Annotated in this window: 55 protein-coding genes (1 of these 55 running past the window's edge); 25 read left to right on the top strand and 30 right to left on the bottom strand. The window is 73.5% G+C overall.

Translation table 11 applies throughout. From position 1 onward, the window contains the following. Positions 1–206: the 5' portion of a ZIP family metal transporter gene (locus ACWEV0_RS15015; RefSeq protein ID WP_453149707.1), read on the bottom strand. Its footprint begins 523 nt before the window's first position; only the first 206 of its 729 coding nucleotides appear in the window; its start codon is at positions 204–206; its stop codon lies off the left edge, out of view. Positions 207–323: 117 nt separating this feature from the next. Between ACWEV0_RS15015 and ACWEV0_RS15010 the strand changes: the two genes are divergently transcribed. Together ACWEV0_RS15010 and cobC are read left to right on the top strand one after the other, a co-directional pair. Further along, on the top strand, positions 324–806 hold the full coding sequence (locus ACWEV0_RS15010; protein WP_453149706.1) for a cobalamin biosynthesis protein: 483 nt from the start codon (positions 324–326) through the stop codon (positions 804–806). Then, positions 772–1,842, top strand: coding sequence for an Rv2231c family pyridoxal phosphate-dependent protein CobC (gene cobC, locus ACWEV0_RS15005; RefSeq protein ID WP_453149705.1), 1,071 nt, complete (start codon positions 772–774; stop codon positions 1,840–1,842). Before ACWEV0_RS15010 ends, cobC begins: the two co-directional genes overlap by 35 nt. Positions 1,843–1,974: 132 nt before the next feature. On the opposite strand, the gene ACWEV0_RS15000 is transcribed toward cobC, so the two are convergent. Next, positions 1,975–2,964, bottom strand: a complete 990-nt coding sequence (locus ACWEV0_RS15000) for an SCO1860 family LAETG-anchored protein (protein WP_453149704.1) — start codon at positions 2,962–2,964, stop codon at positions 1,975–1,977. A gap of 372 nt (positions 2,965–3,336) precedes the next feature. On the opposite strand from ACWEV0_RS15000, the gene ACWEV0_RS14995 reads away from it, so the two are divergent. Then, the gene (locus tag ACWEV0_RS14995; protein WP_453149703.1) at positions 3,337–5,790 is read left to right on the top strand and encodes a penicillin acylase family protein; all 2,454 of its coding nucleotides are present in this window, start codon (positions 3,337–3,339) and stop codon (positions 5,788–5,790) included. After that, positions 5,777–6,340 carry a GNAT family N-acetyltransferase gene (locus tag ACWEV0_RS14990; protein ID WP_453149702.1) on the top strand — a complete coding sequence of 188 codons (564 nt, stop codon included), beginning with the start codon at positions 5,777–5,779 and terminating at the stop codon, positions 6,338–6,340. Before ACWEV0_RS14995 ends, ACWEV0_RS14990 begins: the two co-directional genes overlap by 14 nt. Here ACWEV0_RS14990 and ACWEV0_RS14985 read toward each other — a convergent pair. Further along, complete coding sequence (locus ACWEV0_RS14985) at positions 6,337–7,434, bottom strand: amidohydrolase family protein (protein WP_453149701.1); 1,098 nt, start codon at positions 7,432–7,434, stop codon at positions 6,337–6,339. The two genes, ACWEV0_RS14990 and ACWEV0_RS14985, sit on opposite strands and share 4 nt — an antisense overlap. 78 nt (positions 7,435–7,512) lie before the next feature. Beyond that, positions 7,513–8,502, bottom strand: a complete 990-nt coding sequence (locus ACWEV0_RS14980) for a hypothetical protein (protein ID WP_453149700.1) — start codon at positions 8,500–8,502, stop codon at positions 7,513–7,515. A gap of 260 nt (positions 8,503–8,762) precedes the next feature. On the opposite strand from ACWEV0_RS14980, the gene ACWEV0_RS14975 reads away from it, so the two are divergent. Further along, positions 8,763–9,866 carry a pyridoxal-phosphate-dependent aminotransferase family protein gene (locus ACWEV0_RS14975; RefSeq protein ID WP_453149728.1) on the top strand — a complete coding sequence of 368 codons (1,104 nt, stop codon included), beginning with the start codon at positions 8,763–8,765 and terminating at the stop codon, positions 9,864–9,866. A gap of 48 nt (positions 9,867–9,914) precedes the next feature. On the opposite strand, the gene ACWEV0_RS14970 is transcribed toward ACWEV0_RS14975, so the two are convergent. After that, positions 9,915–10,982 (bottom strand): alkene reductase, encoded by a 1,068-nt coding sequence (locus ACWEV0_RS14970; RefSeq protein WP_453149699.1) that lies wholly within the window; start codon positions 10,980–10,982, stop codon positions 9,915–9,917. 153 nt (positions 10,983–11,135) lie between these two features. Between ACWEV0_RS14970 and ACWEV0_RS14965 the strand changes: the two genes are divergently transcribed. Beyond that, the gene (locus ACWEV0_RS14965; RefSeq protein WP_453149698.1) at positions 11,136–11,645 is read left to right on the top strand and encodes a MarR family winged helix-turn-helix transcriptional regulator; all 510 of its coding nucleotides are present in this window, start codon (positions 11,136–11,138) and stop codon (positions 11,643–11,645) included. A gap of 18 nt (positions 11,646–11,663) precedes the next feature. Here the strand turns inward: ACWEV0_RS14965 and ACWEV0_RS14960 are convergent, their stop codons facing one another. The 4 genes from ACWEV0_RS14960 to ACWEV0_RS14945 all read right to left on the bottom strand — a co-directional run bounded on the left by ACWEV0_RS14960 (position 11,664) and on the right by ACWEV0_RS14945 (position 15,095). Next, complete coding sequence (locus tag ACWEV0_RS14960) at positions 11,664–12,737, bottom strand: aminotransferase class V-fold PLP-dependent enzyme (protein ID WP_453149697.1); 1,074 nt, start codon at positions 12,735–12,737, stop codon at positions 11,664–11,666. 96 nt (positions 12,738–12,833) lie between these two features. Further along, positions 12,834–13,529 (bottom strand): DsbA family oxidoreductase, encoded by a 696-nt coding sequence (locus ACWEV0_RS14955; RefSeq protein ID WP_453149696.1) that lies wholly within the window; start codon positions 13,527–13,529, stop codon positions 12,834–12,836. 77 nt (positions 13,530–13,606) lie between these two features. Next, the gene (locus ACWEV0_RS14950) at positions 13,607–14,110 is read right to left on the bottom strand and encodes a GNAT family N-acetyltransferase (protein WP_453149695.1); all 504 of its coding nucleotides are present in this window, start codon (positions 14,108–14,110) and stop codon (positions 13,607–13,609) included. A gap of 4 nt (positions 14,111–14,114) precedes the next feature. Next, positions 14,115–15,095, bottom strand: coding sequence for a GlxA family transcriptional regulator (locus tag ACWEV0_RS14945; RefSeq protein ID WP_453149694.1), 981 nt, complete (start codon positions 15,093–15,095; stop codon positions 14,115–14,117). Between the two features lie 70 nt (positions 15,096–15,165). On the opposite strand from ACWEV0_RS14945, the gene ACWEV0_RS14940 reads away from it, so the two are divergent. Next, entirely contained in the window at positions 15,166–16,563 is a 1,398-nt protein-coding gene (locus ACWEV0_RS14940) for an MFS transporter (protein WP_453149693.1), read from the top strand. A gap of 20 nt (positions 16,564–16,583) precedes the next feature. Here ACWEV0_RS14940 and ACWEV0_RS14935 read toward each other — a convergent pair whose 3' ends face one another. Next, positions 16,584–17,507, bottom strand: a complete 924-nt coding sequence (locus ACWEV0_RS14935; protein ID WP_453149692.1) for an AraC family transcriptional regulator — start codon at positions 17,505–17,507, stop codon at positions 16,584–16,586. A 90-nt stretch (positions 17,508–17,597) separates the two neighbouring features. On the opposite strand from ACWEV0_RS14935, the gene ACWEV0_RS14930 reads away from it, so the two are divergent. Beyond that, positions 17,598–18,605: a zinc-dependent alcohol dehydrogenase family protein gene (locus ACWEV0_RS14930; RefSeq protein WP_453149691.1), complete on the top strand. Its 1,008-nt coding sequence runs from the start codon at positions 17,598–17,600 to the stop codon at positions 18,603–18,605. Positions 18,606–18,625: 20 nt separating this feature from the next. On the opposite strand, the gene ACWEV0_RS14925 is transcribed toward ACWEV0_RS14930, so the two are convergent. Next, positions 18,626–20,152, bottom strand: coding sequence for an aldehyde dehydrogenase (NADP(+)) (locus ACWEV0_RS14925; RefSeq protein WP_453149690.1), 1,527 nt, complete (start codon positions 20,150–20,152; stop codon positions 18,626–18,628). A 121-nt stretch (positions 20,153–20,273) separates the two neighbouring features. On the opposite strand from ACWEV0_RS14925, the gene ACWEV0_RS14920 reads away from it, so the two are divergent. The 6 genes from ACWEV0_RS14920 (at position 20,274) to ACWEV0_RS14895 (ending at position 26,296) form a co-directional block, all read left to right on the top strand. Next, positions 20,274–21,044, top strand: coding sequence for an IclR family transcriptional regulator (locus tag ACWEV0_RS14920; RefSeq protein ID WP_453149689.1), 771 nt, complete (start codon positions 20,274–20,276; stop codon positions 21,042–21,044). Positions 21,045–21,136: 92 nt separating this feature from the next. Next, positions 21,137–22,135, top strand: a complete 999-nt coding sequence (locus ACWEV0_RS14915; protein WP_453149688.1) for a hypothetical protein — start codon at positions 21,137–21,139, stop codon at positions 22,133–22,135. Then, entirely contained in the window at positions 22,135–23,406 is a 1,272-nt protein-coding gene (locus tag ACWEV0_RS14910; protein ID WP_453149727.1) for a sensor histidine kinase, read from the top strand. Before ACWEV0_RS14915 ends, ACWEV0_RS14910 begins: the two co-directional genes overlap by 1 nt. 86 nt (positions 23,407–23,492) lie before the next feature. Further along, on the top strand, positions 23,493–24,179 hold the full coding sequence (locus ACWEV0_RS14905) for a response regulator (protein ID WP_453149726.1): 687 nt from the start codon (positions 23,493–23,495) through the stop codon (positions 24,177–24,179). A 96-nt stretch (positions 24,180–24,275) separates the two neighbouring features. Beyond that, on the top strand, positions 24,276–25,724 hold the full coding sequence (locus tag ACWEV0_RS14900; protein ID WP_453149687.1) for a peptidoglycan D,D-transpeptidase FtsI family protein: 1,449 nt from the start codon (positions 24,276–24,278) through the stop codon (positions 25,722–25,724). Positions 25,725–25,906: 182 nt separating this feature from the next. Continuing rightward, positions 25,907–26,296: a hypothetical protein gene (locus tag ACWEV0_RS14895; RefSeq protein WP_453149725.1), complete on the top strand. Its 390-nt coding sequence runs from the start codon at positions 25,907–25,909 to the stop codon at positions 26,294–26,296. On the opposite strand, the gene ACWEV0_RS14890 is transcribed toward ACWEV0_RS14895, so the two are convergent. Next, complete coding sequence (locus ACWEV0_RS14890; RefSeq protein ID WP_453149686.1) at positions 26,286–26,888, bottom strand: TetR/AcrR family transcriptional regulator; 603 nt, start codon at positions 26,886–26,888, stop codon at positions 26,286–26,288. The genes ACWEV0_RS14895 and ACWEV0_RS14890 overlap by 11 nt on opposite strands. 54 nt (positions 26,889–26,942) lie before the next feature. On the opposite strand from ACWEV0_RS14890, the gene ACWEV0_RS14885 reads away from it, so the two are divergent. Further along, positions 26,943–27,860, top strand: coding sequence for a DUF2867 domain-containing protein (locus tag ACWEV0_RS14885; protein WP_453149685.1), 918 nt, complete (start codon positions 26,943–26,945; stop codon positions 27,858–27,860). A gap of 3 nt (positions 27,861–27,863) precedes the next feature. Here the strand turns inward: ACWEV0_RS14885 and ACWEV0_RS14880 are convergent, their stop codons facing one another. Next, positions 27,864–28,325, bottom strand: coding sequence for a MarR family winged helix-turn-helix transcriptional regulator (locus ACWEV0_RS14880; RefSeq protein ID WP_453149684.1), 462 nt, complete (start codon positions 28,323–28,325; stop codon positions 27,864–27,866). Between the two features lie 92 nt (positions 28,326–28,417). Here ACWEV0_RS14880 and ACWEV0_RS14875 point away from each other — a divergent pair, with 92 nt between their 5' ends. Further along, positions 28,418–28,846 carry a VOC family protein gene (locus ACWEV0_RS14875; RefSeq protein WP_453149683.1) on the top strand — a complete coding sequence of 143 codons (429 nt, stop codon included), beginning with the start codon at positions 28,418–28,420 and terminating at the stop codon, positions 28,844–28,846. A 71-nt stretch (positions 28,847–28,917) separates the two neighbouring features. Then, on the top strand, positions 28,918–30,162 hold the full coding sequence (locus ACWEV0_RS14870; protein ID WP_453149682.1) for an MFS transporter: 1,245 nt from the start codon (positions 28,918–28,920) through the stop codon (positions 30,160–30,162). A gap of 174 nt (positions 30,163–30,336) precedes the next feature. Here ACWEV0_RS14870 and ACWEV0_RS14865 read toward each other — a convergent pair whose 3' ends face one another. After that, complete coding sequence (locus tag ACWEV0_RS14865; RefSeq protein WP_453149681.1) at positions 30,337–31,275, bottom strand: AraC family transcriptional regulator; 939 nt, start codon at positions 31,273–31,275, stop codon at positions 30,337–30,339. Positions 31,276–31,397: 122 nt separating this feature from the next. On the opposite strand from ACWEV0_RS14865, the gene ACWEV0_RS14860 reads away from it, so the two are divergent. Then, the gene (locus tag ACWEV0_RS14860; RefSeq protein WP_453149724.1) at positions 31,398–32,621 is read left to right on the top strand and encodes a TerD family protein; all 1,224 of its coding nucleotides are present in this window, start codon (positions 31,398–31,400) and stop codon (positions 32,619–32,621) included. A 50-nt stretch (positions 32,622–32,671) separates the two neighbouring features. On the opposite strand, the gene ACWEV0_RS14855 is transcribed toward ACWEV0_RS14860, so the two are convergent. Continuing rightward, entirely contained in the window at positions 32,672–34,102 is a 1,431-nt protein-coding gene (locus ACWEV0_RS14855; protein ID WP_453149680.1) for an alkaline phosphatase PhoX, read from the bottom strand. A gap of 97 nt (positions 34,103–34,199) precedes the next feature. On the opposite strand from ACWEV0_RS14855, the gene ACWEV0_RS14850 reads away from it, so the two are divergent. After that, a complete protein-coding gene (locus tag ACWEV0_RS14850; RefSeq protein ID WP_453149679.1) occupies positions 34,200–34,967 on the top strand; it encodes an SDR family NAD(P)-dependent oxidoreductase in 768 nt (255 codons plus the stop codon). Positions 34,968–35,001: 34 nt separating this feature from the next. Here ACWEV0_RS14850 and ACWEV0_RS14845 read toward each other — a convergent pair whose 3' ends face one another. After that, on the bottom strand, positions 35,002–36,495 hold the full coding sequence (locus tag ACWEV0_RS14845; RefSeq protein WP_453149678.1) for a hypothetical protein: 1,494 nt from the start codon (positions 36,493–36,495) through the stop codon (positions 35,002–35,004). Positions 36,496–36,755: 260 nt separating this feature from the next. Here ACWEV0_RS14845 and ACWEV0_RS14840 point away from each other — a divergent pair, with 260 nt between their 5' ends. Both ACWEV0_RS14840 and ACWEV0_RS14835 read left to right on the top strand, forming a co-directional pair. Continuing rightward, a complete protein-coding gene (locus ACWEV0_RS14840; protein WP_453149677.1) occupies positions 36,756–38,618 on the top strand; it encodes an endonuclease/exonuclease/phosphatase family protein in 1,863 nt (620 codons plus the stop codon). Between the two features lie 34 nt (positions 38,619–38,652). Further along, on the top strand, positions 38,653–39,099 hold the full coding sequence (locus tag ACWEV0_RS14835; protein ID WP_453149676.1) for an N-acetyltransferase family protein: 447 nt from the start codon (positions 38,653–38,655) through the stop codon (positions 39,097–39,099). 109 nt (positions 39,100–39,208) lie between these two features. Here the strand turns inward: ACWEV0_RS14835 and dapD are convergent, their stop codons facing one another. From dapD to ACWEV0_RS14820, 3 genes are read right to left on the bottom strand one after another with little or no spacing between them, the layout of a single operon-like run. Next, positions 39,209–40,192: a 2,3,4,5-tetrahydropyridine-2,6-dicarboxylate N-succinyltransferase gene (gene dapD / locus ACWEV0_RS14830; protein WP_453149675.1), complete on the bottom strand. Its 984-nt coding sequence runs from the start codon at positions 40,190–40,192 to the stop codon at positions 39,209–39,211. A 44-nt stretch (positions 40,193–40,236) separates the two neighbouring features. Continuing rightward, positions 40,237–40,833 carry a TetR/AcrR family transcriptional regulator gene (locus ACWEV0_RS14825; RefSeq protein WP_453149674.1) on the bottom strand — a complete coding sequence of 199 codons (597 nt, stop codon included), beginning with the start codon at positions 40,831–40,833 and terminating at the stop codon, positions 40,237–40,239. Continuing rightward, positions 40,833–41,153, bottom strand: a complete 321-nt coding sequence (locus tag ACWEV0_RS14820; RefSeq protein WP_453149673.1) for a DMT family transporter — start codon at positions 41,151–41,153, stop codon at positions 40,833–40,835. Before ACWEV0_RS14820 ends, ACWEV0_RS14825 begins: the two co-directional genes overlap by 1 nt. Positions 41,154–41,215: 62 nt before the next feature. On the opposite strand from ACWEV0_RS14820, the gene ACWEV0_RS14815 reads away from it, so the two are divergent. Continuing rightward, positions 41,216–42,280, top strand: coding sequence for a DUF7847 domain-containing protein (locus tag ACWEV0_RS14815; RefSeq protein ID WP_453149672.1), 1,065 nt, complete (start codon positions 41,216–41,218; stop codon positions 42,278–42,280). A 58-nt stretch (positions 42,281–42,338) separates the two neighbouring features. Here ACWEV0_RS14815 and ACWEV0_RS14810 read toward each other — a convergent pair whose 3' ends face one another. The 9 genes from ACWEV0_RS14810 to ACWEV0_RS14770 all read right to left on the bottom strand — a co-directional run bounded on the left by ACWEV0_RS14810 (position 42,339) and on the right by ACWEV0_RS14770 (position 49,831). Continuing rightward, entirely contained in the window at positions 42,339–42,677 is a 339-nt protein-coding gene (locus ACWEV0_RS14810) for a metal-sulfur cluster assembly factor (RefSeq protein ID WP_451606180.1), read from the bottom strand. Then, positions 42,674–43,147 (bottom strand): Fe-S cluster assembly sulfur transfer protein SufU, encoded by a 474-nt coding sequence (gene sufU, locus ACWEV0_RS14805; RefSeq protein ID WP_403797810.1) that lies wholly within the window; start codon positions 43,145–43,147, stop codon positions 42,674–42,676. Before sufU ends, ACWEV0_RS14810 begins: the two co-directional genes overlap by 4 nt. Before the next feature lie 12 nt (positions 43,148–43,159). After that, a complete protein-coding gene (locus ACWEV0_RS14800; protein WP_451606181.1) occupies positions 43,160–44,428 on the bottom strand; it encodes a cysteine desulfurase in 1,269 nt (422 codons plus the stop codon). Further along, on the bottom strand, positions 44,425–45,189 hold the full coding sequence (gene sufC, locus ACWEV0_RS14795; RefSeq protein WP_370411691.1) for a Fe-S cluster assembly ATPase SufC: 765 nt from the start codon (positions 45,187–45,189) through the stop codon (positions 44,425–44,427). The genes ACWEV0_RS14800 and sufC overlap by 4 nt, the downstream gene beginning before the upstream one ends. A gap of 7 nt (positions 45,190–45,196) precedes the next feature. Continuing rightward, positions 45,197–45,514, bottom strand: a complete 318-nt coding sequence (locus ACWEV0_RS14790; protein WP_403797819.1) for a non-heme iron oxygenase ferredoxin subunit — start codon at positions 45,512–45,514, stop codon at positions 45,197–45,199. Then, positions 45,514–46,695 (bottom strand): Fe-S cluster assembly protein SufD, encoded by a 1,182-nt coding sequence (gene sufD, locus ACWEV0_RS14785; protein ID WP_453149671.1) that lies wholly within the window; start codon positions 46,693–46,695, stop codon positions 45,514–45,516. The genes ACWEV0_RS14790 and sufD overlap by 1 nt, the downstream gene beginning before the upstream one ends. A 63-nt stretch (positions 46,696–46,758) precedes the next feature. Beyond that, a complete protein-coding gene (sufB, locus tag ACWEV0_RS14780) occupies positions 46,759–48,174 on the bottom strand; it encodes a Fe-S cluster assembly protein SufB (RefSeq protein WP_451606183.1) in 1,416 nt (471 codons plus the stop codon). Then, positions 48,171–48,908 (bottom strand): helix-turn-helix transcriptional regulator, encoded by a 738-nt coding sequence (locus tag ACWEV0_RS14775; protein ID WP_453149670.1) that lies wholly within the window; start codon positions 48,906–48,908, stop codon positions 48,171–48,173. The genes sufB and ACWEV0_RS14775 overlap by 4 nt, the downstream gene beginning before the upstream one ends. Positions 48,909–49,075: 167 nt before the next feature. Then, complete coding sequence (locus ACWEV0_RS14770; RefSeq protein WP_453149669.1) at positions 49,076–49,831, bottom strand: DUF72 domain-containing protein; 756 nt, start codon at positions 49,829–49,831, stop codon at positions 49,076–49,078. A gap of 57 nt (positions 49,832–49,888) precedes the next feature. Between ACWEV0_RS14770 and ACWEV0_RS14765 the strand changes: the two genes are divergently transcribed. The 3 genes from ACWEV0_RS14765 (at position 49,889) to ACWEV0_RS14755 (ending at position 52,641) form a co-directional block, all read left to right on the top strand. After that, entirely contained in the window at positions 49,889–50,824 is a 936-nt protein-coding gene (locus ACWEV0_RS14765) for an ABC transporter ATP-binding protein (RefSeq protein WP_453149668.1), read from the top strand. Further along, positions 50,821–51,585, top strand: a complete 765-nt coding sequence (locus ACWEV0_RS14760) for an ABC transporter permease (RefSeq protein WP_453149667.1) — start codon at positions 50,821–50,823, stop codon at positions 51,583–51,585. The genes ACWEV0_RS14765 and ACWEV0_RS14760 overlap by 4 nt, the downstream gene beginning before the upstream one ends. 87 nt (positions 51,586–51,672) lie before the next feature. Beyond that, a complete protein-coding gene (locus ACWEV0_RS14755) occupies positions 51,673–52,641 on the top strand; it encodes a COX15/CtaA family protein (RefSeq protein ID WP_453149666.1) in 969 nt (322 codons plus the stop codon). A gap of 32 nt (positions 52,642–52,673) precedes the next feature. Here ACWEV0_RS14755 and ACWEV0_RS14750 read toward each other — a convergent pair whose 3' ends face one another. Both ACWEV0_RS14750 and ACWEV0_RS14745 read right to left on the bottom strand, forming a co-directional pair. Next, on the bottom strand, positions 52,674–53,786 hold the full coding sequence (locus ACWEV0_RS14750; RefSeq protein ID WP_453149665.1) for an amidohydrolase family protein: 1,113 nt from the start codon (positions 53,784–53,786) through the stop codon (positions 52,674–52,676). 99 nt (positions 53,787–53,885) lie between these two features. Continuing rightward, positions 53,886–54,206: a hypothetical protein gene (locus ACWEV0_RS14745; protein ID WP_453149664.1), complete on the bottom strand. Its 321-nt coding sequence runs from the start codon at positions 54,204–54,206 to the stop codon at positions 53,886–53,888. Between the last annotated feature and the right edge of the window lie 69 nt (positions 54,207–54,275).

Genomic DNA, 54,275 nt, shown 5'->3' with positions numbered 1-54,275 from the left:
ACGAAGAGCAGCAGGGCCTGGGGCACGCCGAAGACCGTCTCGCCCGCCGCACCGATGGCCTCGGGCAGCAGGTCGAGTCCGACGACGCCGAGCATGAGCCCGCCGGCGAGGCCGAGGACGAGGTGGCGGCGGTCGGTGACGCGCTGGGCGGTCCAGCCGCCGAACAGCGTCATGAGGAACGCGCCGAGCGCGACGACTACAGCCATGGGCCCTTGCTATCCGATGCGCCCTCTTTCCCGCACCTCGGGCCGGGCGGCCCCGCCGTGGTCGTCGTCGGGGTCGGCGCCCGGTCCGGGGCCGCGGCCTCGGAGGTGCTCGGTCTGGTGGCGGCGACGCTGCGGGAGGCGGGGCTGACGGGCGCGGACGTGACGGCGCTGGCGACGCTGGACGTGCGCGCGGGCGAGCCGGGGATCGCCGGGGCGGCTTCGCTGCTCGGGGTGCCGGTGCGGGCGTTCGGGAGCGAGGAACTGGCCGGCGTGGCCGTACCGCATCCATCGGCGGTGCCGCTGGCGGCGACGGGAACGGCGTCGGTGGCGGAGGCGGCGGCGCTGCGCGGGGCGGGGCTGCCGGGGGCGGTTCTCCTGGTGCCGAAGCGGAAGAGCAGGTGTGTGACCTGCGCCATTGCCCGTTCCGCACCATTTCGTCCGAACGAAGTCTCCCCAGCCGCACGCTTGTTGCCCGATACTCACGGGTATCTCGCTGACGAGCTCCACCCTTCCCCCACACGCACCACCCCCACCCTCATCCCCACTCCCCCACACGACGGCGGCCATGGACATTCACACTTCCGCGGACAGCTCCGCTGACACGCACGACCTCAGACACCACGGCGACGCCGAGGTGCGGGACGAGAAGCTGACCGATCTCGCGGTCAACGTGCGGACGGACACCCCGCCCGCCTGGCTGCGGGAGCGGATCGCGGACTCGCTGACGGGGCTCGCGGCATATCCGGACGGGCGGGCGGCGCGGGCGGCGGTGGCCGAGCGGCACGATCTGCCGGGCCGGCGGGTGCTGCTGACGGCGGGCGCGGCGGAGGCGTTCGTGCTGCTCGCGCGGGCGCTGCCGGCGCGCCGGCCGGTGGTGGTGCATCCGCAGTTCACGGAGCCGGAGGCGGCGCTGCGGGACGCCGGGCACGAGGTGGAGCGGGTGCTGCTGCGCGAGCAGGACGGCTTCCGGTTCGATCCGGCGGCGGTGCCGGAGGACGCGGATCTGGTCGTGATCGGCAATCCGACCAACCCGACGTCCGTGCTCCATCCGGCGGCGGCGATCGCGTCGCTCGCCCGGCCGGGGCGGTGGCTGGTGGTCGACGAGGCGTTCATGGACGCGGTGCCGGGCGAGCGGGAGTCGCTGGCGTCGCGGACGGACGTGCCGGGTCTGGTGGTGCTGCGGAGCCTGACGAAGACCTGGGGTCTGGCGGGGCTGCGGATCGGCTACGTGCTGGCGGAGCCGGAGACGATCGCCGCGCTGGAGCGCGTACAGCCGCTGTGGCCGGTGTCGACGCCGGCCCTGGTGGCGGCGGAGGCGTGCATGTCGCCGGCGGCGCTCGTGGAGGCCGAGGAGGCGGCGCACCGGATCGGGGTGGAGCGGGCGCACCTGCTGGCGGGGCTCGCGGAGTTCGACGAGGTGCGGGCGGTCGCGGCGGCGGAGGGTCCGTTCGTGCTGGTCCGGATCGAGGGCGCGGACGCGGTACGGGAGCACCTGCGGGCGCTCGGTTTCGCGGCCCGGCGCGGGGACACCTTCCCGGGGCTCGACCGGAACTGGCTGCGGCTCGCGGTGCGGGACCGGGTGACGACGAACCGCTTCCTGCAGGCGCTGGACCAGGCGTTGCTGCTGCTGGGCTGAGGACGCGGGCCTCGTACGGTCTCATTCGGGTCTCGTACGGTCTCGTACGGTCTCGTACGGTCTCGTACGGAGGGGTGGCGCCGAGCCGGCGCCACCCCTCGTCTGCCCCCTTGTTCTTCCCCCTCGGGCCGGTCAGCCGCGGGCGCGGGCCCGGCCGCGCGCCAGGAAGAGTGCGCCGCCGCCCACGCCGAGCAGCAGCACGGCGCCGCCGGCCAGGTACGGCGTCATGGAACTGCCGCCGGTCTCGGCGAGGTTCTGGGTCGGGGTGGTGCCGCCGTTCTGCGTGGTCACCCCGGTGTCGTGGCTGGGCTGGGCGGACGGCTGGTGCGAGGGCTGCGTGCTGGGCTGGTGCGAGGGCTGTTCGCTGGGCTGTTCGCTCGGCTTGCTGCCGGCCGGGGTGGCGCAGGTGGCCTCGGCGAGCGTGACCTTGCCCCTGACCTCGGCGACGCCCAGTTTGAGCGGGTTGACCTCCACGGAGAGTTCGAGCGCGGTGGCGGCGGCGGTGTCGGAGGTGGTGGAGGTGCGGGAGAGGTCGAGGACCACGTCGCCGACACCCGGGACGCTGACCTTGGTCTGGCCGCCGGTGGAGAGGGTCGTCTTCTTGCCGAGGACGGTGACGTGGCCGAGCAGGTTCGACTCGGCGACCGGGTGCTTGCCGGCCTCGCAGACGGCCTTGGAGGTGACCTTCTCCAGTTCGATCAGGGACAGGGCCGGGAGTCCGGGGACGTGGATCCGGGCCTTGGCGAGGTTGACGTGGCCCTGGGCGGTGTTCCCCTCCACGGTCGCCTCGGAGGTGGCGACGTCAGCCTTCAGGATGTCGACGGGCTCGCCGCCCTCCGCGCCCTGCACCTTCACGCTGAGCGCGGTCTTCGCGGCGCTGGCCGGCGCCTCGACCTCGTTGAGGGAGGCGCGCACGGGCACGTTCACCGTCTTGTTGAGCAGGTCGACGTCGAGGGTGGTGCGCAGGACGACGGCGGTGGCGTGGCCCTGTCCGCCGCCGTTCGAGCCCCCGTCGGCGTGGGCGGCCGGCGCGGCGAGGACCAGCGGGCCGACGGCGAGTGCGGCGACGGTGGCCGCGGCGGCGGAACGGCGTGCGGGCAGGCGGAAGGTGTTGCTGTTCAAGGCGGTGGAACCCCCACAAGAGACATGGCGTCGCCGGCCGCTCGCCACGGGGACTGTGGGTCGTTGCGGCTCCGGCGACTTGAGACACCGGAATCTTTACGCACTGTGGGTGAACTGGCAGACACCTGGCGTGAGTTCACCCTAAAGGGTGGTTTCCGTGCTCATTTTCGAATGAAATCGACACAACCGTCATCACGAGCCCCGCGCGTCACCGCGCGCGGGCGCGGAGACCCCTTCGACGAAGGAACAACAACGACACGCGCCGGGCCGGAGTAACGAATCGTCAACGCGCCGCACGACCCCGCGCCACGGCCCTGGTAGATTAATTTAGGGCAGGCTAACCTAACCAAGTCGGGGAGCGCGGGGAGCGCAGTGAGCATCGAGGTCTTCCGGGACGCCTTCGGCGTCCCTCATCTGCGCGCCGCCGACCCGCGCGAACTCGCCCGCGCCCAGGGCCGGGTCACCGCCCTCGACCGGGCCTGGCAGCTGGAGGTGGAGCGACACCGGGCGCAGGGCACAACGGCGGAGTTCCTCGGCGCGGCGGAGACCGGCTGGGACACCTTCGTCCGGCAGGCCCGGCTCGCCGACACCGCGCGCCGCTGCCACGACCGCCTCGACGCGGAGACGGCCGCATGGGTGCGGGCGTACGTGGACGGGGTCAACGACGGCCTGGCCGAAGGGGCCCGGCGGGCAACCGAGTTCGCGGCGACGGGGCTCGCGCCCGGCCGCTGGGAGCCGTGGACGCCGCTCGCGGTGTGGCTCTCCACCCACATCCTCTTCGCGGGCTTCCCCACCAAGCTGTGGCGCGAGGAGGTCGCCCGGCACCTCGGCGAGGAGTGGACGGAGCTCTTCGCCTCGGACGGCCCCGGCACGGCCGGCTCCAACGGCTGGGTCGTCTCCGGCGCCCGTACGGCGAGCGGCGCGCCGCTCGTGGCCGGCGACCCGCACCGCTTCATCGAGGCGCCCGGCGTCTATCAGCAGATACGTCTCTCCTGCCCCGACTACGACGTCCTCGGCCTCGCCGTCCCCGGCGTCCCCGGCCTCGCCCACTTCGGCCACGCCGGCCGGGTCGCCTGGGCCATCACCAACGCCATGGCCGACTGCCAGGACCTCTACCGCGAGCGCCTCCGCCGCCTCTCCGACGGCCGCGTCGAGGCCCTCGGCCCGGACGGCTGGGAACCGGCCACCGCGCACACCGAGAGCGTGCGGGTGAAGGGCGCGACGCGGCCGACCGTGATCGAGGTGATCGAGACGGCCCGGGGCCCGGTGATCATCGGCGCGGAGGGCCCGGAGGCCGCGGAGGGCCCGGAGGCCGCGGAGGGCCCGGAGGCCGCGGAGGCCGCGGAGGGCCCGGAGGCCGCGGACGGCGCGGACGGCGCGGAACGTGCGGAGGGCGCGGACGGCGCGGACGGCGCGGAACGTGCGGAACGTGCGGGAGGCCCGGAACGTGCGGGCGTCCCCGGCGCGGGAACGACCGGCCCGGCGGGCCGCCCCTCGACGGACCGCGCCCCCGCGGACCACGGCACGACGGACGGTGTCTCTGCGGACCACGCCCCGGCGGACCACGCCCCGGCCCCGGAGGCCGCGCCGGCGGCCGGCGCCGAGCAGGCGGGCGACGCCGAGCAGGCCGCCGGCCCCGGGCGGACAACGGGCTCCGGCGCAGCCGTCGGCCGCGAATGGGAGGCGGTCAGCCTCCGCTACCCGCCCCGCGTCACCGGCGAGTCGGGCTTGTCCGTGCTGCCCGCGCTGCTGCGCGCGCGGACCGTCGCGGACGTGGACCGCGCGCTCGACGGGTGGGTCGAGCCGGTGAACGTCGTGCAGGCCGCCGACGCCGACGGCGGGCTGCTGCACCGGGTGGCCGGGTACGTTCCGGTACGGGACCGGGCCAACTCCCTGCGCGTGGTGCCCTCGTGGGACGCCGCGCACGCCTGGACCGGCCGGGCCGCCGCCATGCCCCGGGCCGCCGTCGGCGGACACGCCGTGATGGCCAACGAGCGCGGGCTCGCCGCGCCGCTCGGCGTCGAGTTCGCGCCACCGCACCGGGCCGAGCGCATAGCCGCCCTCCTCGACGCCTCCGACTCCTGGACGCCGGACGCGATGGCCGCCGTCCACGCCGACACCGACAACCCGTCCGCCCGACGGCTCCTGGAGCGGGTCCGCGCCACCGACACGTCCGCTCTCTCCCGCGCCGCCCGCCGGGTGCGGGCCGCGCTCCTCGGCTGGGACCGGCGGATGGACGCCGACAGCGCGGACGCCGGGCTCTACGCGGCGGTGCGCGGCGCGGTCGTACGGCGCCTGGCCGCGCACCCGGCCTTCACGGAACTGCGCGAACCCGCCCCGTACCCCGCGCTCTTCCGGCCCTGGCTGGCGCTCGGTCCCCGGGTGGGCCTCGCCCTGGAGACGCTGCTCGTCACCGGGCCCGTACCGGACGAGGACGTGGCCCGAACCGTACGAGAGGCGCTGGAGGAGGTCGCCGCGGGCGATCCGCCGCCGGCCTGGGCGGTGACGCACCGGCTCGCGCCCTGGCAGGCGCTTCCGGACGCGGACGACGACCAGTGGCCGGGGCTCGGCGGCGACCACGACTGTGTGCTCTCCACCTCCAGCGTGCCCGGCTGGACCGACCGCAGCGCCCGCGCCTCCGCCGCCCGCTACGTGTGGGACCTGGCCGACCGCGACCGCAGCCGGTGGGTCGTGCCCTTCGGCGCCTCCGGCGTGGCCGGCGACCCGCACCACCGCGACCAGCTGCCCCTGTGGCTGCGGGGCGAACTCGCCCCTGTCACCACCGACTGGAACGACCTCGTGAAGGAAGACCATGAGCAGGACTGAGCACACACAGCACGTCGAGGGCTTCGGCACCGTCCGCGTCGACCGCATCGACCCCGACGCCGACGCGCCGCTCATCCACCGCTGGGTGAACGAGGAGCGCGCCCGCTTCTGGGGCATGAACGGCACCACCGTCGAGCAGGTGCGGGACGTCTACGCGCACCTCGACTCGCTCACCACCCACCACGGCTTCCTCGTCCACCGCGACGACGAGCCGGTGGCCGTCTTCCAGACCTACGACCCCGGGGCCGACCGGATCTCCGAGTGCTACGAGGCCCGGCCCGGCGACATCGGCGTGCACCTGTTCGTCGCGCCCACGGTCGCGCCCGAGCGGGGCTTCACCGAGGGGCTGCTCACCGCCCTGCTCGACTTCGCGCTGACCGGGCACACCCGGATCGTCGGCGAGCCGGACGCCGCCAACGAGAAGGTGCTCACCCGGCTCGCCCGGACCGGCTTCGAGCTCGGCCCGGAGATCGTGCTGCCGGAGGTGGACCTGCCGGAGGTCTTCATCCCGGCGAAGAAGGCCCGGCTGGCGACGTACCCGAGGTCCTAGGCGATGACCCGGCCGTTGACGACGACCCGGCGGGGCGCCGCGAGGACGCGGACGTCGGCGCGCGGGTCCTCGCCGTAGACGACGAGGTCGGCCGGCGCGCCCTCCTCCAGAGCGGGACGGCCCAGCCAGGCGCGGGCGTGCCAGGTGGTGGCGGAGAGGGCGTCGAGCGCGGGGATGCCGGCCTTCGTCAGCTCCTCGACCTCGGCGGCGACCAGGCCGTGCGGCAGCGAGCCGCCCGCGTCGGTGCCGACGAAGACCGGGACGCCCGCGTCCCAGGCGGCGCGGACCGTGTCGTACCGCCGCTCGTACAGCCGGCGCATGTGGGCGGACCAGCGCGGGAACTTCTCCTCGCCGCCGTCCGCGAGGTGCGGGAAGGTCGCGATGTTGACGAGCGTGGGCACGATGGCGACCCCGCGCTCGGCGAAGAGCGGGATGGTCTCCTCGGTGAGGCCGGTGGCGTGCTCGACGCAGTCGATGCCCGCCTCGACCAGGTCGCGCAGCGAGTCCTCGGCGAAGCAGTGCGCGGTGACGCGGGCGCCGAGCCGGTGCGCCTCGGCGATGGCGGCCTCCACCTCGGCGCGCGGCCAGGACGGCGCCAGGTCGCCGAGGCCGCGGTCGATCCAGTCGCCGACCAGCTTGACCCAGCCGTCGCCGCGCCGGGCCTCGCGGCCGACGTATTCGACGAGCTCGTCGGGCTCGATCTCGTGGGCGTAGTTGCGGATGTAGCGGCGGGTGCGGGCGATGTGCCGGCCCGCACGGATGATCTTCGGCAGGTCCTCGCGGGCGTCGATCCAGCGCGTGTCGGACGGCGAACCGGCGTCACGGATCAGGAGCGTGCCGGCGTCCCGGTCGGTCAGGGCCTGCTTCTCTGCCGTGCCCTCGTCGACCGGACCGTGCTTGTCGAGCCCGACATGGCAGTGGGCGTCGACCAGGCCGGGCAGCGCCCAGCCCTCGACGGTCAGGGTCTCTGCGGCGAGGGCCGCGGGCGGCCGCTCGAACGTGATCCGCCCGTCGACGCACCACACTTCGTCCCGTACGTCCTCCGGGCCGACGAGCACCCGCCCCTTCACATGCAGCACCACGTGATCGCTCATACCCGCACTCTACGAGCCGCCGCCCGGCTCCCGGGCGGCGATCTTCGTCACCTTCCTGACGGGAGCCGCTGACGCGGGCTACGGCCGCCAGTCGGCCTCCAGGTCGTGCGAGTCGGCCTTGGTGAGCTGGGTGAGCGCGGTGCCGTCGGCCCGTACCAGGAAGAGGTGCTCGGGGTCCGCGTCGTCGGTGCCGCCCCGGGTGAAGACCAGGCGCCTGCCGTCCGGCGACCAGGAGGGGTACTCGTCGTTGGCGCGGGCCGAGGTGATGCGGTGCAGTCCCCCGCCGTCGGGGCGGACGACGTAGAGGTGGGCGAAGCCGGTGGAGTCCACCCGGCCGAAGACGATCCGGTTGCCGCGCGACCAGTCGGGCGTCCAGTCCTGGGAGAAGGCCAGGGTGACCGGCGTCTGCGCCAGGGTGGACAGCTCGATCCGCATCAGCCTGCTGTGCCCGGACGCGTCCGCGCGGCTGTACGCCAGGGACCCGCCGTCCGGGGACCAGGTCGGGTGGAACTCGTCCGCCGCGGTGTGGGTGAGCCGCTTGGCGGGGCTGCCGTCGACGTCGGACACGTAGATCTCGCGCTGAGTGCCGACCGGCTTGGAGTAGGCGATCCGCGTGCCGTCCGGGGACCACGCCGGGTCGGAGGCGCCCTTGGTGCCGGGCACGGGCTTCAGGTCGCCGCCCGTGCTCTTCATCGTCCAGATGCCGTCGACGGCGCCGCCGGACCCGTAGCGGAGGAACGCCACCCGAGTGCCGTCCGGGGACCAGCTGGGCATCACGTCGCTGACGTCGGGGGTGTGGGTGAGCTGCTTGACGGGCGCGCCGCCGGTCGGGGAGATCGCGTACAGGTCCTCGACGGGCGCGGCCGCGTTGTAGCGGGCGAAGACGATCGGGCGGTCCGCGGCCGCCCGCACGGCCCCCGGCGCGGCGGCCGGCCCCGCCGCTCCCGCGTGCCCGGCGGCGCCGAGGGTCAGCGGCGCGGCGACGGCGAGCACCGCGGCGGTCACGGCCGCCCGGCGCAGCGAGCCCCGCCGGGCGGTTCTGCCGGTCCTCTCGGTCCCCTCGCTCATGTCGGTTCTGTCGGTTCTCCGAGCCATGGTGTCCACCCCGTTTTCTCCCTGCGGCGCCTCGTGCGGGCCGCTCCGGCCCGCAACATCCCATCGACGCCGTTCCGGTGGGAAGCGCCCGGACCCGGCGGTACGCGGCCTGTGACACGTTCCGAACACCACCGTGACGGCACGTCGCCTCGGACAGAACACTTACGCTGGCACGAGCTCGAAACCGATGTATGCGACACGCATTCGACCCCGAAGAAGGCACCGCCGTGACCGTGACACACCCGCTCCTGGACCTGGCCCCGCTGACCGCCGCGCACTTCGCGTCGATCGAGCGCCGGGTCGCCGCGCTGCTCTCCACCGAGCAGGACGTGGTGATCACCCAGGGCGAGGCGCTGCTGCCGCTGGAGGGCTGCATCCGCAGCGGGGCGCGGGCGGGCTCGACCGCGCTGAACATCGTCACCGGCCCGTACGGGCAGACCTTCGGCAACTGGCTGCGGGACTGCGGCGCCACGGTGGTCGACCTGGAGGTGCCGTTCCACACGGCGGTGACCGCGGAGCAGGTGGCGCGGGCCTTCGAGGAGCACCCGGAGATCGACTTCGTGTCCCTCGTGCACGCGGAGGCGGCGACCGGCAACACCAACCCGGTCGCGGAGATCGGCGAGGTCGTGCGGGCGCACGGCGCGCTGTTCTACCTGGACGCGGTGGCGTCCGTGGGCGCCGAGCCGGTGACGCCGGACGCGTGGGGCGTCGACATGTGCATCATCGGCGCGCAGAAGGCGATGGGCGGCCCGGCCGGCGTCTCGGCGGTGTCGGTGAGCGCGCGGGCCTGGGAGCGCTTCGCCGCGAACCCGGCGGCGCCGCGCCGTTCGTACCTCTCCCTCCTGGACTGGAAGGAGCGGTGGATCGACGGCGGCCGCAAGGCGCTGCTGCACGCCCCGGCGCAGCTGGAGATGCTGGCCCTGGAGGCGTGTCTGGACCGCATCGAGGCGGAGGGCCTGGACGCGCTGATGGCCCGGCACGCGGCCGCCGCCGCGGCGACCCGCGCGGGGGCGCTGGCCCTGGGCGGCGGGATCGAGCCGTACGTGTACGAGGCGAAGGACGCGGCCCCGGTCGCTACGACGCTGCGCGTCCCGGCCGGCGTGGACGCCTCGGAGCTGGTGGCGAAGGCGCTCGCCGCCGACCCGTCGCTGCCGCTGATCGCGGGCGGAGGCGCGCTGGCGAAGGAGATGATCCGGGTGAACCACTACGGGGTGGACGCCACCCCGGGTGCGGTGCTGTCCTCGCTGGCGGCGCTCGGCGCGGCCCTCGCGGAGACGGGCCGCGCGGTGGACCTGGAGGGCGCGCGCCGCGCGGTGACGGAGGCGTGGGGGCGGTAGGGGCCGCCCCTACACACCGTCCACCCCGCGATCGGGCCCCGTCCCGGGTTACAGCGACGGGTAGTCGGTGTAGCCGCGGTGGTCGCCGCCGAAGAAGGTGGCGGGGTCCGGGGTGTTGAACGGGCCGCCGGCCTGGAGGCGGGCCGGGAGGTCCGGGTTGGCGATGAAGAGCGCGCCGAAGGCGACGAGGTCGGCGGTGCCGTCCTCGATCAGGGCCAGGGCGCCCGGACCGGTCGGGCCCTCGGTGGCCGGGTTGAGGATGAAGGTGCCGCTGAACGCCTTGCGCAGGTCGAGGGTCAGCTCGCGGACCTCGGCGTTCGTCTCCAGGACGTGCAGGTACGCGATGCCGAGGGGCTCGACGGCCGCGACGAGGGCCGGGTAGATCTCCTCGGTGTCGGTCTCGGCGATGTCGTTGTAGGTGTTGGCCGGGGAGAGGCGCAGGCCGGTGCGCTCGGGGCCGACGGCGGCGGCGACGGCCTTGACGACCTCGACGGCGAAGCGGATGCGGTTCTCGACGGAGCCGCCCCACTCGTCGGTGCGCCGGTTGGCGTTGTCGGCGAGGAACTGGTGGACCAGGTAGCCGTTGGCGCCGTGGATCTCGACGCCGTCGAAGCCGGCCTCGACGGCGTTGCGGGCGGCCTGGGCGAAGCCCTCGACCGTCTCGTGGATCTCGTCGGCGGTGAGTTCGCGCGGGGTGCGGAAGTCCTTCATGCCGGGGCCGGCGAAGAGCTGTCCGGCCGGGGCGACGGCGGAGGGGCCGACGGGGTGCAGGCCGTCGCCGAGGACCTCGGGGTGGCTGATCCGGCCGGCGTGCATCAGCTGGGCGAAGATCTTTCCGCCGCGCTCGTGGACGGCGTCGGTGACCTGGCGCCAGGCGGCGATCTGCTCGGCGCTGTGCAGGCCGGGGGTGTCGGGGTAGCCCTGGCCGACGGCGGTGGGCTGGACGCCCTCGGTGATGATCAGGCCGGCGGTGGCGCGCTGGGCGTAGTACTCGGCGACCAGCGGGGTGGGGACGCGGCCGGCGGTCTCGGCCCGGCTGCGGGTCATGGGGGCCATGGCGATGCGGTTGGCGAGGCGGGTGCCGGCGAGGTCGACGGCGTCGAAGGCGGTGGTCATGACGGGTCCTTCCGAGGCAGGCAGGCAGGTATGTGGTCGACCAACCATTGCATTACATTGGTCGGCCAACTATCTCCGCGGGAGCCACTGTAGCGCATTGTTTGGCTGGCCAAGATATTCTCTGGAGGAGAGAACCCGCCCGAGGAGCCGAACATGCCCGGAACCGACCCCGTCTGTACCGTCCCGGCGGACCGGCTGCCGTCCGCCGCCCGCGGCGGCCCGGTCAGCCACGCCCTGTCCCGGGTGGCCCGGCTGCACCGGATCGCGGCCGGCCGGCTGCTCAAGGAGCTGGGCCTGCACCCCGGGCAGGAGTTCCTGATGATGGCGCTGTGGGACTGCGGTCCGGCCCGCCAGTCCGTACTGATCGAGCGGCTCGGGCTCGACCCGTCGACGGTCACCAAGATGCTCCAGCGCCTGGAGCAGTGCGGCTTCGTGCACCGCCGGCCCGACCCCGACGACCGGCGGGCCGTGCTCGTCGAGCCGACGGAGAAGGGCGAGGAGCTGCGCGCCGCCGTCGAGGGCGTCTGGCGCGACCTGGAGGAGCGCTCCCTGGCCGGCCTCGGCTCCGCCGAGCGCGCGGACCTCTCCCGGCTGCTCGCCCACCTGGAGGAGAACCTGTGCCCGGAGGCCGGCGAGTGCGCGGAGCCGGGGAAGGCCCGCTAGCCGGCCCCGGGGCGGGCCCTAGGCGGCGATGACCTCCAGGGCCCGGTCGACGTCCGCCGCGGAGTTGTAGAGGTGGAACGAGGCCCGCAGATTGCCCGCGCGGGCCGAGAGCAGCACCCCGGCCCCGCGGAGCGCTTCGGCCCGGTCGCCGAGGCCGGGGACGCCGACGACGGTCGACTCGTCCGGGACCGGGGCGTGGCCGAGCGCGGTGAGCCCGGCGCGGAAGCGGGCGGCGAGGGCCTTGTTGTGGGCCTCGATCCGCTCGATGCCGATCTCCTCCAGGAGGGCGAGCGACCGCGCCGCGCCGTGGTACGACATGAAGGCCGGGGGTTCGTCGAACCGCTTGGCGGAGCGGGCCAGTTCACGCACCGGGCCGTAGCTGTTGACCCACCGCTCCTCGCCGGTGACCCAGCCCGCGTGGATCGGCAGCAGCGCGTCCTGCGCCTCCTCGGTGACGGTGAGGAAGGACGCCCCGCGCGGGCAGAGCAGGTACTTGTAGCCGGCGGAGACGGTGAAGTCCCACTCCCCGGCGTGCATCGGCAGCCAGCCGGCCGACTGGGTGGCATCGAAGAGGGTACGGGCGCCGTGCGCGGCCGCCGCGGCGCGGATCGCGGCGAAGTCGGCGGTCCGGCCGTCCTTCGACTGCACGGCGGAGAAGGCGACGAGCGCGGTCTCCGGCCGCACCGACTCGGCGAGCCGCTCAAGGGGCACGAAGCGGGTCTTGAGGTCGCCGCGGATCGTGAACGGGGTGACGACGGAGGAGAACTCGTCCTCCGGGAAGAGGATCTCCGCCCCGGCCGGCATGGACTGCGCCACCATGCCGACGTGGACGGAGACCGAGCTGCCGACCGCGACCCGGTCGGAGGTGACGTGGGCGAGCCGGGCGAAGGCGGCCCGCGCCTCGTCGACGATGTCGAAGCTGCCGGCGCCGTCGGCGCGGCCGGCCGCGGTCTCCTCGGCGAGGAGGGTGACGGCCTCGATGGTGCGGCGGGGCAGCAGCCCGCAGGCGGAGGTGTTGAGATAGGTCCGCGTGGGCGCGAACTCGGCGCCGCCGAGCGGGGCCAGGGCGTCTGTGCTCTCCAGGGGGTCCATGGTCCCAGCCTGGATTCCCCGCGATCTCACGTCAATTGGCAAAAATCGCGGGGAATCCCCAAGCACTGCTTATGCGCGCTGCTCAGCGGCGTCGCCTCAGCAGTTGCCGCCGTCGACGTCGCAGGCGGCGGCGTCGCCGCCGACCGGCTGCAGCGCGCGGCCGGCCCATGCCTGCTCCAGGGCCTGGGTGAAGACCTCGGCGGGCTGGCCGCCGGAGACCCCGTACTTCCGGTCGAGGACGAAGAACGGCACGCCGTTGGCGCCCAGTTCGGCCGCCTCGCGCTCGTCGGCCCGTACGGCGTCGGCGTACGCGGTCTCGTCGGCGAGCACCGCGCGCACCTCGGTCTCGTCGAGCCCGGCCTCGACGGCGAGGGCCACCAGGGTCTCCGGGTCGAAGACGGAGCGCTCCTCGGCGAAGTTGGCGCGGTAGGCGAGGTCCAGGAGCTCGTTCTGCCGGCCGCGGTCCTTCGCCAGGTGCAGCAGGCGGTGGATGTCGAAGGTGTTGCCGTGGTCGCGGCCCTCGGCCCGGTACCCGAGGCCCTCCGCCTGGGCGTTGGAGGCCACGTGCGCCTCCATGGCGCGGGCCTCGTCGAGCGTCCGCCCGTACTTCTGCGCCAGCATGTCCAGGACCAGCGCGGTGTCGCCCTTGGCGCGGTGCGGGTCGAGCTCGAAGGAGCGGTGCACGACCTCGATCTCGTCACGGTGGGCGAAGGCCGCGAGGCCCTTCTCGAAGCGGGCCTTGCCGATGTAGCACCAGGGGCAGGCGATGTCGCTCCAGATCTCGACGCGCATGGTGGTGTTCTCTCCTGGACGGTGGACGACGGTGCGGGCGGGGTGTTCCGTGACGGGAACGCCCCGCCGCGCCGCTTTCATTCCGCCGCGGGCGCGAGTGTGAGCCGGAGCACCAGATGGGCACCGGAGCGCGGGGTGTCCGGATCCGGGATCCAGCCGTGGGCGGCGTAGAAGGACTGGGCGCGGTGGTTGTGCTCGTACACCTCCAGGCGGGCCGTGCTGACGGCGGCCGCGCGCCAGGCTGCGGCGCAGGCGGCGTGGAGGGCGGTGCCGATGCCGGCGCGCCAGCGGGCGGGGCGGACGTGGAGCTGGCTGAGGTTCATGATCCCGTCGCGGATCCCGTACGCGGCGATGCCGGCGATCTCGCCACCGGCGCCGCCGACGCGGGCGACCAGGACCCGGCCCTCGTCGATCGCGCCCGCCCAGCCCGCGCGGGTGCGGGCCAGCTCCTCGGGGCCCTCGAAGTCGGCGTCCGGGATGTGGCCGCGGTAGTAGGTGGCGCGGGCCTCGGCGTGGAGGTCGGTGACGGCGTCGAGATCCGTGGATACCGCGTACTGGATACGAATATGGGATTCGATCATGCTCTCAGGACGCGCCGGTCAGTGACGCGGTTCCGGCCAGCCTGCTGAAGGAGGCCCGGTACGCGCTCGGTGTCAGCCCGGTCCGGCGCAGCAGATGCTGCCGCAGCGAGTCCGCCGTGCCGAGCCCGCACGCCCGCGCCACCTGGTCCATGGGCAGCGAGGTGGTCTCCAGGAGTTCCCTGGCCCGCTCGACGCGCTGGTGGAGCAGCCACTGGAGCGGGCTGACCCCGGTCTCGGCGTGGAAACGGCGGGAGAGGGTGCGCACGGAGACGCCGGCGTGCCGGGCCAGGTCGGTGAGGGTGAGCGGCTCGTCGAGGTGGGCCATGGCCCACGCCCGGGTCTCGGTGAAGGAGACCCCGCGCTCGGGCGGCAGCGGCGTCTGGGTGAACTGGGCCTGGCCGCCGGGCCGTACGGGCGCGACGAGGGCGAGCCGGGCCACCTGGTTGGCGACGGCGGCGCCGTGGTCGGTGCGGATGATGTGCAGGCACAGGTCGATGCCGGCGGCGTAGCCGGAGGAGGTGAGCAGCGGGCCGTCCTGGACGAAGAGCACGTCGTCCTGGAGGTCGACGGCCGGGTGCCGTTCGGCGAGCAGCCCGCTGTAGGCCCAGTAGGTGGTGGCCCGGCGTCCGTCGAGGAGTCCGGCGGCGGCGAGCGCGAAGGCGCCGGTGCAGATGGAGGCGATCCGCTTGCCGTCGGCGGCGGCCCGGCGCAGCACGTCGAGGATGCGCGGGTCGGGGTCCGCGTACTGGCCGGTCCCCGCCAGGATCACGGTGTCGGCGGCGTCCACCGCGTCGAGGCCGTGCGGAATGTGCAGGTCGAGGGCGCCGGACGTGGTGACGGGTCCGGGGTCGGTGGTGCAGATGACCGTCTCGTAGCCGGGTCCGCCGTCGACCTCGACCTTGGCGAAGAGCATCTCCGGGATGGCGAGGTTGAACATCGAGACGGGCGGGGCGGCGATGACGGCGACGCGCCGGACAGCGGACATGGCCAGAACCTCCGGTCATATGGCATTCAGGCCACTACTCTACGGCCCCGGAGATCACGAGGCTGAGGGCATGACCTCAACCGACCTCTCCCCGGCCCCCGTTGACGCCCCTGCGGCCTCCTCCTCCCGTCCCGCCCCGCACCGCGGCCCCCGACCCGGTCCCCGCCCCGGCCCCGCGCTGGCCGCCGCCATGCTGGGCTTCGCCCTCATCACCCTCGACACCTCCGTCGTCAACGTCGCCCTGCCCGCGATCGGCGCCGACCTGCGGGCGGGGATGAGCGGACTGCAGTGGGTCGTCGACTCCTACACGCTCGCCTTCGCCGCGCTGCTGCTGTCCAGCGGCGCGCTCGCCGACCGGATCGGCGCGAGCCGGGCCTACGGCGTCGGGGTCGTCGTCTTCACCCTCGCCTCCGCCGCCTGCGGCCTGGCGCCCGGCCTGCCGACGCTGCTCGCGGCCCGTACGGTGCAGGGCGTGGCGGCCGCCGTGATGCTGCCGGCCTCGCTCGCGCTCGTACGGGAGGCGTACGGCGATCCCGCGCGGCGGGCCCGCGCCGTGTCGCTGTGGGCGGCGGGCGGCACGGTCGCCGTCGCGCTCGGCCCGGTCGCGGGCGGCGCGCTGACCACGGCGTGGAGCTGGCGGGCGATCTTCTTCATCAACCTGCCGCTCGGCCTGCTCGCGCTCGCCCTGCTCACCCGCGTCGCCCGCTCGGCGCGCCGCCCCGCCCCGCTCGACCTGCCCGGCCAGCTGACGGCCGTGGTGGCGCTCGCGGCGCTGACCTTCGCGGCGATCGAGGGCGGTACGGAGGCGTGGTGGGCGCTGGGGGTCGCGGCGGTCTTCTTCGCCGCGTTCCTGCTGATCGAGGCGCGGCGGAAGCACCCGATGGTGCCGCTGGGCCTGTTCCGCGACACCACCGTGCTGGTGGCGGTGACGGCGGGCGCGGCCAACACCATCGCGTTCTACGGCATGGTCTTCGTCTTCAGCCTCTTCTTCCAGCAGGTCCTCGGGCTCTCCGCGCTGGGCGCGGGCCTGATGTTCCTGCCGATGACCGGACTGCTCGCCGGTGTGAACGTGCTCTCGGCGAAGGTCGCGGCCCGGTACGGCGCCCGGCTGCCGATCGTCGTCGGCCAGGTCGTCTCGGTGGCCGGGCTGCTCGGCCTGCTCGTGGTCGACGCGGACACCCCGCGGGTGGCACAGGCGCTGCTGCTGGTGCCGCTGGCGCTGGGCTGCGGCTTCGCGCTGCCGCCGCTGATCGCCTCGATGCTGGAGGCCGTCCCGGCCGAGCGCGCGGGCACGGCGGCGGGCCTCCTGAACGCGATCCGGCAGACGGCGGGCGCGCTGGCCGTCGCGGTCTTCGGCTCCTTCGCCGCCGCGGGCGTGGCCGGCGCCCTGCGCACCTCGCTCCTGATCAGCGCGGGTCTGCTGACGCTGACCGCGCTCGCCTCGCTGAAGCTCCCCCGCCGCCGGTGACCGGCCGCCGCACCTTCGGCTCACGACGCCTTCCGGTACTGGCCCGGCGCCACCCCGTACTCCCGCTTGAACGCCTTGGCGAAGGCGAACTCCGAGGCGTAGCCGGAGCGTTGAGCGACCACTCGCAGCGGCAGGTCGTCGGCGCGGAGCCGCCGCCCGGCGGTCGTCATCCGCCACCAGGTGAGGTACGCGAGCGGGGGCCGGCCCACCAGGGCGGTGAAGCGGCGGGCGAAGGCGGCGCGGGAGAGGCCGCCGAGGGCGCCGAGCTCCTCGACCGTCCAGGAGCGGGCTGGGTCGCCGTGCAGGGCGCGCAGCGCGGCGGCGACGGCCGGGTCGGCGAGGGCGGCGGACCAACCGGTGGAGCGGTCGGCGCGCTCGGCCAGCCACCAGGTGCGCAGCAGGTAGAGCAGCAGGGTGTCGAGGAGCGCGGGCACGACGGCGTCGGAGCCGGGCTGCGGCTCGGCGAGCTCGGCGCCGAGCAGGTCGACGGCGGCGCGGAGCCGCGGGTGGGCGCCGACCCGGGCGGGGATGTGGACGTACGGGGGCAGCTCGGTGAGCAGCGGATGGGCGCGGGTGCGGTTCAACTGGTAGGCGCCGCAGAGGAGCAGGGTCTCCTCGGCGCCGACCGGCCCGCGGTCGGGCGGCGTGGGCCAGGAGCCGTCGGGCGCGGGCACGGCGTCCACGAGCGGGGTGTCGGGCCGGTCGGCGAGGCCGTGGCCGGTGCCGTGGGCGAGCAGGACGACGTCCCCGGGGCCGAGCCGGACGGGCGCTCCGTCGCCCGGGCCCTCCGGGGGCAGCAGCCAGGCGGTGCCCTGGAGGACGACGTGGAAACCGGCGCCCTTGCTCATGGGGAAGCGGATGCCCCAGGGCGCGAAGCGGACGGTGCGGGAGGAGTGAGGGCGGCCGGTGCGCATGGCGGCGATGGCATCGCTCAGTACGTCCATGCCCCGCACCGTACCGCCCGAGACGATCGGACATGGTCGGAAGCCGGTCGGACATGGATCGTCTCGCCGGCCGTGCCTAGCTTCGAACGCATGGGAAATGACACGCAGGAGATGAGGACCAGGGCGGTTCTCTTCCACGAGCTGGGCGGGCCCGAGGTGCTGACCGTCGAGGAGACCTCGCTGCCGGCGCCCGGGCCGGGCGAGGTGCGGGTGCGGGTGGCGGCGATCGGGCTCAACCGGGCCGAGGCGCTGTTCCGTTCGGGCGGCTACTACTACCAGCCGACGCTGCCGGGTTCGCGGCTGGGTTACGAGGCGGCGGGCGTCGTCGAGGATGTCGGCGAGGGCGTCACGGCGTACGCGCCGGGCGACCCGGTGATGGCGGCGGCCAACTTCGACTTCGGGGTGCACGGGGTGTACGCGGAGCGCGTGGTGCTGCGCGAGGAGTACCTGGTGCCGCGTCCCACGGGGGTGGACGCGGTGGCCGGGGCGGCGGCCTGGCTCGCGTACTCGACGGCGTACGGCGGCATGGTGGAGGCGGGCGGGCTCCGCCCCGGCGCCCATGTGGTGATCACGGGCGCGTCCAGCGGGGTAGGCACGGCCGCGATCCAGACGGCGCTGCGGATCGGCGCGGTCCCGATCGCCGCCACCCGTGGCGCGGCCAAGAGCGAGCGGCTGCTCGCGCTCGGCGCCCCGCACGTGGTCGCCACCGACGAGCAGGACCTGATCGCCGAGGTGCGCCGGATCACCGGCGGCGAGGGCGCCGACGTGGTCTTCGACCCGGTCGGCGGGCCCGGTTTCGCGCGGCTCGGCGGTGCGCTGCGCCCGGAGGGCACGGCGGTGCTCTACGGCTGGCTGGACGCGCGGCCCGCCGAGGTGCCGATGCAGTGGCCGCTGACCGTGCGCGGCTATGCGAACGGCGCGGTCGTGCGGTCGGCGGAGGGGCGCGCCCGGATGGCCGGGTTCATCGGCTCCGGGCTGCGCGACGGCTCGCTGGCACCGGTGATCGCCGAGACCTTCGAGGGCCTGGAGGCGCTGCCGGACGCGCACCGGCTGCTGGAGTCCAACACCCACACCGGCAAGATCGTGGTGCGGGTGTGAGGCACCTCCCGGGCCTGTGATCAGTCCCGGAGCTCCGGCGGGAGCAGGTGCCGCGGGGCCGACTGGTACGTGACCGGGCGCAGCCAGCGCTCGATCGCCGTGCCGCCGACCGAGGTGAACGGTGAGGTGGTGGCCGGGTAGGGGCCGCCGTGGTGCTGGGCGTCGGCCACGGCCACGCCGGTCGGCCAGCCGTTGACGAGGATCCGCCCGGCCAGCGGGGTGAGTTCGGCGAGCAGGGAGGCGGCGTCGGGATCGGCCGGACCGTCGGCGTCCGGATCGGCGTCGGCGTCGGCGTCGGCGTCGGCCGGGCCTTCGGCCATCTGCAGGGTGGCGGTGAGGTTGCCGGGCAGGAGGGCGAGGACCGCGCCGATCTCCGCGCGCGACGCGTACCGCGCGACGACCGTCACCGGCCCGAAGCACTCCTCGAGGAGGGCCCCGTGGCCGCCCTCGGGCAGCAGGCCCGCGGCCACCATGAGGACTCCGGCGCTGACCGTGTGCTCGCCGCCCGCGCCGGGCGTGACGGGCGCGGTGACACCGGGGAGCGCGGCCCGTTCCCGTACGCCGTCGACGAAGGCGTCGCGCATCCGGTGGTCCAGCATCACGCCGGGCTCGGTCTCGCTGACGGCCGCGGTGAGCGCGGCCACCAAGCGGTCGCCCGCCGGGCCCGCCGGAGCGAGCACGAAGCCCGGCTTCGTGCAGAACTGGCCCTGTCCCTGGGTCATGGAGGCGGCGAGCCCGGCGCCGATCTCCTCGGCGCGCGTCCCGGCGGCGGCCTCGGTGATCACCACCGGGTTGAGCGAGCCGAGTTCGCCGTGGAAGGGGATGGGTACGGGGCGGGCGGCGGCCGCGTCGTGGAGCGCGCGCCCGCCGCGCACCGAGCCGGTGAAGCCGGCGGCGGCGACCAGCGGGTGGCGGATGAGTTCCACTCCCGCGTCGAAGCCGTGCACGAGGGAGACGACGTCCTCCGGGAGCCCGGCCTTGGCGGCGGCCCGGCGCAGCAGGGCGACGCACAACTCGGAGGTGGCCGGGTGGTCCGGGTGCGCCTTGACGACCACGGGGCAGCCTGCGGCGAGCGCGCTGGCGGTGTCGCCGCCGGGGACGGAGAAGGCCAGCGGGAAGTTGCTCGCGGAGTAGACGGCGACGACGCCGAGCGGGATCTTCATGCGCCGCAGGTCGGGCGTGGGCGGCGTGGTGGTGGCATCGGGCCGGGAGATCCGCACGTCGAGGAAGGCGCCCTCGTCGACGATGTCGGCGAAGAAGCGCAACTGTGCGGTGGTGCGGGCCAGTTCTCCGGTGAGCCGGACCGGGCCGAGCGCGGTCTCGGCGTCGGCGGCCTCGACGACCGAGTCCCGGGCCTCGTCGAGGAGGTCGGCCGCGGTGCGCAGCAGCAGGGCGCGCGCGGGGCGGGCGGCGAGCGCGCCGAGGGTGGCGTGCGCGGCCCGTACGACCCGGTCGAGCTCCTCGCCGTCGGCCGTCACCGCGACCTGTTCGCGCGGCTTCCCCGTCCTCGGGTCCACGCTCCACACTGGTTCCGCCGTCGCCACCACGCCACGCACCTCGTTCGCTATTCTGAACAACGTCCCAGTAGGTGAATATGCCAGGGACTCTAGAGACGGCCGAGCCGTCTCCACAAGGGGCTTGTCCCCGACGGCCTGAGGGGGCGAAGGGATGCCGGGCAGCGACACGGGCGGGGGCCAGGTCAAGTCCGCGGTGCGGACGGTGGAGTTGCTGGAGTGGCTGGCCGGCCGGCCCGGCATGCACTCGCTCGCGACCGTCCAGGAGGCCGTCGGCTACCCCAAGTCCAGCCTCTACATGCTGCTGCGCACCCTGGTCGAGCTCGGCTGGGTGGAGACGGACGCGACCGGCACCCGGTACGGCATCGGGGTGCGGGCGCTGCTCGTCGGCACGTCGTACGTGGACGGCGACGAGGTGGTGGCCGCCGCCGGGCCCACCCTCGACCGGCTCTCCGACGACACCACCGAGACCATCCATCTGGCGCGGCTCGACGGCACCGACGTGGTCTACCTGGCGACCCGTCAGTCCCGGCACCATCTGCGGCCGTCCACCCGCGTCGGCCGCCGGCTGCCCGCCCACTCCACCGCGCTCGGCAAGGCGCTGCTCGCCACCCTCGGCGACGAGCAGGTGCGCAGGCTGCTGCCGGAGGCGCTGCCCGCGGTCACCGAGCACACGGTCACCGACCGCGAGCGGCTGATCGAGGAGCTCCGGGGCATCCGCGAGCAGGGGTACGCGGTGGACCGCGAGGAGAGCACCCTCGGCCTGCGCTGCTTCGGCATCGCGATCCCCTACCGCTCCCCCGCCCGCGACGCGATCAGCTGCTCGGTGCCGGTGGCCCGGCTGACGCCCGAGCGCGAACGGGCCGTCAAGGGCGCGCTGTTCGAGGCCCGCGACCGGCTCGCCCTCGCGACCCGCCGTCTCTAGTCCCTAAGGGTCGGGCCTCTCCCCCGTGCGGCGGAGGCGGTTCGCCGTACGGCAGGACGTGCCGGGCCCGGTGCGGGCGCGAGGGTGAGGGCATGACGACAACCACCGCACCCACCGCCCCCACCGGCCCCGCCGGGCCCCTCCGCCCGGCGCTGCGCGTCCTCGCCATGGGCGCCTGCCTCCCGTACATGGCCCTGAAAGCGGCCTGGGTGGCCGGCAGTCGCGTCGGCATCCCCGACGGCAGCGTGCTGCTCGCGCATCCGACGCTGATGGGCGTCGCCAACTCCCTCACGCTGCTCGCCGACGCCGTCGTGGTGCTGCTCGCCCTGCTGCTGACCCGGCCGTGGGGCACGCGGGTGCGGGCCTGGCTGCTCGCCTTCCCGATGTGGGCGGCGACCGGGCTGCTCGCCCCGATCATGGCGGGGTACCCGGGCCAGCTGATCGCCGCCCTCTTCGGCGGCTCCGGGCCCGTGTCGACCGGGGCCGCCAAGGAGCCCTTCCTCGACGCGTGGGTCTTCCCCGTCGTGTACGGCGGGTTCATCGTCCAGGGCCTCGCCCTCGGAACCCTCTTCGCCCTGTACGCCCGCGACCGCTGGAGCCGTGTCTGGGCCGGGCGGCTCGGCGAGCTGCCCGGGCGGCTCATGGGCCCGGGCCTCCGGTCCGTCGCCGTGGCCGGGGCCGTACTGGCGCTCGTACCGGCCGTGCTGCACGCCCTGTGGGCCTGCGGCGTGACCGCCGGCCTCTCGCCCGCGCTCGCGGCGGAGTACGACAGCGACAAGGCGACCGTCGACGTCGTACGGGCCCTGTTCCTCGTCCTCGCCGCCGCGGGCACCGTGTGCCTGGTCTGGCGGCGGCCCGCCGGGCTGCGGCTGCGGACGGCGCTCGCCGTGTCCTGGGTGGCATCCGGCGCGGCGGGGTGCTGGGGCGCGTTCATGACGCTGGTCGCGCTGCTGCCGGTGACGGATGCGGAGAAGGAGCCGACGGGCCAGATGATCACCGCCTACGCTGGCGAGATGATCACCGGATTTTTGCTGGCCGGCTGCCTGGCCGTGGTCCTCACCCGCCGTGGCCGCCGGGGCGCGGCGGCGTGATCCGAGCCGTGCAGGCCCTGTTCGGACAGCGGGCCCGGCGGCGCTGGCTCCATCTGATCCTGGGCGGCGCCCTGTTCATGCCGTACTGGCTGGTCGGCACCGTCGTCGTCGGCCCGCTCACCGGCGGCGGCGGGCTGTTCACCGGCGGCCTCAGCGTGCAGTTCGGGGCGTACGCGGTCGGGCTGCCGCTCGCCGCCGTCACCGCGCTCTTCCCGCTGGCCCGGCCGATGTCGGTGGCGGCGGCGCGGGCGCTGTGCGGGGTGGAGGCCGGGCGGTTCGCGGACGGCCCGGCGCGCGGCCCGAGCGCGCGGGCGCGCACGGCCGGCTGGTTCACGCTGCACCTGGGCGCGGGCGCGCTGCTCAGCGGGGCCAGCCTGGCGCTGCCGCCGTTCGCGGTGTCCGTGGCGGCGCTGCCGTTCTCGGCGGAGCTCCGCGACTCCGCGACCAGCCAGCTCTGGCACATGGACCAGGAGTGGCTGGTCTGGGCCGGGCTGCCGCTCGGGCTCCTGATGCTCCTGGCGCTCGCCGCGACGGCGGCCGGGACGGGTGCGCTGCTCGCCGCCGCCGCGCCCCGGCTGCTCGGCCCGAGTCCGGCCGACCGGCTGGCCGCGGCGGAGCGCCGGTCCGCCGAACTGGCCGTGCGCAACCGGCTCGCCCGCGAGCTGCACGACTCCGTCGGGCACGCGCTCAGCGCCGTCACCCTGCAGGCCGGGGCGGCCCGCCGGGTGCTCGACGCGGGCACGCCCGATCTGGACTTCGTACGGGAGGCGCTCACCGCCATCGAGGAGACCACCCGGCGCACGGTCGGCGAACTCGACGCCGTACTCGGCCTGTTGCGCAGCGGCGAGGACGACGGCACGCTGCCGGCGCCCGGCCTGGAGGCGCTCGACGCGCTCGTCCGGGGCGCGGGCGCGGGCACGGGCGGCGCGCGGGTGGCGCTGACGGTGCGCGGGGAGCTGGCCGGACTGCCGGAGGCGGTGTCGCGGGAGGCGTACCGGATCGTGCAGGAGGGGCTGACCAACGCCGTGCGCCACGCGCGCGAGGAGACGGTGACGGCGCGGATCGCGCTGTCGGGGGACGAACTGGAGATCACCATGGAGAATCCGCTGCCCGACGGCGGCCGCACCGCCCCGGTGGCCCGCCCGGACGGCGGGCGCGGGCTGCGCGGCGTCGCCGAGCGCGCCCGGCTGCTCGGCGGCACGGCCGAGGCCGGCCCGGTGGACGGCGTGTGGCGACTGGCGGCCCGGCTGCCGGTGGGAGGCACGCGATGACGGGCGGGACGACGGGCGGGACGACGGGCGGGACGACGGGCGGGATGACGGGCGACGTGGCGGGCGGCGGGATGACGGGCGGCGGGATGACGGGGGAAGCGACGACCGGGACGGCGGGCGCGCCGATCCGGGTGGTGGTCGCCGACGACGAGCGGATGGTGCGGACGGCGCTGCGGGTGATCCTGGACGCGGAGCCGGACCTCACGGTCGTCGGCGAGGCGGCGACCGGCGCCGAGGCGGTGTCGGTGGTGCGGGAGCTGCGGCCGGACGTGGTCCTGATGGACGTGCGGATGCCGGAGATCGACGGGATCCGGGCCACCGAGCAGATCCTCGCGGGGCTCCCCGACGGCCCCCGGATCGTGGTCGTCACCACCTTCGAGAACGACGCCTATGTGTACGAGGCGCTGCGCGTCGGCGCCGCCGGCTTCCTGCTGAAGCGGGCCGCGCCGGAGGAGCTGGTGAGCGCGGTCCGGCTGGTCGCCCGCACCGACTCGCTGCTCTACCCGGCGGCGGTGCGGGGCCTCGCCGCCGAGCACGCCCGCCGCAGTCCGCCGGCCGCGCCGCCCTGGGCGGCCCGGCTCACCGACCGGGAGGCGGAGGTGCTGCGGCACATGGCGAAGGGCCTGACGAACGCGGAGATCGCCGGCCTGCTGGGCGTGGGCGCGGCGACGGTGAAGACGCACGTGGCCGCCGTCCTCGCGAAGACGCGCACCCGGGACCGTACGCAGGCGGTGATCGCGGCGTACGAGTCGGGGTTCATCACGCCGGGGTGAGGGCCGGGGACGGTGCGTGCACCCTACATGAAGGTTCCCTGAGAAACCGGACAGATCCGGAACGCCGCCCCGCCACCCGTTCGTCCCGCATTCGGGATGAACAAGACGATCAGGCGCGCCTCGGTCTTCGCGCTGCTCCTGGTGCTGGCCCTGCTCGGCCGGGCCACCTGGGTGCAGGGGTACGAAGGCAAGGCCCTCGCGAACGACAAGAAGAACCGGCGGAAGACCATCGCGCAGTACGCGCAGCCGCTGGGCAACATCGTCGTGGCCGGTTCGCCGGTCACCGGCTCGAAGCGGACGGAGGGCGGCGACCTCGCGTACAAGCGCGACTACACCGACGGCAGGCTCTACGCGGCCGTCACCGGCTACAGCTCCCAGGCGTACGGGGCGACCCAGCTGGAGGGCATCTACGCGGACGTCCTCGACGGCACCGACTCCCGGCTGAAGAACCCGGTCGACGCGCTGACCCGCAAGCAGGCGGAGCCGGGCACGGTCCTCACGACCATCGACCCGGCCGTGCAGAAGGCCGGGTACAAGGCGCTCGGCAACAAGAAGGGCGCCGCCGTCGCCATCGACCCGAAGACCGGCCGGATCCTCGGCATGGTCTCCACTCCGTCGTACGACCCGTCGAAGATCGCCGGGCTCACGGACGGCAAGGAGTGGCAGCGGCTGATGGCGGACGAGGACAAGCCGCTGGTCAACCGGGCGCTGCGGCAGCCGCTGCCGCCGGGCTCCACGTTCAAGCTGGTCGTCGCGGCGGCGGCGCTGGAGGACGGGCTGTACGGCTCCGTGGACACGGCGACCGACAGCCCGAACCCGTACACGCTGCCCGGCACCCGGACCGTGCTGCCCAACGAGAACGCGTCGGCGCCGTGCGAGAACGCGACGATCCGCACCGCGCTGCGCTACTCCTGCAACAACGTCTTCGGGAAGATGGCCGTCGACCTGGGCCAGGACAAGGTGAAGGCGATGGCGGAGAAGTTCGGCTTCAACGACAAGGAGCTGGACGTGCCCGTACGGGCCTACGCCAGCGTGTACCCGTCGGGCATGGACAAGGCGCAGACCGGGCTGACCGGCATCGGCCAGTTCGACGTGACGGCCACGCCGCTGCAGATGGCCATGGTGTCGGCGGCCATCGCCAACGACGGGCTCATGGCCGCGCCCCACATGGTGTCGCAGGTCGTCGACTCCGACGGCGACCCGCTCCAGACGTACGAGGACGGCGACACCCGGCGGATCATGTCGTCCGGGACGGCGGAGCAGCTGCGCAGCGCGATGCGGACGGTGGTCGAGGAGGGCACCGGATCGAACGCGTCGATCGCCGGGATGGAGGTCGGCGGCAAGACCGGCACGGCCCAGCACGGCGAGAACAACAGCAAGACGCCGTACGCCTGGTTCACCTCGTACGCGAAGGACCCGGCCACCGGCAAGGAGGTCGCCGTCGCGGTCATGATCGAGGACTCGGGCGCGGCGCGCTCGGAGGTCAGCGGCAACGGTCTGGCGGCGCCGGTGGCGCAGAAGATGATGAAGGCCGCGCTGAAGTGACGGGCCGCGGTGGCAGGCTGAAGTGACGGGCTGAAGTGACGTAAAAGTGGGGGCCGATGAGGGATCGGCCCCCACCGCACGGTATGCAGGTGTCCTGTCCATGCCCCGCGCATATGTTCGCGACACCTCATGTCCCCGGAGGACCCGCCGTGCGTCTGCCCCGTTCCCTGTCCGGCTGGACCATGGCCGTCTTCGGCGTGCTGGCCGCGGCCCTCGGCGTGGTGGGCCTGGTCTCGCCCGACACCACGATCCGCCTCATGGGCCTGACGCCGGTGTCCGAGGCGAGCCGCGCGGCCGACGACCACACCCTCCTCTTCCTGACCGCCTCCTCCATGGCGGCGCTCAACATGGGCGTCTACTACGTCCTCGCCGCCCTCGCCGACTGGAAGTCCTTCTTCCGCTGGACGGTCCCCTTCCGCCTCCTCACCTGCACCGTCTTCACCCTCGCGGTCCTCACCGACCGCGCCCCGTCCGGCTTCCTGGGTGTGGGCCTCTGGGAGGGCACGGGCGCGCTGGTGACGGGCGCGGCACTGTGGTTCGAGTCGCGCCGGGCGGCGCGCGTCACGGCCTGAGCAGCGCGGCGAGCACCGAGGCCGGGTAGGCCGGGTCCTTCGGGACCGTGTCCGGGGCCGCGTGGGCGAGTTGGGCGTGGCCGAGGTAGCTGGTGTAGGCGAGGAAGCCGCGGCGGCGGGCTTCGGCGGGTGGGAAGCCGAGCAGTTCGAAGAGGTGGGCGAGGTAGCCGACCCGGCGTTCGGTGACGCGGGCGAGCGCGGCCGCGACGGCGGGGTGGTCGGCGGCGGCGAAGAGGCGGACCTCCAGGGGGTCCTCGGCGGCCAGTGCGGTCGCGCCGCGCAGGAGTGCGGCGAGGCGGGCCTCGGGGTCGGGTTCGGCGGCCTCCATGGCCGTGATGATCCGCTCGGTGGACAGCTCCTCCCAGCGGTTCAGGGCCGCGGTGACGAGCGCGTCCCGGTTGGCGAAGTGCCAGTAGAAGCTGCCCTTGGTGGCGCCCAGGCGGGCCGCGAGGGGTTCGACGGCGACACCCCCGAGCCCGCGTTCGCCGAGCGCGGCGAGGGCCGCGTCCGCCCAGTCGTCCGCGGTCAGGCGCCTGCGGCCGGCTCGGTCGCCTCGGCCGCCTTCTTCCTTGGGGTCCCGATGCTCTCGCATGTCTCCGTACGCTACCGTACGGTTGAACATACGCTCCCGTATGGAGGTGCCGTCATGCGCGCTGCACGCACGCTGAGCAACGTCCACCAGAGGATCGTCCGGGCCCCGGCCGAGGTCGTCGGAGCCCTCGTCGACCGGCTCTCCGCGCCGGACGACCCCCTGTTCCCCACCCCGGTCTGGCCCGCCATGGTCCTGGACCGCCCGCTCGGCGTCGGCGCCGACGGCGGGCACGGCATGGTGCGCTACCGGGTGACCGCCCACGAGCCGGGGCGCTCGGTCCGCTTCGACATGACGGACGGCGGCCTCGGCGAGGGCTACCACCGGGTCGACGTGGAGCCGCTCGGCCCGGACCGCTGCCGGATCTCCCACGCGCTCGAAGTGACCATGCCCCCGGCCGCGTTCGCCTTCTTCAAGCTGGCGATCGAGCCCGTGCACGACGCCATGGTCGAGGAGATCTTCGACAACGCGGAACGGGCCGCGCTCGGCGTCCTGCCCCACCCGCCGGCCCGCCGCCCACCCCGGGCGCTGCTCGTCAACCGGCTCTTCTGGACCCGGCCGAGGGCCGTACCCGTGCCGGGCCCCGACACCGCGCGCCTGCTCCACGAGGCCGCCCCGCACCCCGACTTCGCCGACGCCTGGCGGATGCCGCTGGGCCCCGGCATGGACCGCGACCCGCGCGCCTGGCGGCACGTCCTGCCGTTCCCCGTCCAGGGCTCCGGCCACCGCGAGCTGATGCTCGGCCGGGACGCCTCCCACCTGGACTTCCGCTCCTCGGTCCTGGTCGACGAGGACTCGGTGACCCTGGCCACCGCCGTACGAATCCACAACGCCCGCGGCCGGCTGTACTTCGCCGTGGCGCGGCGCCTCCACCCGTACGCGGTCCGGCTGATGCTCTGGCGCGCGCACCGGCGCGTGGCGTACGCGACCCCGCCCGCCGGGGAGCGCAACCGCGCGACGCAGCCCGCCGCGTAGCACTCAGCCCGCCGTCAGCCCCTGCTGGACGCGGAGCAGCAGCTCCTGCAGGACCTGGCGCTCCTGCGCGTCGAGCGGGGCGAGCACCTCGTCCTGGACGGCGCGGGCCTCGGCGTCGAGCTCCGCGAGGAGGGCGCGGCCGGCGGGGGCGAGCGTGACGGAGACGCGCCGGCGGTCGCGCGGGTCGCGCGCCCGGTCCGCGTACCCCGCGGCGGCGAGGTGGTCGACCACCTTCGCCATGTCGCTCGGGTCGACGCCGAGCCGCAGGACGAGATCGCGCTGGGCGTGCGGCCCGAAGTCGGCGAGGGCGGCGAGCACCGCCATGTCCCAGAGCCGCAGCCCGCGTTCGGCGAGGCGTTCGGCCAGCCGGCCGCGGGCCGTCTTGCCCACGCGCGAGAGCAGATAGGTGGTCAGGCCGAGGAGGGTCGGCGGGGCGGGCGGGGCGGTGGCGGGCTCGGAAACCATGGGACGGAGTCTAGGGTGCGTCCCTATAGTGGGTGTCCACCCACTATTTCAGGGTGCGCTCGTTCGCGCCCCGTCGTGCCCAGGAGCCGTTCGTGGATGCCCTCGCCCCCTACCCCCGTCTGCTCGTCACCCGTTTCTCCGCCTGCTTCCGCTTCTACGACGCCGTCCTGCCGGAGCTGTCCGGCGCCGCCCTCGACAAGGGCACGCCGGACGGCCCCTACGCCAACTGGGAGGCGGAGGGCGGCCGGCCCGTGCTCGCGCTGTTCGACCGCGGCGCGATGGCCGCCGCCCTCGGCACGGCGGCGCTGCCCGCCCGGCCCGAACAGCCCGCCCAGGACGCGGCGATGCTGGTGTTCGTGGTCGACGACGTCGACGAGCGCTTCGCCCACTGCCTGGACCACGGCGGCAGCCCGGTCCTCGCCCCGGCCGACCGCCCCGAGTGGGGCCCCGGCCTGCGCAGCGCCCATCTGCGGGACCCCGACGGGCAGCTGATCGAGCTGCAGTCCTACGGAACGCCGTAGGACCGGATTCCGGACCGGATTAGGGCAGGTGACCGATCCGGCGCGGGCACCTCAGACGCCAGCCTGCCGACATGCGTGTTCCTCTCTCCGTACCTCTCTATCTGACAGCCGTGCTCGTGTCCGCCTTCGGCACGACGGCGATGTGGCTCGTCTCCGGCATCTGGGTCAAGTCGCTCACCGGCTCCGACAGCCTGGCCGCCCTCACCGCCTTCGCCCTGTGGGCGCCCGCGCTGCTCGGGCCGCTGCTCGGCTCGCTCGTCGACCGGGTGCGCCGGCGGCCGCTGCTCGTCGCCGTGAACCTGGCGATGGCGGCGCTGCTGCCCCTGCTGATCTGGGTGGACCGGCCCGGGCGGGTGTGGCTGCTGTTCGTCGTGCTCCTGGCGTACGGGACACAGGGCGCCGTCCACGAGGCGGCGGAGGCCGCGCTCGCGGCGGGCGCGCTCGACCCGGAGCGGCTCGGGGAGCTCAACGGGCTGCGGATGACCGTCAACGAGGCGATGAAGCTGCTCGCCCCGCTCGTCGCGGCCGGGCTCTTCGCCCGCTTCGGCGGCGGTCCCGTCGCCGTCCTGGACGCGGTCACCTTCGCCCTGGCGGCCGGCGTGTTCGCCCTCCTGCGGGTGCGGGAGGAGCCGCCCGCGCCGGAGCGGCGGCCCCGGGTCGCCGACGGCGCACGGCTGCTGTGGAAGTCGCCGCTCCTGCGGCTGCTCGTCGCCGCGGGCGGCTTCACCATGCTGCTCGCGGGCCTGAACGGGGCCGCGATCTACGCGGTCGTCGACCGGGGTCTCGGCCACTCCCCGGCGTACGCGGGCGTCCTCTACGCGGTGCAGGGCGCCGGGTCCGTCGCGGCCGGCCTCACCGCGGGGCCGTTGCTGCGGCGTCTTCCGGAGCGGGCCCTCGCGGCGGCCGGCCTCGGGCTCTTCGCCCTGGGCGCGGCGGGACGGGCACTGCCGTACGACACGACCGCCTGGGCCGCGAGCGTGCTCGTCGGCGTGGGCCTGCCGTGGGTCCTGATCGCCGCGCTGACGGCCGTCCAGCGGAACGTTCCGGCGGAGGCCGTGGGCCGGGCGGCGGGGACCGCGAACACCCTGGTCTTCGTGCCGAACGCGGTGGCCATCGCGCTCGGCGCGGGCCTGCTGGCGGTGGTGGACGTACGGGTGCTGCTGCCGGTCCTCGGGGCGGCGGGGCTCGCCGGTGCGGCGCTGCTGGCGCTGGCGAAGCCGGGAGAGGAAAGCACAGGCCCGGCCGGACAATGCGGGGGAGCCGGCCGGGGCCCGGGTCGACGCATGCTCGGAGGCACGCGGACGAACCGACGATAGGACGCGGTCAAGATCGTCGCGAGCCGCGAAGCGCGGCCGCTGTCCACAAAACGCGACGCATTCGATCCTGAGTGGTCATCGAACGCGACGGAATCGGTCACGACTGGCCGCGCGAACTACCGATCCGGTCACGCCGGGGTCGCGCTGCCGGTCACGACCCCCGACCACGACCCGTCAGCCGCGCAGGGTGCGCGAGGGCGACTCGCCGAACCGGGCGCGGTACTGCGCCGCGAACCGGCCCGGGTGGGTGAAGCCCCAGCGCCAGGCCACCTCGCCGACGGCCAGCCCGTCCGGGTCGCCCGTGCGCAGCTCCTCGTGGACCCGGTCAAGGCGCACCTCGCGCACGTACGCCATCGGGGACATCCCCACGTGCTCGCGGAACGACTCCTGGAGCCGGCGCACGCTGACGCGGGCGACACCGGCCAGCTCGGTGGTGGTGAAGGGGTGCTCGGGACGGGCCCGCACCGCGTCCATCACCCGCTTGACGGGCGCGGGCCTGGCCGGGCCGGCGGGACGGTCCAGCTCGTCGCGCCAGGGGTGGTCGGCGGCGAGCAGCAGGCCGTTGAGCAGCGCCTCCTGGAGCGGGCGGGCGACCAGCTCGTGGGTGGCGAGGCCGTGGCCGGCGAGCGCCCCGGCCGCCACCTGCCGGGCGAAGGTCACCCAGCTGAGTCCGGGGCCGCGGGTGATGTCGAGCCCGGGGCCGAAGGTGAGCCGGGCGCCCGGCGGGCGCCCGAGCAGCGCCTCCAGACGCTCTTCGAGGGCCGCCGCGCCGATCTTGACCGAGAGCGAACGGCAGTCCCCGGTCCACCGGTCGAGGAAGGTGTCGCCCGACGGGTCGAGCAGCATCGCCTCCTCAGGGGTGGCCAGCAGGCGGCGCCCGCTCCTGCCCTGGCGCACCTCCATGGTCCCGCTCATCGGCGCGTTGAGGTGGAACGCGCCCAGCTCGCCGAAGCGCATCCGCACGTCCGCGCCGCAGCTCAGGTCGCCGATCATCAGCGGCCCGAGGGCGACGGTGTCGAAGCGCGCGGCGAAGGGACGTCCCTCGCGCGCGTCGATGACATCCATGAAGTTGGCGTAATAGCGCGCCTCGATCTCCTCGCGCGCCTCGTCCACGTCCCGTGTCCGAAAAGAGCTCCCACCCACGAGTCGAAAGAATATTTCACCGGGGTGGCCGAACCGGGCGCAGGTAAGGGAACGGCAAAGGGAGGTCGTTCGTTACCCGGGGCATGACCGCTATGACCCCCGGCTCGAACATCCCTCTCACCGCCGCGCGCGTGGCGGTGGACGTCGCCGCCCCGGTGCGGCTCGACGTCTCGGGCCTGCTGCTCGGCGCCAACGGCAAGGTGCGTTCCGACGACGACTTCATCTTCTACAACCAGCCGTCAGGCCCCGGTGTCACGTACCGCTCCGGCGGCGGCGCGGCGCCCGACGCCATCCTGGTGGACACCTCCGCCGTGCCGGCCGGCGTCGAGAAGATCGTGGTCACCGCGAGCCCGGACGCCGCGGGCCAGACCTTCCAGGGCATCGAGCCCACCGCCACGCTGCGGAACGCGGACGACGGCAGCGTCCTCGCCACCTTCACCCCGCCGCGGCTCGCCACCGAGACGGCGCTCGTGGTCATGGAGATCTATCTGCGCGGCGGGGCGTGGAAGGCCCGCGCGGTGGGTCAGGGATACGCGAACGGGCTCGCCGGCATCGCGACCGACTTCGGTGTGTCGGTGGACGAGGAGCCCACGCCGGCCCCCGCGCCCGCCGCCGCCCCCGCGCCCGCGCAGGCCCCCGCCGCCCCGCCGTCCTGGCAGACCCCGCCCGCGCCTCCCACCGCTCCCCCGGCGCCCCCCGCTCCCCCCGCTCCCCCGGCTGCGCCGCCGGTCGGCACCGGGAAGATCAACCTGGACAAGGGCCGGGTCAGCCTGCAGAAGAACCAGACCGTGTCCCTGGTCAAGGGCGGCCGCCCGCTGCTCTCCACGGTCAAGATGGGCCTCGGCTGGGAGCCCGCCTACCGCGGCCGGGACATCGACCTGGACGCCTCCGTCATCGCGTACGGTCCGCAGCGCAACCACATCGACAGCTGCTACTTCGGCAAGCTGTCCATCCTCGACGGCGCCGTCAAGCACTCCGGCGACAACCTGACCGGCGAGGGCGCGGGCGACGACGAGGTCATCGTCGTCGACCTGGGCCGGCTGCCGGCCGACACCACGGGTCTGGTCTTCACCGTCAACTCCTTCTCCGGCCAGAAGTTCACCGAGGTCGCCAAGGCGTACTGCCGGCTGATCGACGGGACGACCGGCGAGGAGCTGGTCCGCTTCGACCTGACCACGGCGGAGCCGCAGACGGGCGTGATGATGGCCAAGCTCATCCGCCAGTTCTCCGGCGAGTGGGAGATGACGGCGATCGGCGACTTCGTGAAGTCCCGCACCGTGCGGGGCATGGTGAAGCCCGCCGCCCAGGCGCTCTGAGGCCGACCGGGCCTCGCGCGGGCGTGCGCGGGGCCCGGTCGGCGGTCGGCTCAGCGGCGCGGCTGGCGGCGCCAGGGGCCGGTGATCGCGAGCATGATGCCCGGGTTCTGGATGTTGGCGAAGAGGGTGTCGCCGTCGGGCGAGAAGGTCACGCCGGTGAACTCGCTGTCGTTCAGGTCGTTGCGGGCGATCGGGTAGGTGCGGCCGCTCTCGGTCGCGCCGAAGAGGTGGTTGACGCCCTCGCCGTCCTCGGCGATGACGAGGCCGCCGTACGGGGAGACGGTGATGTTGTCGGGACCGTCGAAGGCGCCGTCCTGCTCCGGTGCGGCGTTGACGCCGAGCAGCACCTGGAGGGTGAGCGTGCGGCGCTTCGGGTCGTAGAACCAGACCTGGCCGTCGTGCGCGACGGGGCTCTCCTCGCGGGCGTACGAGGAGACGACGTACGCGCCGCCGTCGCCCCACCACATGCCCTCCAGCTTGCGGGCGCGGGTCACCTCGCCCTCGCCGAACTGCTTGCGCACCGAGACCGTACGGGCGTCGCGGTCCTCGACGTCGACCCAGTCCACGCCGTAGACGGTGCCGATCCGCGTGGCGCGGGAGAGGTCGTCGACGTACTGTCCGGCGGAGTCGAAGCACCGGGGCGCCTGGAGCCGGCCCGCGTCGTCGGCGAGCGTCGCGAGCTGCCCGCGGCCGTGCTCGAAGCCGTGCGGCGGGACCCAGCGGTAGAACAGGCCGTTGGGGCCGGCGGCGTCCTCGGTGAGGTAGACGTGGCCGCGCCTGGGGTCGACGACGACGGCCTCGTGGGCGTAGCGCCCGAAGGCCTTGACGGGCTTCGGGTCGAGGTTCGCGCCCTGGTCGTGCGGGTCGACCTCGAAGACGTAACCGTGGTCCTTGGTCATGCCGTTCTTGCCGGCCAGGTCCTCGGTCTCCTCGCAGGTCAGCCAGGTGCCCCAGGGGGTGCGGCCGCCCGCGCAGTTGGTGGACGTGCCGGCGATGCCGACCCACTCGGCGACCGTGCCGTCGCGGTGCACCTCGACGACCGTGCAGCCGCCGGCGGCCGCCGGGTCGTAGACCAGGCCCTCGGTGAGCGGGACGGGGTAGGTCCACTTGGAACGCGGGCCCTTGAGCTCGTGGTTGTTGACGAGGTACGTGGTGCCGCGCGGGCCGTCGAAGGTGGCGGTGCCGTCGTGGTTGGAGGGCGTGAACTCGCCGGTCTCCAGGCGGGTGACGCCGCTGTGGGTGACGACCCGGTAGGTGAAGCCCTCGGGGAGGGCCAGGATGCCGTCCGGATCGGCGACCAGCTCGCCGTAGCCGAGGGTACGGCCGTGGCCGTTTCCGCCGGCGGCGCCGCTGCTCACCTCGTAATCGTCGGCGGCCAGGGCCTGCGGCGCGGTGGCGAGCGCACCGACGGCGCCGGTGAGGGCGAGGCCGGCGCCCGCCGCGACGGACTTCTTGGCGAACTCTCTGCGGGTCTGGGACATGACGGTCTTCTTCCTGTCGTCACCTGTTGTCACCTGGTGTCGCGGCACACGGTCGCGCCCCCGTATAAACGGCACTTGAACAGAAAGGCGATCCTCCATGAACCTGCCCCCGTACGGTAGGCGCGTACTGGTCAGCGGCGCGTCGCGCGGCCTGGGCCGCGCGGTGGCCCGGGCCTTCGCGGCCAACGGCGACCGGGTGTGCGTGCATTACGGCTCGCGCGCCGACGAGGCCCGCGCGACCCTCGACTCCCTCGACGGCACCGGCCACGCCCTGGTCTCCGGCGACCTGGCCGACCCGGCGGAGGCCGGCCGGGTCGCGGACACGGCGGCCGAGGCGCTCGGCGGCCTGGACGTCCTGGTCAACAACGCGGCCGTGAACCTGCCGCACCCTCCGGCGACGACGCCGTACGAGGAGTGGGCGGAGCTGTGGCAGCGGCACGTCTCCGTGAACCTGCTCGGCACCGCGTATCTCAGCCACCGCGCGGCGCACCGGATGATCGAGGGAGGGACCGGCGGCCGCATCGTCAACATCGGCTCGCGCGGCGCCTTCCGCGGCGAGCCGGACCACCCGGCGTACGGCGCCACGAAGGCCGCCGTCCACGCGCTCGGCCAGTCCCTCGCCGTGGCCCTCGCCCCGCACGGCATCGGGGTCGCCTCGGTGGCGCCGGGATTCTTCGCGACGGAGCGGGTGGCGCCGAGGCTCACCGGCCCGGAGGGCGAGGCCATTCGCACCCAGTCCCCGTTCGGCCGGGTGGCGAGCCCGGAGGAGATCGCCGCGGCGGTGCTGTGGCTGGCGTCCCCGGAGGCGGAGTGGGCCTCGGGGACGGTGCTCGACATGAACGGGGCGTCGTACCTGCGGACGTGAGCCGGGCCCGGCCGGGCCCGGCCCCGTACCCCCGTCAGCCCCGCGACCTCGCCTTGAACGCCGCCTTGCGGGCCTCCTTCGCCGACGGCTTGTCGCGGTGGAGGCGGCCCATGGCGTCGAGGACGTCGGCGGTGGCCGGGTGGTCGACGCGCCACACCTCCTCGAAGAAGCCGCCGTGACGGCCGGTCAGGCCCTCGATGAGGTCCTGGAGTTCCTCCAGGTCGCCGTCGGCGTCGAGGTGGGCGGCGATGGTGTCGACGGCCAGCCAGAAGATCATCGACTCGGGCGGGGCCGGGATGTCCGCCGCGCCGCGCTCGGCGAGCCAGACCCGGGCGAGGCCGCCGAGTTCGGGGTCGTCGAGGACCTCCCGTACGGCCGGTTCGGCGTCCGGGCCGACGAGGGAGAGGGCCTGCTGGGCGTGGAGCCGGCGCAGCGGGGCGCCGGGGTCGCTGCCGCGGGCGGCGGCGAGCAGCTCGGCGGCCGCGGTGGAGGCGTCGCGGGCGGCGAGCCAGCCGGCGGTCTCGGCGCGGGCGGCGGCCTGCGGGTAGTGGGCGAGGCCGTCGAGCAGCACGTCGGCGCCCTTGTCGGCGAGCTCGCCGACGGCGGGAGCGGTGAGGCCGGCCTCCAGCATCCGGGCGCGGACGCCGTAGAGACCGAGCGGGGTGAGCCGGACCATGCCGTAGCGGCTGACGTCCTCGTCGTCGAAGGGCGCGGCGGGCTCGGCCGGGCCCTGCTCGCCCTCCTCGACCATCAGGGCCTCGTCGACGGGCTGGTACTCGACGAGGCCGATCGGCTCCAGGATCCGGAACTGCTCGTCGAGCCGCATCATCGCGTCGGAGACCTGCTCCAGGACGGCGTCGGTGGGCTCGCTCATGTCGTCGGGGACGACCATCGAGGCGGCGAGCGCGGGCAGCGGCACCGGCCCCTCGCCGGCGCCGCCCTCGGTGACGGTCAGCAGGTAGAGGTTGCCGAGGACGCCCTCCAGGAACTCGGCCTCGCCCTCCGGGTCCCAGTCGAGGGCCTCGAAGTCGATCTGGCCGTCGGGGCCGACGAGCGCGTCGAGGTCGTCGATGTAGGGCGCGGTGGCGTCGGAGAAGACGGCGTCGAAGCCGTCGAGCCAGACGGCGAGGACGTCCTGCGGCGAACCGGCGGTGAGCAGGCCGAGGTTCTCGCCGACGGTGACGGTGCCGGCCTCCTCGTCCCCACTGCCCGCGGCGCCCTCGCCGTCGGCCGTGTCGTCGGCGTCCTCGGGGTCGTGGACCTCGACGAGGCCGGTGTCGACGGCGACCCGCCAGGCCTCGCTGGCGTACGCCTCGCCGTCCTCGTCGCCGGCCAGGCCGAGGGCCTCGGCGGCGGCGGGCAGCTGCTCGTCGACGAGTTCGCCGCCCGCGCCCACCCGGGTCTCCGGGCCGGCCCAGCGGGCGAGCCGCACGGCGCGGGTGAGGAGGGGGGCGGCCAGGGCCTCCCGCGCCAGCTCCGCGTCCGAGGGCAGCCGAACGGGGGGAAGGGTCGGGTGGTCCGGTGCCATGTCGGGTGTTCTCCTCGGCGATGGGGTACCTCCCGTGCCGTTGAGGCCACGGGGGAGGGCGGGGACGGGACGGTCGCGCGCCGGCGCGGCGGCAAGGCGGCGCGACCTTCAGCGTAGACGCATTCCGGGGGCGGTCCGCCGGTTCATCGGGGCGTCAGCCTTCGTACACCCGTCGACCCTTGACAAGTGTGCTGCTCTGCATCGAAATTGACGCGCGTAGATCTTTCGATCGTTCGTCCAAATCCCCACGGAGTGCCTTGATGTCTTCCTCCATACCGAGATCCGCGGCCGTCGCCGCCGTCGTCTCCGCCGCCCTCGCCGCCGGTCTGCTCGGCGGCACGGCGGCCTCCGCCGACGAGGCGGTGACCACCGCGACCGTCGCCGGCGCGGCCATCCCCGCCCGGATCCACGACATCCAGGGCACCACCCGCACCTCGCCGCTGGTCGGCAAGCAGGTGAGCGGGGTGACCGGCGTCGTCACCGGCGTGCGGACCTACGGTTCGCGTGGATTCTGGATCCAGGATCCGGACGCCGACGACAACCCGGCCACCAGCGAAGGCATCTTCGTCTTCACGAGCTCCGTCCCGACCGTCGCCGTCGGCGACGCGGTGAGCGTCAACGGCACGGTGACCGAGTACGTGCCCGGCGGACTGAACTCCGGCAACCAGTCGCTGACCCAGATCTCCAAGCCGGTCATCACGGTCGTCTCCAAGGGCAACGAGGTCCCGGCGCCCGTCGACGTCTGGTCCGGCTCGGTCCCCGAGGCGTACGCCCCGGCGGGCGACCCGGCGGCCGGCGGCTCGATCAACGGGCTGACGCTCGACCCGGAGACGTACGCCCTGGACTACTACGAGTCCCTGGAGGGCATGAACGTCGAAATCGGCTCCTCACGCGTGGTCGGCGCCACCGACCCGTACGCCGAGCTGTGGGTGACGGTGAAGCCGTTCGAGAACGACAACAGCCGCGGCGGCACGGTCTACGGCTCGTACGACGCGCAGAACACCGGCCGGCTCCAGATCCAGCAGCTCGCGCCGCTCGCGCAGCAGCCCTTCCCGAAGGCCAACGTCGGCGACTGGCTGACCGGCACCACCGAGGGCCCGCTGGACTTCAACCAGTACGGCGGCTACACCCTGGTGGCCCGCACGCTCGGCGAGCACGTCGACATGGGCCTGGAGCGCGAGGTGACGGAGCGCCAGCACAAGAACGAGCTGGCGGTCGCCACGTACAACGTGGAGAACCTCGACCCGACCGACCCGCAGGAGAAGTTCGACGCGCTCGCGAAGGCGGTCGTCGAGAACCTCGCCTCGCCCGACATCGTCGCCCTGGAGGAGATCCAGGACGACAACGGCGCCAAGAACGACGGCACGGTCACGGCCGGCGAGACGCTGAAGAAGTTCACGGCGGCGATCGCGGCGGCCGGCGGTCCGGCGTACGAGTGGCGCTCGATCGACCCGCAGAACGGCAAGGACGGCGGCGAGCCCGGCGGCAACATCCGTCAGGTCTTCCTCTTCAACCCCGAGCGGGTCTCCTTCGTGGACCGCGCGGGCGGCGACGCGACCACCCCGGTCGCCGTCACCGGCACCAAGGGCGACGCCCACCTCAGCCTCTCCCCCGGCCGCATCGACCCGGCGAACCCGGCCTGGGAGAACAGCCGCAAGCCGCTCGCGGGCGAGTTCCGCTTCCGCGGCCGCACCGTGATCGTGGTCGCGAACCACCTCACCTCGAAGGGCGGCGACGAGTCGATCGTCTCCCAGCACCAGCCGCCGAACCGTTCCTCCGAGACCAAGCGACTGCTCCAGGCGCAGGCCGTCAACGCCTTCGTCAAGGACATCGAGGCCGTCGACAAGCAGGCGAACGTGCTCGTGGTCGGCGACATGAACGACTTCGAGTTCTCCGGCACCACGCAGGCGATGACCGACGGCGGCGCGCTCTACCCGGCCATGCTGTCGCTGCCGGAGAGCGAGCGCTACTCGTACGTCTACCAGGGCAACAGCCAGGTCCTCGACCAGATCCTGACCAGCCCCGGCGTGCACCACTTCGAGTACGACTCGGTGCACATCAACGCGGAGTTCGCGGACCAGAACAGCGACCACGACCCGCAGGTGCTGCGCTTCCGCCCTTGATCACCAGTGCGCACGGGTGTGCGAGACTGCGGCCGTGATCCTGCGTCCCGCCACCCGTGCCGACCTGCCCGCCGTCCTCGCGCTGCTCGCCGACGAGGAGCGGGTGGTGGACCCGGCCTCGGTGACCGTGACCCCCGCCTACGAGCGGGCGTTCGCGGACATCGAGGCCGACGCGCGCAACGAGATGCTGGTGCTGGTGGACGACGACGGCCTGGTCCTCGGCTGTCTCCAGGCGACCTACATCCCCGGCCTCGGCAAGGGCGGCGCCGAGCGGGCCCTGTTCGAGGCCGTACGCGTCCGGGCCGACCGCCGCGGCGGCGGGCTCGGCCGCGAACTGATGCGCAGCGCGATCGCCCGGGCCCGCGCGCGTGGCTGCGGGCTCGTCCAGCTGACCAGCAACAAGTCCCGGACCGAGGCCCACCGCTTCTACGACTCGCTGGGCTTCGCCCGCAGCCACGACGGCTTCAAGCTGGTGCTCTGACCGCGCTGACCCGGCAGGTCCGGCCTGGGACGAGGGGGATCGTGCCGGACGGCCCCCCGCCCCGGGCGGTGGATTCCGGGGGCGACGGGCCGTCTCACGGCGACGAGCCTCAGTTGTGGCTGTGCAGGATCTCGTTCAGGCCGCCCCAGACCGCGTTGTTCGGGCGGGCCTCGACGGCGCCGGAGACCGAGTTGCGGCGGAAGAGGATGTTGGAGGCGCCGGAGAGCTCGCGGGCCTTGACGATCTCGCCGTCGGGCATGGTGACCCGGGTGCCGGCGGTGACGTACAGACCGGCCTCGACGACGCACTCGTCGCCGAGCGCGATGCCGACGCCCGCCTCGGCGCCGATCAGGCAGCGCTCGCCGATGGAGATGATCACGTTGCCGCCGCCGGACAGGGTGCCCATGGTGGAGGCACCGCCGCCGATGTCGGAGCCGTTGCCGACGACGACGCCGGCGGAGATGCGGCCCTCGACCATGGAGGTGCCGAGGGTGCCGGCGTTGAAGTTGACGAAGCCCTCGTGCATGACGGTGGTGCCGGCCGCGAGGTGGGCGCCGAGGCGGACGCGGTCGGCGTCGGCGATGCGGACGCCGGCGGGCACGACGTAGTCGGTCATGCGGGGGAACTTGTCGATCGAGGTGACCTGGAGGTGCAGGCCCTCGGCGCGGGCGTTGAGCCGCACCTTCTCGATGTCTTCGACGGCGACCGGGCCGAGCGAGGTCCAGGCGACGTTGGCGAGCAGGCCGAAGACGCCGTCCAGGCTCTGGCCGTGCGGCTTGACCAGGCGGTGGCTGAGCAGGTGCAGACGCAGGTAGGCGTCGTGCGCGTCGAGCGGCTTGTCGTCCAGGGAGGCGATGACGGTGCGGACGGCGACCACCTCGACACCGCGGCGGGCGTCCACGCCGAGGGCCTTGGCGGCGCCCTCGCCGAGGGCGTTCACGGCGGCGTCGGCGTCGAGCCGCTCGGTGCCGGCCGGGCCGGGGGCGTCGGTCAGCTCGGGGGCGGGGAACCAGGTGTCGAGAACGGTGCCGTCACCGGCGATGGTGGCGAGGCCGGCGGCGACGGCGCCGGTGGTGCGAGGAGCAGTGGTCATGACGGAAAACCTAACGGTCGGGGCCGGGCGCGGGCCAACCGGTCTCAGGTGGCGGTCGGCGCCGTGGGCGGTTCCGACGAGGTCCCGGCCCGCCCTTTCGGGTCTTCGTTCAGGATCCGGGCCAGCATCTCCCGGGCGTACTCCTCGTCGTACGGCGCGCCGGTGAGCAGCACCTGGAGGCTGATGCCGTCCATGAGGGCGACCAGGGCGCGGGCGGTGCGGGGTCCGGTCCGCGGGGTCAGCGCGGAGACCACCTCGTCGGCCCACTCGGCGGCGACGGGGCGCAGGGCGGGGCGGCGCAGGGCGGCGAGGTAGAGCTCGTACTCCAGCTCCACGCCGGTGCGTTCGCCGGCGAGCCACTCCCGCATGAGGGCGGCCAGGCCGGCGGCCAGATCGGGCGCGGCGATCTCGGGGCCCTGCCGGAGGCGGGCGCCGAAGTTGGCGTTGACCCGGTGGAGCGCGGCGACGAGGAGTTCGTCGAGGGACGCGAAGTGGTACGTGGTGGAGCCGAGCGGCACGTCGGCCTCGGCGGCGACGGTGCGGTGGCTGAGGCCCGCGAGCCCGGCCCGGCCGACGACGCGCAGCGCGGCGTCGACGATCCGCTCGCGCCGGTCGGGGTCGTGGCGGCGGGGGCGGGCCATCAGTGCGCGCCGCCGAGGTTGAGGACGGCGACGCCGGCGATGATCAGCACGATGCCGGCGATCTTGGCGAGGCCCAGGCTCTCGCCGAGGAAGAGGTAGCCGATGGCGGCGACGACGGCGGTGCCGGCCCCGGACCAGATGGCGTAGGCGGTGCCGACCTGGAGCGTCTTGAGCGCCCGGGAGAGGAGCACGAAGGAGACGAGGTAGCCGGCGCCGGTGAGCAGGGAGGGCCAGAGCCTGCTGAAGCCCTCGCTGTACTTCATCGAGGTGGTGGCGAATATCTCCGCCGCGATGGCGCCCGCGAGCAGTCCGTATCCCATGTGTACGAGTGTACGCATGCATGTGTACGTCCGTACGCATCGGCTCCCGATACGGTGTGCCCATGACATACGCTCCAGGACCGTACGGCTACGGCTACCCGCCTCCGCCGCCCCCGCCGAAGCCCGGCGTGATACCCCTGGCCCCGCTGGGCCTGGGGGAGCTCCTGACCGGAGCCTTCAGCACCTACGGCCGCTACTGGAAGCCGCTGATCGGTGTCGCGGTGGCGGCGTACGCGGGCGAGGCGGTCCTGGTCGGCGGCGGCCTCCTGCTCGCCTACAACGCGGTCAAGGACGACCTCGACCGGCTGACCCACCTGCCCCCGCACACGAGCCCGGACTTCGCCGACTTCCAGCCGCTGATCGTCGCCTTCGGCTGCCTCTGGGTCGTCGGCATGCTCGGCCTGCTCGTCACCACCGGTCTGGTCGGCGCCGCCGCGCCGGCCGTGGTCCAGGAGGCGGTGCTCGGCCGTCCCGTCGGCTTCGTCGCCGTCTGGCGCCGCGCCTGGTCGCGGCTCGGTTCGGTGATCGGCTCGGTCCTGCTCTCGGCCCTGGCCACGCTCGTCCCCATGCTGCTCTTCATGGTCGGCGTCGTCCTGCTGATCGTCGGCATGGTCGCGGGCATCGGCTCGTCCGAGTCCGACGCCCCGCCCGCGGCGGCCCTGGCCGGCGTCGGCGGTCTGCTCTTCCTCCTCGCCGTGCTGACCCTCCCGGTCTGCCTCTGGCTCTGGGTGAAGTTCAGCCTGGCCCCGGCCGTCGCCGTCGTCGAGAACCAGGGCCCGATGGCCTCGCTGCGCCGCTCCTCCGCCCTGGTGCGCGGCGACTGGTGGCGGGTCTTCGGCTACGGCCTCGTCGCCTCCCTGATCGTGGGCGTCATCAGCTTCGTGCTGCAGCAGATCCTCTCCATGGGCAGCGCGTTCTCGATGCCCCTGTACGGCCCCGACGAGAGCGCGTCCCCCGGCGAGGTGCTCTCCGCCATGCTCGGCTCGATGATGGTCCTCGGCTTCGTGCAGATGCTCGTGCAGGCCGTCCTCGCCCCGTTCCAGCCGCTGGTCAGCGCACTGCTCTACGTCGACCAGCGCATCCGCAAGGAGAACCTGGCCCCGGTCCTGGCCCAGCAGATCGTCTGAACGGCACGAAGGGCCGCACTCCCACAGGAGTGCGGCCCTCGTACGTACGGCAGGTACGTCAGACGTTGAAGCCCAGCGCGCGCAGCTGCTCGCGCCCGTCGTCCGTGATCTTGTCCGGGCCCCACGGGGGCATCCAGACCCAGTTGATCTTCAGCTCGCTGACGATGCCGTCGGTCGCGGCCTTCGCCTGGTCCTCGATCACGTCGGTCAGCGGACAGGCCGCCGACGTCAGGGTCATGTCCAGCGTCGCGACGTTCGAGTCGTCGACGTGGATGCCGTAGATCAGGCCCAGGTTGACCACGTCGATGCCCAGCTCGGGGTCGACGACGTCGTACAGCGCCTCGCGGATCTCTTCCTCGGAGGCCGGCTTCATGATGGCCTCGGCGTTCTCGGTCATGCCGACTTCCTCACAGACTTCTGGTCGTCCCCGCCCAGGACCTGGGCCGTCGCGTCCTTCCACGCCATCCAGCTGAGCAGCGCGCACTTCACCCGGGCCGGGTACTTGGAGACGCCGGCGAACGCGACCGCGTCCTCCAGGATCTCCTCCATGGCGTCGTCCGGCTCGATCTGGCCCTTGGACTGCATCAGCTCCAGGAAGGTGCCCTGGATCTTCTGCGCCTCGGCCAGCTCCTTGCCGACGAGCAGCTCGTTGAGCACGGAGGCCGACGCCTGGCTGATGGAACAGCCCTGGCCCTCGTACGACACGTCCTCGATGCGCTCGCCGTCGTACTTCACCCGGAGCGTGATCTCGTCACCGCAGGTCGGGTTGACGTGGTGCACCTCGGCGTCGCCGGGCCGCAAGCCCCGCCCGTGGGGGTGCTTGTAGTGGTCCAGGATGACGTCCTGGTACATCGAATCCAGCTTCACAGGTCAGCCGCCCTATCCGAAGAAGTTACGGACGTGCTCCAGGCCCGCGACCAGGGCGTCGACCTCGGCCGGAGTGGAGTACAGATAGAACGACGCCCGCGTGGTCGCCGGAATTCCGTACCGCAGGCAGACCGGGCGCGCGCAGTGGTGGCCGACGCGGACGGCGATGCCCTGCTCGTCGAGGACCTGGCCCACGTCGTGCGGGTGGATGTCGCCGAGCGTGAAGGAGATCGCCGCACCGCGGTCCTCGGCCGTGGTCGGGCCGATGATCCGCAGGTCCGGCACCTCCTGGAGGCGCTGGACGGCGTACTCGGTGATCGCGTGCTCGTGGCGCGCGATGTTCTCCATGCCGATCGCCGACAGGTAGTCCACGGCCGCGCCGAGGCCGACGGCCTGGGCGATCGGAGGCGTACCCGCCTCGAACTTGTGCGGGGCCGGCGCGTAGGTGGAGGAGTGCATCGAGACGGTCTCGATCATCTCGCCGCCACCGAGGAACGGCGGCAGGTCCTCCAGGAGCTCCTGCCGTCCCCACAGCACGCCGATGCCGGTCGGGCCGCACATCTTGTGGCCGGTGAAGGCCACGAAGTCGGCCTGCAGCGCCTGCACGTCGAGCACCATGTGCGGGGCGGCCTGCGAGGCGTCGATGCAGACGAGGGCGCCGACCTCCTGGGCACGGCGGATGATCGTCTCGACCGGGTTGATCGTGCCCAGCAGGTTCGAGACCAGCGTGAAGGAGACGATCTTGGTCTTCTCGGTGATGACCTCTTCGATGTTCGACAGGTCGAGGCGACCGTCGTCCGTGAGGCCGAACCACTTCAGCTTCGCGCCGGTGCGCTGCGCGAGCAGCTGCCACGGCACGATGTTGGAGTGGTGCTCCATCTCCGTGATGGCGATCTCGGTCTCGTGGTCCACGCGGTAGGGCTCGTCGGCCCAGCCCAGCATGTTGGCCACGAGGTTGAGCGACTCGGAGGCGTTCTTGGTGAAGATCACCTCGTCGCGGCTCGGCGCGTTGATGAAGGCGGCGACCTTGTCGCGGGCACCCTCGTACAGCGCGGTGGCCTCCTCGGCGACGGTGTAGACGCCGCGGTGGACATTCGCGTTGTGCCGCTCGTAGTAGGCGTTGAGAGCGTCGAGCACCTGGCGCGGCTTCTGCGAGGTCGCCGCCGAGTCGAGGTACACGATCTTCTTGCCGTCGTGGACCAGACGATCCAGCAGCGGGAAGTCCTTGCGGATCGCCTCGGTGTCGAGGAGGCCGGTCAGCCCCTGATGGGCGGAAGTCACGCGGATGCGCCACCCTTCACGTACTTGTCGTAGCCCTCGTTCTCCAGCTGGTCGGCGAGCTCGGCGCCGCCGGACTCGACGATGCGGCCGTTCGCGAACACGTGCACGAAGTCGGGCTTGATGTAGCGCAGGATGCGCGTGTAGTGCGTGATCAGCAGGGTGCCGACCTCGCCGGTCTCGCGGACGCGGTTGACGCCCTCGGAGACGATGCGAAGGGCGTCGACGTCGAGGCCGGAGTCCGTCTCGTCGAGGATCGCGATCTTCGGCTTGAGCAGCTCGAGCTGGAGGATCTCGTGACGCTTCTTCTCACCGCCGGAGAAGCCCTCGTTGACGTTGCGCTCGGCGAAGGCCGGGTCCATCTGGAGCTTCTCCATGGCCTCCTTGACCTCCTTCACCCAGAGGCGCAGCTTCGGGGCCTCGCCGCGGACGGCGGTGGCGGAGGTGCGCAGGAAGTTGGAGACCGAGACGCCGGGGACCTCGACCGGGTACTGCATGGCCAGGAAGACGCCGGCGCGGGCGCGCTCGTCGACCGACATCTCCAGGACGTCCTCGCCGTCGAGGGTGACGGTGCCGCCGGTGATCGTGTACTTCGGGTGGCCGGCCAGGGAGTACGCCAGGGTCGACTTGCCGGAGCCGTTGGGGCCCATGATGGCGTGGGTCTCGCCCTGCTTCACGGTCAGGTCGACGCCCTTGAGGATCTCCCGGGGGCCGTTCTCGGCCTCGACGGAGACGTGCAGGTCGCGGATTTCAAGCGTTGCCATGGGTGACTCAGGACTCCTGGGTGACGGAGACGAGCACATCGTCCCCTTCGATCTTTACGGGGTATACGGGGACGGGGCGCGTCGCGGGAAGGCCGGACGGCTTGCCGGTGCGCAGGTCGAACGCGGAGCCGTGCAGCCAGCACTCGATCTGGCAGTCCTCGACCTCGCCCTCCGAGAGGGAGACGTTCGCGTGCGAGCAGATGTCGTGGATCGCGAACACCTCGCCCTCGGTGCGGACGAGGGACACCGGCGTGCCGTCGAGTTCCACCCGCTTGGGGGTGTCCTCGGCCAGCTCGCTCAGCGCACAGGCGCGGACGAAGGCCATCAGACGGACGCCTCCAGCTCGGCCTCGATCTTGGCGATCAGGCGCTCCTCGACGTCCGCGATGCCGATCTGCTGGACCAGCTCGGCGAAGAAGCCGCGGACGACGAGGCGGCGGGCCTCGGTCTCCGGGATGCCGCGGGCCATCAGGTAGAAGAGCTGCTCGTCGTCGAAGCGGCCGGTGGCGGAGGCGTGGCCGGCGCCGGCGATCTCGCCGGTCTCGATCTCCAGGTTCGGGACCGAGTCGACCCGGGCGCCGTCGGTGAGGACGAGGTTCCGGTTGAGCTCGTAGGTGTCGGTGCCCTCGGCCTTGGCCTCGATGAGGACGTCACCGATCCACACCGCGTGCGCGTCCTGGCCCTGCAGCGCGCCCTTGTAGGCCACGTTGGACTTGCAGTGCGGGGTGTTGTGGGTGACCAGGAGGCGGTGCTCCTGGTGCTGGCCGGCGTCGGTGAAGTACAGGCCGAAGAGCTCGGCCTCGCCGCCGGGGGCCGCGTACTCGACGCGCGGGTGGAGGCGGACCACGTCGCCGCCGAAGGTCACGACGACCGACTTGAAGGAGGCGTCGCGGCCGACCAGGGCGTTGTGCTGGGCGACGTGGACGGCCTTCTCGTCCCAGTCCTGGACGGAGACGACGGTCAGCTTGGCGCCGTCACCCAGGACGTAGTCCAGGTTGGCGGCGAGCACGCCGTCGCCGGTGTGGTCGATGACGACGACGGCCTCGGCGAAGGCGCCGACCTCGATCACCTGGTGGCCGAAGGCGACCCCGCCCTGGCCGTGCACGTTGATGCGGATCGGCTCGGTGAGCACGGCCTCCTTGGCGACGGTGACGACCGACGCCTTCTCGAAGGAGGAGTACGCCTGGGCGGCGACGCGGTCGACCGGCTTGCCGGCCTTGCCGAGGCGCGCGTCGTCGCGGCCCACGGTCTCCACGGTGACGCCCTCGGGGGCCTCGATCTCGACGCGGACGCCCTCGCCGGTGGCGGCGGCGGTGCCGTCGTGCAGGCCGCGGAGCCGCTCCAGCGGGGTGAAGCGCCACTCCTCCTCGCGGCCGTGCGGGACGGGGAAGTCCGCGACGTCGAAGGACGGCGGGGCGCTCATGCGCGTGGCGACGGTGGACTCGGCGGCCACCGCGATCGAGCCCGCGGTGGTGGAGCCCGCGGGGATGTTCTGGGCGTCAGCCATGGCTGTCGTGTTGCTCTCTTCCTGCGTAAGAAATCGGTCGCTGCGGGTTCTGGTGCGGGGCTCTTAGCCGACCGCGCCTTCCATCTGCAGCTCGATCAGCCGGTTCAGCTCCAGCGCGTACTCCATCGGCAGCTCCTTGGCGATCGGCTCGACGAAACCGCGCACGATCATCGCCATGGCCTCCTGCTCGGTCAGGCCGCGCTGCATCAGGTAGAAGAGCTGGTCCTCGGAGACCTTGGAGACGGTGGCCTCGTGACCCATGGTGACGTCGTCCTCGCGCACGTCCACGTAGGGGTACGTGTCCGAGCGGGAGATCGTGTCGACGAGCAGCGCGTCGCAGAGGACGTTCGACTTGGCGCCGGGGGCGCCCTCGCCGATCTCGATCAGACCGCGGTAGGAGGTGCGGCCGCCACCGCGCGCCACCGACTTCGAGACGATGCTCGACGAGGTGTTCGGGGCCATGTGGACCATCTTGGCGCCGGCGTCCTGGTGCTGGCCCTCGCCCGCGAAGGCGATGGACAGAGTCTCGCCCTTGGCGTGCTCGCCCATCAGGTAGACGGCCGGGTACTTCATGGTGACCTTGGAGCCGATGTTGCCGTCGACCCACTCCATGGTGGCGCCCTCGTAGGCGACGGCGCGCTTGGTCACCAGGTTGTAGACGTTGTTCGACCAGTTCTGGATGGTCGTGTAGCGGCAGCGGCCGCCCTTCTTGACGATGATCTCGACCACGGCGCTGTGCAGCGAGTCCGAGGAGTAGATCGGGGCGGTGCAGCCCTCGACGTAGTGGACGTAGGCGTCCTCGTCGACGATGATCAGCGTCCGCTCGAACTGGCCCATGTTCTCCGTGTTGATGCGGAAGTAGGCCTGGAGCGGGATCTCGACGTGCACGCCCTTCGGCACGTAGATGAACGAGCCGCCGGACCACACGGCCGTGTTCAGGGAGGCGAACTTGTTGTCGCCGACCGGGATGACGGTGCCGAAGTACTCCTTGAAGAGCTCCTCGTGCTCCTTCAGCGCGGTGTCGGTGTCGACGAAGATGACGCCCTGCTCCTCCAGGTCCTCACGGATCTGGTGGTAGACGACCTCGGACTCGTACTGGGCGGCGACACCGGCGACGAGGCGCTGCTTCTCCGCCTCCGGGATGCCGAGCTTGTCGTACGTGTTCTTGATGTCCTCCGGCAGGTCCTCCCAGGACTCGGCCTGCTTCTCGGTGGACCGCACGAAGTACTTGATGTTGTCGAAGTCGATGCCCGACAGGTCGGAGCCCCAGGTCGGCATGGGCTTCTTGTCGAACAGCCGCAGACCCTTGAGGCGCAGCTTCAGCATCCACTCGGGCTCGTTCTTCTTGGCCGAGATGTCGCGGACGACGTCCTCGGAGAGACCGCGCTTGGCGGTGGAGCCTGCCGCGTCCGAGTCGGCCCAGCCGTACTCGTACCGACCCAGGCCCTCGAGCTCGGGGTGGCTGATCTCGGTGGTCATGCGGGGTTCCTCCCGGCCGTGCTTGCGGATGCTGTGGATGAAGTGGTCTGTGGGGCGCCGTGCGCGATGTCGGGGATGAACGTCGTGCAGACGCCGTCACCATGCGCGATGGTGGCCAGACGCTGGACGTGGGTCCCGAGGAGACGGGAGAAGATCTCCGTCTCCGCCTCGCACAGCTGCGGGTACTGCTCGGCGACGTGGGCGACCGGGCAGTGGTGCTGGCAGAGCTGCTCGCCGACCGGCGCGTGACGCGCGGTGGCAGCGTACCCGTCGGCACTCAGCGCCTTGGCCAGGGCCTCGGTGCGCTGGGCGGGGTCGGCGGACTCGACGGCCTCGCGGTACGCCTCGGCCTGGGCCTCGATCCGGTCCCGGGCGAAGGCGGCGACGGCCGCTTCTCCGCCGGCGTTCCGCTCGATCCAGCGCAGCGCCTCCACGGCCAGTTTGTCGTACGACTGGTCGAAGGCGTCCCGGCCGCAGTCGGTGAGCGAGAAGACCTTGGCGGGGCGGCCGCGGGTGCGGGTCCCGTAGACCCGCTTCTCGCGCGCCTCCACGACGTTGTCGCCCACCAGCGAGTCGAGGTGGCGACGGACGGCGGCCTGGGTGAGGCCGAGCCGCTGTGCCAGGTCGGCGACGGTCGAGGGACCGTGGTCCAGGATGGAGCGCGCGACCCGGTTCCGCGTGGAGCGTTCACCGGTCGCGAGTTCCTCCGTGGGAGCCTCACCGACGTTTTTCACAACGCCATTGTTGCGTAATTAATCACGGACTGACAAGCGAGGTCCGGAGCCGCGACGGTGCGGTGCCTCACACAGGTAAGGCTTACCTGACCTGCGGAAACGATCATTCGTAGGACGAATCACGACCCGGATGACCAGCGGTTTCCGGCCGCTCCGAGGTCCCCGGATCACCCCGCCGGGACCCGCGCCGACCGTCCCGAGGTCTTCACCAAGTGGACGAAGGATTCCGCGTTGCGGACAGCCGCCCCGCCCACGTCGTTGTTGAAGAAAACGAACACGTCCGCCCGGTCCGGCCAGCTCTCCGCGAGCCGCGCCGCCCAGCTCACCAGCGCCTGCCGGCCGTACGAGGGGAAGGGCCGGGCCCGGCCCTCGTGCAGCCGCAGATAGCCCCAGTCAGCGGTCCGCCAGAGCGGGGTCACCGGCCGCCCGCCCCGGTCCGCCCAGCACAGCGCGGCGCCGTGGCGCGAAAGCACCTCCTCGGTCTCCTCCGTCCACCACGACTCGTGCCGCGGCTCGACCGCCACCCGCACCTCCTCAGGGAAGCGGGCCAGCGCCGCGTCGAGCAGCCCGGTGTCCGCGCGCAGGTTCGGCGGCAGCTGGAGCAGTACGGGCCCGAGCCGGTCCCCCAGCGCCTCCGCGCGGCCCATCAGCCGCGCCACCGGCTCCGCCGGATCCTTCAGCCGCTTGATGTGAGTCAGATAACGGCTGGCCTTCACCGCCATCACGAAGCCCTCGGGCGTCCGCTCCCGCCAGTCGGCGAAGGTCCCGCGCTCGGGCAGCCGGTAGAAGGCGTTGTTGTTCTCCACGGCGGCGAAGCTCCGCGCGTACTCCTCCAGCCAGAGCCGCTGGGGCACGCCCTCCGGATAGAGCACGCCCCGCCAGTCCCGGTACTGCCACCCGGACGTACCGACGAAGACCGCCATACATCGCCTCTACCCCGCCGGGGTCGGCCGTACGGGCGAGTCCTTAGACTTCCCGGCATGCGAAACGAGTCCGTCGAGCCCGCCGTCCGGGTACGGGGCCTGATCAAGCGGTACGGCACCAAGACCGCCGTCGACGGCCTCGACCTCGACGTCCGGGCGGGCACCGTCACCGCCGTCCTCGGGCCGAACGGGGCCGGCAAGACCACCACCATCGAGACCTGCGAGGGCTACCGCAGGCCGGACGCCGGCACCGTCCGCGTCCTCGGCCTCGACCCGGTCGCCGACGCCGCCGCACTGCGCCCCCGGATCGGCGTGATGCTCCAGTCCGGCGGCATCTACTCCGGCGCCCGCGCCGACGAGATGCTGCGCCACATGGCCAGGCTGCACGCCCACCCGCTGGACGTGGACGCCCTCGTCGAGCGCCTCGGCCTCGGCTCCTGCGGCCGCACCACCTACCGGCGCCTCTCCGGCGGCCAGCAGCAGCGCCTGTCGCTCGCCATGGCCGTCGTCGGCCGCCCCGAGCTGGTCTTCCTCGACGAGCCGACCGCCGGACTCGACCCGCAGGCCCGCCGCGCCACCTGGGACCTGGTCCGCGAACTGCGCGCCGACGGCGTCACCGTCGTCCTCACCACGCACTTCATGAACGAGGCCGAGGAGCTCGCCGACGACGTCGCCATCGTGGACGGCGGCCGGGTCGCCGCCCAGGGCAGCCCGGAGGAGCTGTGCCGCGGCGGCGCCGAGAACACCCTGCGCTTCACCGGCCGCCCCGGTCTCGACCTCGGCTCGCTGCTCAAGGCGCTGCCCGACGGCACCGCGGCCGCCGAGACCACCCCGGGCACCTACCGGCTCACCGGCACGGTCGACCCCCAGCTGCTCGCCACCGTCACCAGCTGGTGCGCGCAGCACGGCGTGATGCCCGACCGCCTCTCGGTCGAGCGCCACACCCTCGAAGACGTTTTTCTGGAGCTGACCGGCAAGGAGCTGCGCGGATGAGCACGGGTACGTACGCGCCGAAGCCGGGAGCCGCGCCGGTCGGGCGGATGATCGGCGCGCAGACCGCCCTGGAGACCCGGATGCTGCTGCGCAACGGCGAGCAGCTGCTCCTCACGGTGATCATCCCTTCCCTGCTGCTGGTGCTCTTCTCGACGGTGGACATCGTCGAGACGGGCGCCCGCAAGCCGGTCGACTTCCTCGCCCCGGGCGTCCTCGCGCTCGCCGTGATGTCCACCGCCTTCACCGGGCAGGCCATCGCCACCGGCTTCGAGCGCCGGTACGGGGTGCTCAAGCGGCTCGGCGCCTCGCCGCTGCCGCGCTGGGCGCTGATGACCGCCAAGACGCTCTCCGTGCTGGTCACCGAGGTGCTCCAGGTGGTGCTCCTGACGGCGATCGCGCTGGCCCTCGGCTGGTCGCCGCAGGGCGACCCTTTCTCCGTACTGCTGCTCCTCGTCCTCGGCACCGCCGCCTTCTCCGGGCTGGGCCTGCTGATGGCCGGCACGCTGAAGGCGGAGGCGACGCTGGCCGCCGCGAACCTGGTCTTCCTGCTGCTCCTGGTGGGCGGCGGGGTGATGGTGCCGCTGGAGAAGTTCGGCGCCGCCGGCGACGTGCTCGCGTTCCTCCCGATCTCGGCGCTCTCCGACGGGCTCCGGGACGTCCTCCAGCACGGCGCGGCCATGCCGTGGGGCGACGCGCTGATCCTCGCGGTGTGGGCGGTGCTCGGGCTCGGCGCGGCGGCGAGGTTCTTCCGCTGGGAGTAGTGCCCCGAGTAGCGGGGCGGTGACGTTTCGGGGTGACTCGCCCCGTAAGCACCCCCTCGTGAAAGCGTGCACAAGCCCCCGCCTACGATGTGGACCGTGCAGACCCCCCTCGCCTTCATCGCCCAGCGCTGGACCCCGTCCCCCCGGACGCTCCGGCGCGCCGCGCTCTCCGCCGTCGTGATGAGCGTGCTGATCATCGTGACCGGCGGCGCGGTCCGGCTGACCGGCTCCGGCCTCGGCTGCGACACCTGGCCGAAGTGCACGGACGACAGCCTGATCGTCACCGCGGAACAGGGCTTCCACGGTTACGTCGAGTTCGGCAACCGCATGCTGACGTACGTCCTGTCGGCCGCCGTCGGCTGGGCGATCATCGCCGCGCGCTCCGCCAAGCCCCGCCGCCGCGGGCTGAGCCGGCTCGCCTGGGCGCAGTTCTGGATCGTGCTGAGCAATGCCGTCATCGGTGGCATCACCGTGTGGATGGGGCTCAACCCGTGGACGGTGGCCGGCCACTTCCTGGCCGCGAACTCGCTCCTCACCGTGGCCGTCATCACCTGGCACCGCACCGCCGAGGGCGACACCACGCCCAAGCCGCGCGTGCCGGGCCCGGTGCGCAAGCTGTCCTGGGCGACCGTCGGCGTCTCCGGGCTGCTCATCGCGCTCGGTACGACGGTGACGGGCGCCGGCAAGCACGCCGGCGACAGCAGCGACGTCCCCCGCATGCCGTGGGACTGGACGAACGCGGCCCACCTCCACGCCGTCGCCGCCTGGCTGGTCTGCGCCCTGGCGGTCGCCATGTGGCTGGTCCTGCGCGTGGTGGACGGCCCGGACGACACCCGGGCGCGCGCCCGCGAGCTGCTGATCGTGGTGCTCGGTCAGGGCGTGATCGGCTACGTCCAGTACTTCACGGGCGTGCCCGAGCTGCTCGTCGCCGCGCACATGCTCGGTTCCTCGCTGATGTGGATCGCGGTGCTGCGGCTCGCCCTGAGCCTGCGCGAGCGGCCGGTCACCGTCCCGGAGATCCCGGCCCAGGCCGACCCGGAGCTGGCGAAGGCGTAGGGCCTGTCCGGCGGATCAGGGTCGGGTAGGCCCTAACCGAGGCCGTACACCCGGCGCGCGTTGCCCGCCGCGATCATCTCCGCGACGCGCTGCGCGTCCGCACGCGACCAGGCGCCGTCCGCGACCCATTCGCCCAGCACCCGGGTCACCGCCCCGCGGAAGACGCGCGCGGCCACCACGTGCAGTTCGGGCAGCCCGCGGGCGCCGCTGGAGAAGAGCAGTTTGCCGAAGGGGGCCTGCTCCAGGAACTCGGCGAGGACGGCGGCCGCGCGGGCGCCGGTGCGGGTGACGACCGGGCCGAGGTCCGCGTAGACGTGCGGGAAGTGCGCGGCGAGCCGGGCGGCCTGGCGGTGGTGCGGGGAGTCGTGCAGCAGCACCAGGTCGGCGCCGAGGCCGCCGGTGGCGGCGGCGAAGCCGGCCAGGGCGGCCGGGTCCCGGTCGCCCACGTGCAGCTGGAGCGGCCGGCCGGCGCCGACCGCGACCCACAGCAGATGGCGCAGGAGCACGGGGTCGTCGACGCCGCCGCCGGCCGGGCGCCGGGCCAGCCAGCGTCCCGCCGCGCCGCGCACCTCGCCGGGCCCCGGCGGCTCGGGGACGGCGGCGAGCCCGCCCCGCAGCCCGGCGGCGGAGGTGAAGGCGACGGCGCCCCCGGCGGCCCCGTGGACGGCCTCGGTCAGCCTGCCCAGGAACGCGTCGACGGTGCCGGAGGCGTCGGCGACCCGCTGGGCGAGGAGTTCGAGCCGGACGATCTCGTGCGCGGTGGCGGCGCCGGTGGCGGCCAGCTCGGCGGGGCCGGTCAGGTCGCCGGGCGGCCCGGTGTCGACGAGGTAGGTGGCGATGCCGGAGGCGCGCAGCAGGCGCCGGCCCGATTCCAGGACGCCGAGTTCGCGCCGCCGGGCGAGATAGCGCGCGGGCGGGCAGTGCGGTTCGAGTCCGAGGAGCGGCGGGCACCAGCGGCGTACCGCGAAGCCGGTCTGGGTGTCGAAGAAGGTGGTGCCCGCGGCCGGCGGTGGGGATCCCCCCGGGCGAGCCCACCGAGCCGTGGGGAAGGCCGGGGCGAGGTGGGTCTCGAAGGTGCCGAGGCCGAGCTCCGTGCGCAGCACTCCGTGACAGTGCTGGTCCACCAGGATCGGAGTGTCGATCATTCGGGGGCTCCCACGTGTGGACGGGCTTCCGCCCCTCCTAACGGGTGAGCCCCGCGCGAGGTTGTTGCCTCCGGGGCCCCGAGGGGCCCCGATCGCGGCTCAGCCGTTGGCCGGGCCGCCGAGCTGGATGCCGGCCATGCGGGTCCACTCGTACGGGCCGGTGACGACCTTCGCGGCGAAGTCGCCGTCGAACTCGTCGTGCAGCGTCAGGCCGGCCTTCTCGGCGGCCTCCTGGGCGATCGCGTAGGTCGGGGCCACCAGGTCGCCCCAGCCGCCGTCCTCGCCGACGAGGACGATCCGGGTGCCCGCCTGTCCGATGTGGGCGAGCTGGCCCTCGGCGCCGCCGTGCTTCCCGGCGAACGCCTTGATCTCCTTGGCCAGCTTGGCCGCCTTGCGCTCCGCCTGCTTCGTTTCTGCCATGACAAGGAGCGTACTCGCGGGTAGATCTACTGGCGACGGCCGGGGCACGTGGCGTGGGCCACGCACCCC

This window comes from Streptomyces sp. NPDC003943 (genome assembly GCF_053605265.1).
This window is presented reverse-complemented; position numbering and strand designations above follow the sequence as displayed.

Excerpts from the sequence above, each read along its gene's own strand:
- cobC (WP_453149705.1), top strand. The coding sequence starts at position 772 with ATGGACATTCACACTTCCGCGGACAGCTCCGCTGACACGCACGACCTC.
- ACWEV0_RS14990 (WP_453149702.1), top strand. The coding sequence starts at position 5,777 with ATGAGCAGGACTGAGCACACACAGCACGTCGAGGGCTTCGGCACCGTC.
- ACWEV0_RS14985 (WP_453149701.1), bottom strand. The coding sequence starts at position 7,434 with ATGAGCGATCACGTGGTGCTGCATGTGAAGGGGCGGGTGCTCGTCGGC.
- ACWEV0_RS14980 (WP_453149700.1), bottom strand. The coding sequence starts at position 8,502 with ATGAGCGAGGGGACCGAGAGGACCGGCAGAACCGCCCGGCGGGGCTCG.
- ACWEV0_RS14970 (WP_453149699.1), bottom strand. The coding sequence starts at position 10,982 with ATGACCACCGCCTTCGACGCCGTCGACCTCGCCGGCACCCGCCTCGCC.
- ACWEV0_RS14965 (WP_453149698.1), top strand. The coding sequence starts at position 11,136 with ATGCCCGGAACCGACCCCGTCTGTACCGTCCCGGCGGACCGGCTGCCG.
- ACWEV0_RS14960 (WP_453149697.1), bottom strand. The coding sequence starts at position 12,737 with ATGGACCCCCTGGAGAGCACAGACGCCCTGGCCCCGCTCGGCGGCGCC.
- ACWEV0_RS14955 (WP_453149696.1), bottom strand. The coding sequence starts at position 13,529 with ATGCGCGTCGAGATCTGGAGCGACATCGCCTGCCCCTGGTGCTACATC.
- ACWEV0_RS14950 (WP_453149695.1), bottom strand. The coding sequence starts at position 14,110 with ATGATCGAATCCCATATTCGTATCCAGTACGCGGTATCCACGGATCTC.
- ACWEV0_RS14945 (WP_453149694.1), bottom strand. The coding sequence starts at position 15,095 with ATGTCCGCTGTCCGGCGCGTCGCCGTCATCGCCGCCCCGCCCGTCTCG.
- ACWEV0_RS14940 (WP_453149693.1), top strand. The coding sequence starts at position 15,166 with ATGACCTCAACCGACCTCTCCCCGGCCCCCGTTGACGCCCCTGCGGCC.
- ACWEV0_RS14935 (WP_453149692.1), bottom strand. The coding sequence starts at position 17,507 with ATGGACGTACTGAGCGATGCCATCGCCGCCATGCGCACCGGCCGCCCT.
- ACWEV0_RS14930 (WP_453149691.1), top strand. The coding sequence starts at position 17,598 with ATGGGAAATGACACGCAGGAGATGAGGACCAGGGCGGTTCTCTTCCAC.
- ACWEV0_RS14920 (WP_453149689.1), top strand. The coding sequence starts at position 20,274 with ATGCCGGGCAGCGACACGGGCGGGGGCCAGGTCAAGTCCGCGGTGCGG.
- ACWEV0_RS14915 (WP_453149688.1), top strand. The coding sequence starts at position 21,137 with ATGACGACAACCACCGCACCCACCGCCCCCACCGGCCCCGCCGGGCCC.
- ACWEV0_RS14905 (WP_453149726.1), top strand. The coding sequence starts at position 23,493 with ATGACGGGGGAAGCGACGACCGGGACGGCGGGCGCGCCGATCCGGGTG.
- ACWEV0_RS14900 (WP_453149687.1), top strand. The coding sequence starts at position 24,276 with ATGAACAAGACGATCAGGCGCGCCTCGGTCTTCGCGCTGCTCCTGGTG.
- ACWEV0_RS14895 (WP_453149725.1), top strand. The coding sequence starts at position 25,907 with ATGGCCGTCTTCGGCGTGCTGGCCGCGGCCCTCGGCGTGGTGGGCCTG.
- ACWEV0_RS14890 (WP_453149686.1), bottom strand. The coding sequence starts at position 26,888 with ATGCGAGAGCATCGGGACCCCAAGGAAGAAGGCGGCCGAGGCGACCGA.
- ACWEV0_RS14885 (WP_453149685.1), top strand. The coding sequence starts at position 26,943 with ATGCGCGCTGCACGCACGCTGAGCAACGTCCACCAGAGGATCGTCCGG.
- ACWEV0_RS14880 (WP_453149684.1), bottom strand. The coding sequence starts at position 28,325 with ATGGTTTCCGAGCCCGCCACCGCCCCGCCCGCCCCGCCGACCCTCCTC.
- ACWEV0_RS14870 (WP_453149682.1), top strand. The coding sequence starts at position 28,918 with ATGCGTGTTCCTCTCTCCGTACCTCTCTATCTGACAGCCGTGCTCGTG.
- ACWEV0_RS14860 (WP_453149724.1), top strand. The coding sequence starts at position 31,398 with ATGACCCCCGGCTCGAACATCCCTCTCACCGCCGCGCGCGTGGCGGTG.
- ACWEV0_RS14855 (WP_453149680.1), bottom strand. The coding sequence starts at position 34,102 with ATGTCCCAGACCCGCAGAGAGTTCGCCAAGAAGTCCGTCGCGGCGGGC.
- ACWEV0_RS14850 (WP_453149679.1), top strand. The coding sequence starts at position 34,200 with ATGAACCTGCCCCCGTACGGTAGGCGCGTACTGGTCAGCGGCGCGTCG.
- ACWEV0_RS14845 (WP_453149678.1), bottom strand. The coding sequence starts at position 36,495 with ATGGCACCGGACCACCCGACCCTTCCCCCCGTTCGGCTGCCCTCGGAC.
- ACWEV0_RS14840 (WP_453149677.1), top strand. The coding sequence starts at position 36,756 with ATGTCTTCCTCCATACCGAGATCCGCGGCCGTCGCCGCCGTCGTCTCC.
- dapD (WP_453149675.1), bottom strand. The coding sequence starts at position 40,192 with ATGACCACTGCTCCTCGCACCACCGGCGCCGTCGCCGCCGGCCTCGCC.
- ACWEV0_RS14825 (WP_453149674.1), bottom strand. The coding sequence starts at position 40,833 with ATGGCCCGCCCCCGCCGCCACGACCCCGACCGGCGCGAGCGGATCGTC.
- ACWEV0_RS14820 (WP_453149673.1), bottom strand. The coding sequence starts at position 41,153 with ATGGGATACGGACTGCTCGCGGGCGCCATCGCGGCGGAGATATTCGCC.
- ACWEV0_RS14815 (WP_453149672.1), top strand. The coding sequence starts at position 41,216 with ATGACATACGCTCCAGGACCGTACGGCTACGGCTACCCGCCTCCGCCG.
- ACWEV0_RS14810 (WP_451606180.1), bottom strand. The coding sequence starts at position 42,677 with ATGACCGAGAACGCCGAGGCCATCATGAAGCCGGCCTCCGAGGAAGAG.
- sufC (WP_370411691.1), bottom strand. The coding sequence starts at position 45,189 with ATGGCAACGCTTGAAATCCGCGACCTGCACGTCTCCGTCGAGGCCGAG.
- ACWEV0_RS14790 (WP_403797819.1), bottom strand. The coding sequence starts at position 45,514 with ATGGCCTTCGTCCGCGCCTGTGCGCTGAGCGAGCTGGCCGAGGACACC.
- sufD (WP_453149671.1), bottom strand. The coding sequence starts at position 46,695 with ATGGCTGACGCCCAGAACATCCCCGCGGGCTCCACCACCGCGGGCTCG.
- sufB (WP_451606183.1), bottom strand. The coding sequence starts at position 48,174 with ATGACCACCGAGATCAGCCACCCCGAGCTCGAGGGCCTGGGTCGGTAC.
- ACWEV0_RS14770 (WP_453149669.1), bottom strand. The coding sequence starts at position 49,831 with ATGGCGGTCTTCGTCGGTACGTCCGGGTGGCAGTACCGGGACTGGCGG.
- ACWEV0_RS14765 (WP_453149668.1), top strand. The coding sequence starts at position 49,889 with ATGCGAAACGAGTCCGTCGAGCCCGCCGTCCGGGTACGGGGCCTGATC.
- ACWEV0_RS14760 (WP_453149667.1), top strand. The coding sequence starts at position 50,821 with ATGAGCACGGGTACGTACGCGCCGAAGCCGGGAGCCGCGCCGGTCGGG.
- ACWEV0_RS14755 (WP_453149666.1), top strand. The coding sequence starts at position 51,673 with ATGTGGACCGTGCAGACCCCCCTCGCCTTCATCGCCCAGCGCTGGACC.
- ACWEV0_RS14750 (WP_453149665.1), bottom strand. The coding sequence starts at position 53,786 with ATGATCGACACTCCGATCCTGGTGGACCAGCACTGTCACGGAGTGCTG.
- ACWEV0_RS14745 (WP_453149664.1), bottom strand. The coding sequence starts at position 54,206 with ATGGCAGAAACGAAGCAGGCGGAGCGCAAGGCGGCCAAGCTGGCCAAG.